This is a genomic window from Rothia sp. HMSC065G12, from assembly GCF_001811455.1.
In the GTDB taxonomy this organism is placed as follows: Bacteria; Actinomycetota; Actinomycetes; order Actinomycetales; family Micrococcaceae; genus Rothia; species Rothia dentocariosa.
Map to the genome: position 1 here is coordinate 61,332 of NZ_KV804811.1, position 44,876 is coordinate 106,207.

Annotated in this window: 41 protein-coding genes, 4 tRNA genes and 1 pseudogene; 9 read left to right on the plus strand and 37 right to left on the minus strand. The window is 52.1% G+C overall.

All coding sequences use genetic code 11. The annotated features are described in order from the left end of the window. The first annotated feature begins 382 nt into the window (after window positions 1-382). Window positions 383-1,822, plus strand: a complete 1,440-nt coding sequence (purB, locus tag HMPREF2804_RS02785; RefSeq protein WP_004005639.1) for an adenylosuccinate lyase — start codon at window positions 383-385, stop codon at window positions 1,820-1,822. A gap of 278 nt (window positions 1,823-2,100) precedes the next feature. Here purB and HMPREF2804_RS02790 read toward each other — a convergent pair whose 3' ends face one another. After that, complete coding sequence (locus tag HMPREF2804_RS02790) at window positions 2,101-3,843, minus strand: DUF5635 domain-containing protein (RefSeq protein WP_070627189.1); 1,743 nt, start codon at window positions 3,841-3,843, stop codon at window positions 2,101-2,103. Between the two features lie 260 nt (window positions 3,844-4,103). Beyond that, the gene (locus HMPREF2804_RS02795) at window positions 4,104-4,991 is read right to left on the minus strand and encodes a di- and tripeptidase (RefSeq protein ID WP_070627191.1); all 888 of its coding nucleotides are present in this window, start codon (window positions 4,989-4,991) and stop codon (window positions 4,104-4,106) included. Window positions 4,992-5,432: 441 nt separating this feature from the next. Between HMPREF2804_RS02795 and HMPREF2804_RS02800 the strand changes: the two genes are divergently transcribed. After that, the gene (locus HMPREF2804_RS02800) at window positions 5,433-6,503 is read left to right on the plus strand and encodes an EamA family transporter (RefSeq protein WP_070627193.1); all 1,071 of its coding nucleotides are present in this window, start codon (window positions 5,433-5,435) and stop codon (window positions 6,501-6,503) included. Between the two features lie 110 nt (window positions 6,504-6,613). After that, window positions 6,614-7,651, plus strand: a complete 1,038-nt coding sequence (locus tag HMPREF2804_RS02805) for an EamA family transporter (protein ID WP_070627195.1) — start codon at window positions 6,614-6,616, stop codon at window positions 7,649-7,651. A gap of 60 nt (window positions 7,652-7,711) precedes the next feature. Here HMPREF2804_RS02805 and HMPREF2804_RS02810 read toward each other — a convergent pair whose 3' ends face one another. Beyond that, window positions 7,712-8,557 carry a spermidine synthase gene (locus HMPREF2804_RS02810; protein WP_070627197.1) on the minus strand — a complete coding sequence of 282 codons (846 nt, stop codon included), beginning with the start codon at window positions 8,555-8,557 and terminating at the stop codon, window positions 7,712-7,714. 9 nt (window positions 8,558-8,566) lie between these two features. Then, window positions 8,567-9,385, minus strand: coding sequence for a DsbA family protein (locus tag HMPREF2804_RS02815; protein ID WP_070627199.1), 819 nt, complete (start codon window positions 9,383-9,385; stop codon window positions 8,567-8,569). 159 nt (window positions 9,386-9,544) lie between these two features. Here HMPREF2804_RS02815 and HMPREF2804_RS02820 point away from each other — a divergent pair. Continuing rightward, a tRNA-Thr gene (locus tag HMPREF2804_RS02820) sits at window positions 9,545-9,616 on the plus strand. Between the two features lie 134 nt (window positions 9,617-9,750). Beyond that, window positions 9,751-9,945 (plus strand): hypothetical protein, encoded by a 195-nt coding sequence (locus HMPREF2804_RS10690; protein ID WP_013397915.1) that lies wholly within the window; start codon window positions 9,751-9,753, stop codon window positions 9,943-9,945. 94 nt (window positions 9,946-10,039) lie between these two features. On the opposite strand, the gene HMPREF2804_RS02830 is transcribed toward HMPREF2804_RS10690, so the two are convergent. The 3 genes from HMPREF2804_RS02830 to HMPREF2804_RS02840 form a co-directional block, all read right to left on the minus strand. Further along, window positions 10,040-10,915 (minus strand): HpcH/HpaI aldolase/citrate lyase family protein, encoded by an 876-nt coding sequence (locus HMPREF2804_RS02830; RefSeq protein ID WP_004005648.1) that lies wholly within the window; start codon window positions 10,913-10,915, stop codon window positions 10,040-10,042. A gap of 268 nt (window positions 10,916-11,183) precedes the next feature. Then, entirely contained in the window at window positions 11,184-11,702 is a 519-nt protein-coding gene (locus tag HMPREF2804_RS02835) for a hypothetical protein (protein WP_004005649.1), read from the minus strand. 164 nt (window positions 11,703-11,866) lie between these two features. Beyond that, a complete protein-coding gene (locus HMPREF2804_RS02840; protein WP_070449337.1) occupies window positions 11,867-12,877 on the minus strand; it encodes an NAD(P)H-quinone oxidoreductase in 1,011 nt (336 codons plus the stop codon). Between the two features lie 149 nt (window positions 12,878-13,026). Between HMPREF2804_RS02840 and HMPREF2804_RS02845 the strand changes: the two genes are divergently transcribed. After that, a tRNA-Ser gene (locus HMPREF2804_RS02845) sits at window positions 13,027-13,114 on the plus strand. 70 nt (window positions 13,115-13,184) lie between these two features. On the opposite strand, the gene HMPREF2804_RS02850 is transcribed toward HMPREF2804_RS02845, so the two are convergent. Both HMPREF2804_RS02850 and HMPREF2804_RS02855 read right to left on the minus strand, forming a co-directional pair. Continuing rightward, window positions 13,185-13,517 (minus strand): hypothetical protein, encoded by a 333-nt coding sequence (locus HMPREF2804_RS02850; RefSeq protein ID WP_070627204.1) that lies wholly within the window; start codon window positions 13,515-13,517, stop codon window positions 13,185-13,187. A 232-nt stretch (window positions 13,518-13,749) separates the two neighbouring features. After that, on the minus strand, window positions 13,750-14,319 hold the full coding sequence (locus HMPREF2804_RS02855; RefSeq protein ID WP_070627206.1) for a cell division protein FtsK: 570 nt from the start codon (window positions 14,317-14,319) through the stop codon (window positions 13,750-13,752). A 227-nt stretch (window positions 14,320-14,546) separates the two neighbouring features. Here HMPREF2804_RS02855 and HMPREF2804_RS02860 point away from each other — a divergent pair. Continuing rightward, window positions 14,547-14,638: transfer RNA gene (locus tag HMPREF2804_RS02860), tRNA-Ser, on the plus strand. A 189-nt stretch (window positions 14,639-14,827) separates the two neighbouring features. On the opposite strand, the gene HMPREF2804_RS02865 is transcribed toward HMPREF2804_RS02860, so the two are convergent. The 12 genes from HMPREF2804_RS02865 to HMPREF2804_RS11440 form a co-directional block, all read right to left on the minus strand. Beyond that, a complete protein-coding gene (locus HMPREF2804_RS02865; RefSeq protein ID WP_004005656.1) occupies window positions 14,828-15,349 on the minus strand; it encodes a SixA phosphatase family protein in 522 nt (173 codons plus the stop codon). 124 nt (window positions 15,350-15,473) lie between these two features. Then, a complete protein-coding gene (locus HMPREF2804_RS02870; RefSeq protein WP_004005657.1) occupies window positions 15,474-16,241 on the minus strand; it encodes a winged helix-turn-helix domain-containing protein in 768 nt (255 codons plus the stop codon). A gap of 542 nt (window positions 16,242-16,783) precedes the next feature. After that, complete coding sequence (upp, locus tag HMPREF2804_RS02875) at window positions 16,784-17,422, minus strand: uracil phosphoribosyltransferase (protein WP_070449326.1); 639 nt, start codon at window positions 17,420-17,422, stop codon at window positions 16,784-16,786. Between the two features lie 1,286 nt (window positions 17,423-18,708). Then, window positions 18,709-20,430 carry an ABC transporter ATP-binding protein gene (locus tag HMPREF2804_RS02880; protein WP_070535293.1) on the minus strand — a complete coding sequence of 574 codons (1,722 nt, stop codon included), beginning with the start codon at window positions 20,428-20,430 and terminating at the stop codon, window positions 18,709-18,711. A 64-nt stretch (window positions 20,431-20,494) separates the two neighbouring features. Then, window positions 20,495-20,977 (minus strand): CPBP family intramembrane glutamic endopeptidase, encoded by a 483-nt coding sequence (locus HMPREF2804_RS10695; RefSeq protein WP_168162152.1) that lies wholly within the window; start codon window positions 20,975-20,977, stop codon window positions 20,495-20,497. A 26-nt stretch (window positions 20,978-21,003) separates the two neighbouring features. Next, the gene (locus HMPREF2804_RS02885; RefSeq protein WP_070535291.1) at window positions 21,004-21,837 is read right to left on the minus strand and encodes a SagB/ThcOx family dehydrogenase; all 834 of its coding nucleotides are present in this window, start codon (window positions 21,835-21,837) and stop codon (window positions 21,004-21,006) included. Window positions 21,838-21,847: 10 nt separating this feature from the next. Beyond that, entirely contained in the window at window positions 21,848-23,248 is a 1,401-nt protein-coding gene (locus HMPREF2804_RS02890) for a YcaO-like family protein (protein ID WP_070535289.1), read from the minus strand. Next, the gene (locus tag HMPREF2804_RS02895) at window positions 23,245-24,228 is read right to left on the minus strand and encodes a hypothetical protein (protein WP_070535287.1); all 984 of its coding nucleotides are present in this window, start codon (window positions 24,226-24,228) and stop codon (window positions 23,245-23,247) included. The genes HMPREF2804_RS02890 and HMPREF2804_RS02895 overlap by 4 nt, the downstream gene beginning before the upstream one ends. A gap of 10 nt (window positions 24,229-24,238) precedes the next feature. After that, entirely contained in the window at window positions 24,239-24,916 is a 678-nt protein-coding gene (locus HMPREF2804_RS02900; protein WP_070535285.1) for a hypothetical protein, read from the minus strand. Beyond that, window positions 24,906-25,619: a class I SAM-dependent methyltransferase gene (locus HMPREF2804_RS02905; RefSeq protein ID WP_070535283.1), complete on the minus strand. Its 714-nt coding sequence runs from the start codon at window positions 25,617-25,619 to the stop codon at window positions 24,906-24,908. Before HMPREF2804_RS02905 ends, HMPREF2804_RS02900 begins: the two co-directional genes overlap by 11 nt. Beyond that, the gene (locus HMPREF2804_RS02910; protein WP_070535281.1) at window positions 25,612-26,106 is read right to left on the minus strand and encodes a hypothetical protein; all 495 of its coding nucleotides are present in this window, start codon (window positions 26,104-26,106) and stop codon (window positions 25,612-25,614) included. The genes HMPREF2804_RS02905 and HMPREF2804_RS02910 overlap by 8 nt, the downstream gene beginning before the upstream one ends. Window positions 26,107-26,203: 97 nt before the next feature. Further along, on the minus strand, window positions 26,204-26,344 hold the full coding sequence (locus HMPREF2804_RS11440; protein WP_141745260.1) for a plantazolicin family TOMM peptide: 141 nt from the start codon (window positions 26,342-26,344) through the stop codon (window positions 26,204-26,206). 220 nt (window positions 26,345-26,564) lie between these two features. Here HMPREF2804_RS11440 and HMPREF2804_RS02915 point away from each other — a divergent pair, with 220 nt between their 5' ends. Continuing rightward, complete coding sequence (locus tag HMPREF2804_RS02915; protein ID WP_083308335.1) at window positions 26,565-27,059, plus strand: hypothetical protein; 495 nt, start codon at window positions 26,565-26,567, stop codon at window positions 27,057-27,059. A 78-nt stretch (window positions 27,060-27,137) separates the two neighbouring features. On the opposite strand, the gene HMPREF2804_RS02920 is transcribed toward HMPREF2804_RS02915, so the two are convergent. The 6 genes from HMPREF2804_RS02920 to HMPREF2804_RS02945 form a co-directional block, all read right to left on the minus strand. Continuing rightward, window positions 27,138-27,224: transfer RNA gene (locus tag HMPREF2804_RS02920), tRNA-Ser, on the minus strand. Window positions 27,225-27,450: 226 nt separating this feature from the next. Further along, on the minus strand, window positions 27,451-28,062 hold the full coding sequence (locus tag HMPREF2804_RS02925) for a TetR/AcrR family transcriptional regulator (RefSeq protein WP_246824104.1): 612 nt from the start codon (window positions 28,060-28,062) through the stop codon (window positions 27,451-27,453). A gap of 48 nt (window positions 28,063-28,110) precedes the next feature. Continuing rightward, entirely contained in the window at window positions 28,111-30,675 is a 2,565-nt protein-coding gene (locus HMPREF2804_RS02930) for a YhgE/Pip domain-containing protein (RefSeq protein WP_070627212.1), read from the minus strand. 2 nt (window positions 30,676-30,677) lie between these two features. Beyond that, window positions 30,678-31,607, minus strand: a complete 930-nt coding sequence (locus HMPREF2804_RS02935; protein WP_070627214.1) for an ABC transporter ATP-binding protein — start codon at window positions 31,605-31,607, stop codon at window positions 30,678-30,680. A 366-nt stretch (window positions 31,608-31,973) separates the two neighbouring features. Continuing rightward, on the minus strand, window positions 31,974-32,504 hold the full coding sequence (gene tadA / locus HMPREF2804_RS02940) for a tRNA adenosine(34) deaminase TadA (protein WP_070627216.1): 531 nt from the start codon (window positions 32,502-32,504) through the stop codon (window positions 31,974-31,976). Window positions 32,505-32,558: 54 nt separating this feature from the next. After that, window positions 32,559-34,691 (minus strand): RecQ family ATP-dependent DNA helicase, encoded by a 2,133-nt coding sequence (locus HMPREF2804_RS02945; RefSeq protein WP_070627218.1) that lies wholly within the window; start codon window positions 34,689-34,691, stop codon window positions 32,559-32,561. A 358-nt stretch (window positions 34,692-35,049) separates the two neighbouring features. Here HMPREF2804_RS02945 and HMPREF2804_RS02950 point away from each other — a divergent pair, with 358 nt between their 5' ends. Next, window positions 35,050-35,709 carry a DedA family protein gene (locus HMPREF2804_RS02950; RefSeq protein ID WP_048751718.1) on the plus strand — a complete coding sequence of 220 codons (660 nt, stop codon included), beginning with the start codon at window positions 35,050-35,052 and terminating at the stop codon, window positions 35,707-35,709. Between the two features lie 105 nt (window positions 35,710-35,814). Here the strand turns inward: HMPREF2804_RS02950 and HMPREF2804_RS02955 are convergent, their stop codons facing one another. From HMPREF2804_RS02955 to HMPREF2804_RS03000, 10 genes and pseudogenes are all read right to left on the minus strand, one after another. Further along, entirely contained in the window at window positions 35,815-36,522 is a 708-nt protein-coding gene (locus HMPREF2804_RS02955) for a cation:proton antiporter family protein (protein WP_070448751.1), read from the minus strand. Between the two features lie 171 nt (window positions 36,523-36,693). Continuing rightward, entirely contained in the window at window positions 36,694-37,458 is a 765-nt protein-coding gene (locus HMPREF2804_RS02960; protein WP_070448750.1) for a hypothetical protein, read from the minus strand. A 159-nt stretch (window positions 37,459-37,617) separates the two neighbouring features. Further along, entirely contained in the window at window positions 37,618-38,505 is an 888-nt protein-coding gene (locus HMPREF2804_RS02965) for a hypothetical protein (RefSeq protein WP_246822581.1), read from the minus strand. A gap of 305 nt (window positions 38,506-38,810) precedes the next feature. Next, on the minus strand, window positions 38,811-39,344 hold the full coding sequence (locus HMPREF2804_RS02970) for a mechanosensitive ion channel protein MscS (protein ID WP_070448747.1): 534 nt from the start codon (window positions 39,342-39,344) through the stop codon (window positions 38,811-38,813). A gap of 347 nt (window positions 39,345-39,691) precedes the next feature. Next, window positions 39,692-40,537, minus strand: a complete 846-nt coding sequence (locus tag HMPREF2804_RS02975) for a hypothetical protein (protein ID WP_246822580.1) — start codon at window positions 40,535-40,537, stop codon at window positions 39,692-39,694. A gap of 118 nt (window positions 40,538-40,655) precedes the next feature. Next, on the minus strand, window positions 40,656-41,381 hold the full coding sequence (locus HMPREF2804_RS02980) for a hypothetical protein (RefSeq protein ID WP_070448746.1): 726 nt from the start codon (window positions 41,379-41,381) through the stop codon (window positions 40,656-40,658). Window positions 41,382-41,546: 165 nt separating this feature from the next. Continuing rightward, on the minus strand, window positions 41,547-42,359 hold the full coding sequence (locus HMPREF2804_RS02985) for a hypothetical protein (RefSeq protein WP_070448745.1): 813 nt from the start codon (window positions 42,357-42,359) through the stop codon (window positions 41,547-41,549). 237 nt (window positions 42,360-42,596) lie between these two features. Beyond that, window positions 42,597-43,208: a hypothetical protein gene (locus tag HMPREF2804_RS02990; protein WP_070448744.1), complete on the minus strand. Its 612-nt coding sequence runs from the start codon at window positions 43,206-43,208 to the stop codon at window positions 42,597-42,599. A gap of 138 nt (window positions 43,209-43,346) precedes the next feature. Next, window positions 43,347-44,315: a skin secretory protein xP2 (protein APEG) gene (locus HMPREF2804_RS02995; RefSeq protein ID WP_246822579.1), complete on the minus strand. Its 969-nt coding sequence runs from the start codon at window positions 44,313-44,315 to the stop codon at window positions 43,347-43,349. Between the two features lie 104 nt (window positions 44,316-44,419). Further along, window positions 44,420-44,876 (minus strand): annotated as a pseudogene (locus HMPREF2804_RS03000) (hypothetical protein); the annotation flags it as partial.

Here is a 44,876-nt window from a genome sequence, read left to right on the forward strand (position 1 = left end):
GTGCGGCCGCACGGGTACGCCTGAGTACCCGTGCGCGTGACCGATGCTGTACCTGTTTACCTTCACCCTAGAAGGCTCGGCACAGGTTAATACCCGCTCTCTCGTTGCCCTGTGGATAACCTGCCGTAGTGGGACACTTTCGCTGATTATCCACAGGTTATTTCTCCCGATTTCGTTGGATGCGCGCACTCGCATGACCGAATATGACACAGACCCACACAAGCATGGCAGACCGCACACATCCCATAAATAACGCCTTAGCGAATCACAGAAAGACGTCCAGAACCCGCAATACGCTGTGCTCAAGACAGACACGGCACGTCATCCGCCGCAGAAGACACCCAATCTGACCTTTTACGCCAAAACATGCGAAGATAGAGGTATGTCTCACCCTGAAAACACGCTCCTGCCCTCGGGAAGAATCGACCTGGGCACCAGTAATCTTGCGCTCGGTCCCCTCGATGGGCGTTATGCCCCCGTGACCGCGCCTTTAACGAACTACCTCTCCGAAGCCGCGCTGAACCGCGACCGCATTCACGTAGAAGTCGAATGGTTCATATACCTGTGCGAGCATGCCGTTCTTCCCGGGCTCACGCCGCTCACCGATGAGCAGAAGTCCGGTTTGCGCGCTATCGTGACCGAGTTCAACGCTGATTCCGTCACCGAGCTCGCCGAGATTGAGGCGGTCACTGTTCACGATGTCAAGGCCGTCGAGTACTATATCGGTCGCCGCCTCGAAGCGCTGGGGCTGGGACATCTGGTTCCGCTCGTGCATTTTGGGTGCACCTCCGAAGACATCAATAACCTCTCCTATGCCCTGGGTATTAAGGACGCGGTCGAGAATGTATGGCTTCCCGCCGCCCGCGATCTGGTGCAGGTTTTGCTGGATCTCGCAGAGACCGGCAGGGATGTTCCGATGCTCTCTCGCACGCACGGCCAACCCGCAACACCCACCACGCTGGGCAAGGAAATGGCTGTGCTGGCGTACCGTTTGAAACGCCAGATTTCCCATGTTGCCGCCACCGAATTTTTGGGCAAGATTAACGGCGCGACGGGCACCTATGCGGCGCATTACGCCTCGGTTCCGGGGGCTGACTGGCAGGCTATTTCGCGGGGTTTCGTGGAGCATCTGGGGCTTAGCTGGAACCCGCTGACCACACAGATCGAATCGCATGACTGGCAGGCGGAGCTGTACTCTGATGTGGCGCATTTCAACCGTGTGCTGCATAATCTGTGCACCGATGTGTGGAGCTATATTTCGATTGGCTTCTTCCGCCAGATTCCGGTGGCTGGTGCTACGGGCTCGTCGACGATGCCGCATAAGGTGAACCCGATCCGCTTCGAGAATGCGGAAGCTAATCTTGAACTCTCCAATGCGATCTTCGATTCGCTGGCATCCACGCTGGTGACTTCGCGTTGGCAGCGTGATTTGACCGATTCTTCGGCGCAGCGCAATATTGGCGTGGCATTTGGGCATTCGGTGCTGGCGATTTCCAATGTGATTAAGGGTCTGCAGCGCCTCGATATTGCCGCCGACGTTATTGCCGCCGATCTGGAGTCCAATTGGGAGGTTCTGGCGGAGGCCATTCAAATGGTTATGCGCGCGGAGGCAATCGCGGGCACCCCCGGCATGGAGAACCCCTATGAGCGTCTGAAGGAGCTGACGCGCGGTCATCGGGTGGATGCGGTGCGCCTCAAAGAATTTGTGGGCACTTTGGGCCTGTCGGCCGAGGCGCAGGAGCGGCTGTCGAACTTGACCCCGCATACGTACAACGGCATCGCCGCGCAGCTGGTGGATCACGCGAAGGATGCGCAGGGCTAAACTCCTTCAATCCTTATCGCCCACTCTCTACGTCCTAAAAAAGGCTCTTTATTCACATAAAGCGGTTTTTCCAATGCTTTATGTGAATAAAGAGCCTTTTTATGGTTCTGACAGGGGCTATAGAACACCCATTATTCGCCAGTTTTCCACCTCAACACAAAAAGTTGTTAGATTAAGGATGCTCTAATCTAACAACTTTTCGCACTTTGACGGAAAACTGTTAGATTAGCACCCCGCTAATCTAACATCAACTACTCCACCTACAGAAATTCAGCAGATTACCGCCCCTGATGAACCATAACGTACCTTGTGGAACGACCCTGTCCTTCCTGCCTTAGAGTACCTTCATCGACTAGAGCGTCTAAAGCCCTTTTGGCGGTACCGCGGGCTATATGCGTCAGCTCCATCAAATCTCCCGTTGTGATTGCACCGGTGAGGTCGCACCACGCCCGAATCACATCGTGCATAGCCTGCGCGGATCGTGACAGATAGGGCAGCACATAGTGGTCGTTCTCGCCCCGAGCATTCTGAGCAAGATTAAGCGCACCTTCACCCAGAACCCACACCTGTTGCTCTTTAAGACGGGCTACCAGCGGAACACCCTCAATAACGGTCTGTTCGGCAGCCCGCAGCGTGAGCGCCGCTGATTCTTCAGAAGATTGCAGCCGTTCGGCCAAAGTTTTCAATGTGATAAAAGGGTGCTGTATCAAATAGCTGAGAATAATAGCGATTCCCACGTCTTTCTGACGTGCGGTAGGAACAATCGCTGATACGACCTCTAGTACAGGCAGTACTGGTGTTCCTCCCACGAGCGTGCATTCAATATGCGGACCCGCCACTTCCGCGAAGATAGGGGGCAGATGCCCAAGAACCATCATGGACTGGTACATCCGATCAACCCCCACTCCCTGTTTCTCCACAAGGGTCAGGGCACGGAATAGGTCGGCGAGCGCGGGGTATCGTGCAGAACGATTGCTGAGCACATTATCCGCAGTAACTCCACCGTAAAATCCGCCTGGGCTTCGCACTACGAGGGTATTATCGAGTGTAATCCAGCGGATATCGGTAGGTTCAGAGCTGTTCCAGTCGCGGTGAATAATGCCGTTGAGAATAGCCTCGCGCACAGCGTTTTCGGGAACCTGCCGGACTGTGCGGTGCGCAAACCCGGTGGGAAGCGTAATTTGTGTATTCACGTTTTGCAGAGCCTGCTCGATCTGCCGTATTTGTTCCAGCAGCGGCAGGTCAGCGTCGGGTCGCACAGTATTGAGGATCGACCCGGCGGGAACGTCGAAGATAGTGAGTTCAAGCAGGGTTCGGGATGCGGGGCACAGGGTGAGCGCGGCGGCTTGCGAGAGCTTTCCATCGGAACGCAGTGCGCCCAAACGCTGCAAGACCTCGCGGTCCGTGAGGGCTGTATCGGCTCCGAGCAGGGCGCGCACATAGTTCATGGTGGAGCGTGGAATATCTTCAGGCGTGTAGCGGGTGCTTTGAGCCATTTCGTCGTATTCCCGCATATTTTCACGGTGTTCCCACCAAAGGGAACGGTCAATAGGCTTGCAGTGATCCCCAACGCGCCACCGCAGCTTATTGCCGGTATCATACACAGGCTCTTTGGCCTGGGGTACGTAGAGAACCAGCACGCGCAGACCCTGGGCTCCGCCAAGGTGGTGTTCCACAATATCGGGGGCGACCTGTACCGCCTCATCAATACGCTGGCGCAACCATTCAGTATCAAGCTCGGTTCCCAGTACCGTTCCATGGCTGTCTTCAACACCTAGGATCAGAGCGCCTCCGCCGGGTGTATTGGCAAAGCAGGCGACTTCATCTGCAAGTTTTGATGCTGCTTCAGCGTTGCGTGTTTCGCCGGGCAGAAGAATACCGCCAGCGCCTCGGCGTCCTGCTTCCTCTTTGAAATCTATGGATGCGCTCTCCCGATTCGCGTGAAGCTGCCCGTCTCGATACGAAGCAAGGATTTCGGCGACTTGTTTTTCAAGGTCTCGCCTGCGTTCTGAAAGTATCATGCCGTCTCCACAACAGTAGGTTTCAGGGCGGTTGAAGTGTTCTTCTTGACAAACGTCACCATCAAGTCTACCGAAAAACACAAAAAGTTGTTAGATTAAGGATGCTCTAATCTAACAACTTTTCGCACTTTGATGGAAAACTGTTAGATTAGCACCTCGCTAATCTAACAATCTCCCGTGTATGTCTTGTGAAAACCGCGGCAAAACGGGCACTCTTACCCGCGAAATACCGGCGGGCAGGGGCAAGGGGCTAGTTTCTTCTAGTTCCCCATCGTCTTGCGATGCTGCGCGCCAGGGTTCTGCAGCCCGTGAGCGTGCGCATCGTGGTTCTTCGTATCGGCCTTGGTGCGCTTGAACTTACTGGTCAGTGCTCGCGTAACCTTGGGTCCGTGAGAGTTTTTCTGCTCGTCAGACGTGAACTTGGGGGCGCGCGGGGTAAGCATCAGCTCAGCCGGGAAAAACGCGGGAGCATCGCCAAACGCATTACGGGCGCTCTTCACCACGTCACGCCCCAGCGCCAAGTTTGCGCCGCCGCCAACCACCGCACCCACGCCAAACGGCAGGGCACGCCCCAGCAGGGCTCCGCTCTGGCGGGTCAAGAAACGCTTGATAAACATATTGCGAATCGTGCGTTCCACACTAAAAGTCTTGCCCGCCGACTTACCGCCCAGCAGCGTTCCCCACCGGTTGGAAACGCCGCTCGCCTTCCCGGTCTGCAGCAGCACGGTATTCATCAGCTGCGAGCCTTCTTCGCCGAGCATAATCGCCATCACCATCGAACGTGCAACCTCGGGGTTCTCCACATGCACGCCGTGCAGCTCAGCCACCGCCTGGGCGAACAGTGCGGTCCTTTCCAGGTACCCGCCGACCGCGAGCGCCGAAAGGCTCATCGAGGTCACGGTTCCGATTCCGGGCACGAAGGCGGATGCGCCCGTCACCCCGCCGATCGCGGTCACGTCACGCAGATAGTTGCGTTCAAGGCGCCGCAGAATCTTTTCGGGGGTTTCATCCGGATGCGCCGCCCGCAAACTTTTCACCATCGACAGCGCTAGGGGGCGCTGAACGCGCAGAACGGTATCAAGCGTTTTGGTGAGTGCCGGGCGGGGATTGCCGTTATCGTCAAAAAGTGACTTTTTCGGGTCTAGCATAATGTCAGTAAAGCACGTTTTGACTCAAAGTAGGTACCGCATCCTGCAGAAACGGTGCTTATTCCGCCTAGCGAGTATTCCGTCGCGTTCATGACACGCCCCTGGCCTGGAATTTTAGTGCGTCAAGAACTACTTTCCCCGGCTCTACCTGTGCACACTACACATGACATAAATCTTGCCCGCTAACCCATCGGTACGGTATCTACGCCCAAGCCCAGGCCCGGTATCTCAAAGCGGCATAGCTCTTTCCGCCGTTTATCTTCGGCAGGTTTCATAATGGAGTAAATTTCACGGTATGACGTTTTAGTTCGGCTTTTCGCCCCGAGGGCTTAGAATTGAGCTAGGTTACACAACACACTCGTTCACTCAGGCGCTCCGACGCGTCTTCTGCGGTGTTCAGCAATGGCACTAACACCGGCCTTCACACAGTAAGGAACCTATATGTCTGCTCCTGCTTCGGCGCGCTCGCCACTGGCGACTCAGGGCCTCGGTATGGCGTATGCTATCGGCGCCATCATTTCGGCACAGTTCGGTTCTGCGCTCGCTAAGACGATGATGGGCGATCTGGGCGCGTGGGGCGTGGTGGCTCTGCGCATGATCACCTCGTCGCTTCTGCTGTATCTCTTTTTCCGCCCGCAAGTTCGTCAATGGACGCGCCCGCAGTGGCTTGCCGTGATCGTCTTGGGGATTGCGCTTTTCGGCGCGAACGCCTTCTTCTATGTGGCAATTCAGCAGGTTCCGCTGGCGATCGCGGTGGCTATCGAGTTTATGGGTCCGCTCGTATTGGCAACGGTTCTTTCACGAAGAAAACTCGACCTGATCTGGATTCTTCTTTCCTTTACCGGTATGGCTATTTTAACGGCAGAGTCGCAGTCAAAGCCCGAAGATTTCGCACTGATAGGTATATTTTTCGCTATTCTCACCGCCGCTTCTCGTGCCGCCTATATCCTGGCAACAGAGCGTGTGGGTGCCACAATTCCGGGGATGGGCGGTATGGTGATGGGCAATCTTGTCTCCACACTCTTGGTTATCCCTTTCCCTTTCTTCATCACGGGCAATAATTTAGGGAAAGTTATCACCGATCCCGCCTTACTGGCGCTTGGTTTTGCGATGGGTCTTCTGGCCTCTGCGCTTCCCGCACTGGGCGAGATTTCGGCGCTTCGCATGCTCCCCTCGAATGTATACAGCGTGGTGCTTTCGCTGGAACCTGCCGCGGCGGCGCTGGTGGGCGTTATTATTCTGCAAGAACCCACCGATGCGGTGCGCTGGATTGCAATTGCGCTGCTGATTACGGCAAGTATCGGGATTACGATATCGCACGCTCGGGTGGAACGCCGGGCTCTTGAGGAAGGTACAGCGGAGACAATTACGCATTTCCTGCCTGGCGCGGTTGACAGCATCGGTGCCGACCTTGTGCAGAAGACCGGGGTGATTACCCTTCCCACCACCGAGCAGATCAAGCTCGACCGGCAAGCTAAGGAAACCCGGTCAGAAGGCTCCTCCCCAACGTAGAATATACTTCGCATTTAGGGTATGCCCTAGGTTACAACAATATGCAGGCAGCGGTACCATTATTCTCACGTGGTACCGCCGCCTGTTGTCGTTGTGATCTAGGAGGTTTCTTGACCAGCCTCAGCCATCATAGTCACCGCAAGCGCCCCAGCGTCGGCATCATCTTTGTGATCATCTCGTGCCTTTCTCTGCAATTCGGCGCGGCTTTCGCGGTGCACCTTTTTCCGCTTTTTGGTCCGTGGCTCGTCACAACACTGCGTCTGATTCTCGCCGCAATCACGGTAGGAGCGGCGGTCTGGATTGCCGGGCGCTGGCGGGCGCATCGGGCAGGTGCACAAACCGCATATATGGCAGTACCCGCAAAAACATCCGACGGATTCTTAGGCTGGTCTTCCCGCCAGTGGCGTGCCATGCTCATTTTTGGTGTCACGCTCGGGCTCATGAACGGCTTCTTCTACAATGCGCTGGCGCGCATCCCGCTCGGGCTGGCGGTGGCGGTCGAGTTTACCGGTCCGCTCGTGCTGGCCTCTATCCTCACGCGGCGTAAACGCGACCTAGTGTGGGTATTCTGCGCGGCGGCAGGCATGGCGGTACTCGGTTTCGAGGCGGTACACGGGCAGGAAACTGACCTGCTGGGTGTACTATACGCCCTGATTGCGGGCGCATTCTGGGCGCTCTACATTCGCTCAAGCGCCTCAGTCGGTGAGCTCGTGCCCGGTGCAAGCGGACTCGCCATAGCAATGTCCGTGGGAGCCATCTGCGTGGTCCCCGGAGCCCTGCTTTTCCCCGGCCCCGTAGCGCTCTGGAGCGTTACGCACGATACCCAACTGGTGCTCTTCATCATCGGAACCTCCCTGCTGGCATCGGTCGTACCGTACAGCAGCGAGTTGGCAGCCCTGCGGCACCTTCCCGAACAGGTCTTCAGCGTGCTTCTCAGCCTGGAACCGGCGATTGCGGCGCTCGCGGGGTGGGCGCTGTTAGGTCAGGAAACCGGTCTGATGCGCTGGGTTGCGATTATCCTGCTGATCACGGCAAGTATCGGAATTACCCAGACAACCGGGGGTTCGGCACCTGCGGACGAAACTTCGGATTCTTACCGGAGGAACGAACCTCCCGAGCATACCTCTCCCCTACCGCTGCCGGAATAGACTGCGGGATACTACGCTGCCTGCGTGCCGGGTCGGTTCTGCGGCGGACGGCGTGGGCAGCTATTGCTCGGCCAGGTACCCCAGAAAATCCCGCAGTTCTTCGGTACCCAGCACCTCCGCCGGATGCGGTCCCCGCGCGAACAGCGCATCGGCGGTGTCCTCGTCGAGTTCACGTGCGGTTGCGATCAGCACCAGGTTCCCCTCGTGTTCACCGCTCAGCATGGAAGAATCACACAGGCACCACACATGCTCGAACGTGTCTAATAGGGCGCGCGCCTGCCCCTGGAAGAAGGGCAGCCCGGCATCATCGCCCACGTTCACGGCGAGTACCCCGCGGGCGCTCAGAAGCTCACGCAGCTCGGCGTAGTAGTCGGCGTTGGCAAGGTGGGCGGGCGCATCCATACCCGTAAAAATATCAAGAATAATAGCGTCGATCCCGCGAAAAACGCCGTCGTCGGATGCGGCATGAGCGCCGAAAAGCGCGGGAATCTCGGGGAGCACGGCGCGCGCATCCGCAACCACGAACTCGCACCGGGTACCTGCGGGCAACGGCAGCACCTCGGTCACAAACCCCATCAGCTGTGGCTCATAATCGACGGCCACTTGCGAAGACCCCGGGCGCGTGGCCTGCACATAGCGGGCGAGCGTGAGCGCCCCGGCCCCCAGGTGAAGAGCCGTCACGGGTTCGCGCGGCGGTGCGAGTACATCCAGCACATTGGCGATGCGTCGCAGATACTCGTAAAACACGACGGTCGCATCAGCAGCATCAACATGGGATTGTTCGGCACCGCCGATCTCAAGCACATAGCCGTGTTCGCTGAATCCGTCCTCAAGAATGCGACCGCGCTGACCGCTCACACTCAGGTGAACGCCCAGCGCGGCACGCTCTCGCTGTCTTTCATCCATCACGAAAGATTAGCTCAGCCCTGCGGCTTTCTTGAATTCTTTGGCCATATCCTCGGCGGAGGTCGAAGAATCCACATTCTCAAGAGGCTTGTCGTTCACCGCGAATTGGGGGGTGCCCTTCACGCCGATCTTTTGGCCGTACTCAAAATCGCCCTTGATCAAGTCGATGGTTTTTTGATCATTCATGTCGGTCTTAAATTTCTCCTCCTCCAGCCCAAGTTCCTGAGCATAGCTGAGAAGAACTCCCGCCAGATCGGTCTGGCTCACATCTTTCCAGGAATCCTGAGTTTCAAAAAGCTTATTCGCCATCTCCAGGTGCTTATCCTGAAGCTCTGCCGCCTGCACGGCCCGCGCGGCGGCAATAGCATTCTTGTGAATTTGGGACAGCGGCATATTGCGCACGGTCACATTCATGGTGCCCTCAAGGTCCTTGGCAACCTTCTCATAGGTGGGTTCGGCCTTGGCGCAGTAGGGGCACTGGTAGTCGGTGTACAGGGTCACGGTAGGCGCACCCTGCTTGGGGGTGTTGAGGTGGTATCCAACCTCGTCGCGCTCGCCAACTTTGGTAGCGGTCATTTTGGCGGAGTCACCGGAGGCCGAAGCCGAACCGGATGCGCTTGCCTCTCCCCCGGCGCTAGCGCTGCCGGAAGCATCGCCCGAGGGAGCGCCGCTTGCTGAGCCGCTTGCGCTGGCGTTAGAGCTTGAGCTACCGCTTGCGGATGCGCTTGCCCCGGAATTTGAGGTGGCGTTCGCGCATGCGGAGAATACGACTGCGAGAGCGGGTACCCCGAGTGAAAGCGCGGTACGGCGATTGAGCATAGATGTCATGAGGGTTCCTTTACCGTAAAGATAATAGATCTTCGTTTTATCCTCCCATATCTTGCGGGGGAACGCACCCCTTTCGAGTTATGGGTCATATTCGCCCTGCCCTGTAATCTCTGCTAATATTGGCGATGGTATACGCGCCATATAGCTCGTATATCGTGTGCCTCCTTAGCTCAGGGGTAGAGCATTTCCCTCGTAAAGAAAAGGTCGTGGGTTCGAATCCCACAGGGGGCTCAGCGTAACCCGTCGTCTTCTGCCAGCGGGCAGAGTGCGGCGGGTTTTGTGTTTCCCATCTACGGATTACCCTTGAAAACCCGTACAATAAGGAAAGAGTTTTACCGTTTTGTTTGCACTTCGAGAGGGGCATCATGCGTCATAAAAAACAGACCCAGCGTTTTGGGTTGGTATTCGTGCTTCTGCTGATACCGTGCTGTGCGCTGTGGTTCTTTTATCGATGGATCTTCGGTGAAGACACCATTATTGCCGTCCCCATCGTGTTGGGGGTTGTGACCTCCTATATTTGCGCCTATGCCTTTACCGGCGGCAGGACTCCGTACAACTAGCTGCTCACGACGAAGCCGTACCGTATAGAGAACACGTGAGCCGCGCATCCTGCCTCTGAGCAGGATGCGCGGCTCACATTTATACACCAAGACTTTAGACGTTGGCGCGCTGGGCGTCGCTTTCGGTCTTTCCCCACAGCCCGTAGACTTTGGCGAGTTCTTTGACCTTCTTGGCGCGCAGGTAACGCGGCAGATATGAACCGTCGTGCGGCCCGTCGATGGGAACATCAAGCATTTTATGTGCCTCGGCGATTTCGTGGTCACTCGGCGAGAATGCCTGGTTGATGGTGTCTGCCTGATCGGAGTCAAGAGTGAGTTTTCCGGTCATGCCGTGGGCCGTGGCGTAGGTGCAGGCCTCGGTGAGTGCCGCCTTGTACTTACCTACAGATGGCCCGTCGATAGGACCGGGAATACCGCCCAGAGTTGAAGCGATCACGAGTTGCGAGCGCACATAGGCGAGCGCCATGGGGGTGTCGCTGGAACCGGTATCGCGGCGGTAATCGCCTGCCCCGAAGGCGATGCGGAAGGTTCCGATAGCGCTGGCGATTTCGACGGCGTTGTGCACCCCGAGAGCCGATTCGATAAGCGCGATGATGGGCGTTCCGGCGGGCAGTTCGGAGGCGGTGCGGTCAATATCGGTCGCATGCTCTGCGGTGGCGAGCATAACGCCGCGCAGACCTTTGGTGTTTTTGAGAGCTTTAACGTCTTTCCACCAGTGCTCGGTGGTGATAGCGTTGATGCGCACCCACGCGACCACGCCGGAGTTGAGCATTTTGACGACTCGACTGCGGGCTTCGTCTTTTTCGTCTTCGGGGCACCCGTCTTCGAGGTCTAGAATAATGGAGTCTGCTTCACTGGCGAACGCTTCTTCAAAGTCTTTTTCGGCTGAATTAGGGCGTACAAGAAGCCAGGAGCGAGAGAGACTGGGGCGTAGCTGGCGCGCACGTTCATTGCGATGGAATTCGAGCATTGGTTGGTCTTTTCCCTGATGTGCTGGTGTCCGAGCTTTTAGTGTAGGCGTCTGGTCCATGATGGTTATACTAAGCTCAACCTTAGTTAAGGTTCTAGTTACCTCATATCGTGTGGGGTTTTACGCGGATTTATATGGTTTTATGTTGGATAATTCGCGACGTGAAACCCTCAAAAGACACTAAACCCCCGAAATTATCGGGGAAATTATACGGTGCCCGTAACTACACAACTATTCGCACATCGCCGCTAGTTTCACGTTTATGACGTTAAACCGAGGTTGTCTGCAGAGACAGGTTTTCATTGCGCGCCTGTGCAGCTTTTTCATCACGTGCACGGGCGATCAGGCGTTCCGCATTCTCGACATGCTCAACCACACTCTGCACGCGGCGTTCTACCGTAATCTTGCGGTGGCACTGCACACTGCACTCGCCAAAGCACCGCGCCATCGCCAGCGCCTCAGCGCAGAGGGCTACCGCATTACCAGCTTTTGAGAGCGCCCGATGCAGATCCGAGAACGTGCCTTCAGGGGAGGCAGGAATATCCATGCCATCACTGGGGGCAATACGCTGCGCTTCCATCGCGACGGCACGAACCCGCGGAATAAGATCGGCAAGAGTATTCGCATCCGGCACGATAAGTTCGATCATCTCGGTATCGGCAAGGCGTTCAAGAACCTGATGGAAACGATCAATACCGCGAATAAACCGGTCGTGCGCACGACGCCAGAGACCACGCCCAAGTTCCGCGTCATCACGCCGTGATTGCAGGAAATCTTTGAGTCCCATAGCCCCTCCTCATGCTCAGCCGGTCGTGCGTCTAGAAAGCTCTATATACTTAGGGTACCCTAAATCTCATTTTGGTGACAGGATGTCGTACAAAAAATGTTGATATGGGATTAAGCTCTCGAAAAATTCACGCATTTGACCCGGCCAAACCGGCACAACACGACTTACATCACGCGCAAAACAACCTTGCCGCGATGCTGACCCGCATCAAAATACTCATGAGCCTGCGACGCCTGCCACCACGGGAATTCACGATCAAGATTCGCCGAAAGAACGCCGCGCTCAAGCAACGGTAACACGTTCTCATGCACCCCTGCCATAATTTTTGCCTTCTCATCCGCAGACCGTGACCGCAAAGACGTACCGTGCACCGATAAGCGCTTCGTTAGCATAAGACCCAGATCGAGTTCCGCGCGGCGACCGCCCTGCACAGCAATCGTCGCCAGATGCCCACCATCGGCTAAAGACCGCAGATTATCTTCCAGGTATTTCGCGCCTACCACATCAAGAATATAATTCACGCCGTGACCGGCACTCTCACGCTGAATCACCTGACGAAAAGACTCCGTGCGGTAATTAATCGGATGCGCCCCCAACGCCCGCACCACCTGAGCCTTCTCGTCATCACCGACCGTCGCAAAAACCCGCACACCGGCGGCGCGCGCCAGCTGAATAGCATGCATACCCACGCCCCCAGTACCGCCATGCACCAGAAGCGAAGTCTGCTCATCTTCCGCCGGTTTATTCTGCGCGGGATCAAGACTCATTCCGCACAGAAGCACCAGATTCGAGTACACCGTCGCGGCGACCTCCGGGATGCACGCCGCCTCAACCATGCTCATACCCTTAGGAACGGGCAGGGTATGGCGCACATCTACCGCCGCATATTCGGCGTAACCGCCGCCAGCAAGAAGCGCCATGACGCGCTCGCCCACCAGAGCGGGATCAACGCCCTCACCCACAGCCTCTACCACGCCCGCAATCTCAAGACCGTATACGGAGCTTGCCCCCGCAGGAGGCGGATAATGCCCGCGCCGCTGCAGGGAATCCGCCCGGTTCAGCCCGGCGGCATGCACCCGCACCAAGACCTGCCCGGGTGCAGGGGCAGGAATCGGAACCTCAGAGAGCGTTAGAACCTCTGGATCTCCATGTTCTTTCTCGACAATGGCGCGCATAGTAGCCTCAACAACCTTCTTATCTGTATCTTCCTGCACCGAGATTAGCATGTGTTCTCGGGGCATACCGCAATGTTCAGATTTACAGAAAAGCATAGAACATGAGATAATCGGCGGGTACCTTTTCCGCTCAAGGGCGGAAAATACCGGGATGGTTGTCCGAGCGGCCGAAGGAGCTGGTCTTGAAAACCAGTAGGCGGTAACCCCGTCTCAAGGGTTCAAATCCCTTACCATCCGCACACTAAACCCCGCGATGCGCCTGATTTTTCAGGTGTATCGCGGGGTTTTTCGGCGTAGAATCTGCAGGTTACGAGACCAACCTTGAGAGGAACCCCAGCACAATATCAAAGGCACCGAGGATACCCCCGATAAGCGCCATAGCGGTATAGCCAGCATTCTTTCCCTTATTAGCAATAAGACCCCTAATACAGGAAACTACGGCAACAATGCCAAAACCGATGGTAAAAATCCCAATACCGAGAGCACCTAGAACAAGGGAAGTAATGGAATAGATTTTTGCGTTTTTCTCTGCCTTGACTGCTTCAGGATCAATTGTAGGTTGGTACGGCTGCTGGTAACCCTGCTGAGGGTATCCGCCCTGCGGGTTCTGCTGAGGCTGAAAGTTATAGTTTTCGGACATTACTATCCTTCTTGGGGTAGACGATCCTATCGTTGCACATAAGATCAGTTTTATTATCGGCTTTATTTACTGTACAGGGTTAAAGATAAGTACACGCTTTCCAACATGCCGTGTTAACAAATCCGTACCAACACGGCATATACGTTAAAGCGCCCAGATCATGCACAATAAAGCCCCGCTATCTTCCCGACCTCGGGATTCTGCGGGGCTGCATCTTGTAAGCTAACGGCTGCTACCGAGTGCTGGCTATAGCGGCTATCACGAACGCCACCATCGGAATAAAGAAGAACAGAGTCTCAATCGCCCCCAGCGACAGGGCAATCCAGCTGGTGGCAAGGCCGCCTCCGGCGAGAACTCCGGCACGTGAAGCCTGAGCACCTTTAACCGCGCCCCAGATCCCCAAACCCAGTGGAATCACACTCGTGACCCAGAAGAGGGCGAGCACCAAACCAACAATGCCCAGCGCTAAAGAGGTTTGTGCCGCCTGCTCACCGGCAATCTGCTGCGGGGTTTTGGGGACGACCGCCATCATGGGCACGGGCTGCACATATACCGGCTGCTGATAGTACTGTTGAGGAGCAGGCTGTTGGTAATACTGTTGAGGGGCCGACTGGTGATAGTGCTGCTGAGGAACAGTTTGTTGATAGTCCTGCTGTCTAGGAGCGGGCTGCTGTTGGCTCTGATAAAGCTTAGTGTATTCGGGCAGAGAGTCAGAGAGAGGGCGAGTTTTCTCGTAGGCGTCCTCACCCTGATGGGGGTTTTGCGACTGAGACGGTTGCTCTCCCGCGTGATGCTCAGACATAGCTATTCCTTTCGGTGACAAGAAGCGACAACTAGACCTGCCCACTGTCTACCTGCTGTAGGAAATATCTGGGGAACCGTTTTCAGCCTGCGTGAATGGGCGTGGCAATAACTCTAACTATAGCGCGTTGTTTTTCGCTCATGGGGGAAGTTTGGTCGGCAATTCCGAATTGACCAGCCTGCTTACTCCCGATATTCTTATAGGGATGCACTCGTTTCGTGCACCGTGGAGACGTGCCAGAGCGGCCGAATGGACTTCACTGCTAATGAAGGGTCGGGGTTGAACTCGACCGGGGGTTCAAATCCCCCCGTCTCCGCCAAAGAATGAACCCCCACACTGTAAAAGGTGCGGGGGTTCGCTGCGTCCTAGGGGCGTAGGGCATCAGATTTTCGCAGTCTGTCTTATGATGCAGCTTTGTCTCCGCCTGGCTAACCTTGCCCTCCCAATCGAAAAAGCGGCGGTTCAGTAAGAAAGGGCGAGGGCGCAACGTGCCGACTGCGGATAGGATTTAGAAGCTCATAAAGTCGATGAGGCGCGCATCCGCACCGTCAAGAAGCGCCCACTCCCCCGGCACTTCAAAGACCGCCACGGACGAAGGCGAGAAGCCATAGGAAGCGTCCATCAGGGAATTGTAGTCAGAGTCGGGGCTCGCAAGCTGTAAGGTCACATCTTGTACCGCAGGCAGATGCGACACCACCATAAGCGTGCGTACGCTCTCAGAAACCCCGTTAATGCGCGCCAGTACCCGGGATGCAGGAACCTCGTACAGACCCTCGTCCAGGTGCGGAGTAGGTGCCTGCTCACCGAGCGCATCCGAAATCCAGGTGGTGGTCTGCCGGGTGCGCAGCGCCGCCGAAGACATCAGCTGCTCGGGAATATAGCCCTTCTGTTTGAGCCAGGAGCCCGCATCCGCAGCCTGACGATGCCCGCGTTTAGTCAGTGGGCGATCGAAATCATCCATACCCCAGTCGGCTTCGGCATGACGCATGATAATCAGGCGCTTAACGTCTCGGAGTGAGTTCTCAACCATACCTTCATAGTACAACGTAGGCGCCCCGATATGCCGGGTTGCCGCATGATAGCGCGCCACAAAAACCGGCATGCGAAAACCCCGCGCTCTTCAGAAAGAACGCGGGGTTTCGAGCGTAAAAAGACTAGATGGAGTATTCGGGGGCTGCCCACACCACAACTTCGGGATGCTCAAAGAACCGGTACCCCTGACCGCGCACGGTACGCACGGTTCCCGAAAGACGCCCCAACTTCGAGCGCAGACGCCGAATATGCACATCAATGGTACGTTCGTGGGGATGCTCGTCCCCGGCGCTCCAGAGCGACTCCAAAAGCTCATCGCGCCCCACGGTACGGGTGGAGTTCTCAACCAGATGCGCCAGAAGCTCAAACTCTTTGAAGGTGAGCATCAATTGTTCCCCATCAAGGAAAACCTCACGACGTGCCAAATCGATCAGAACGCCATTGGAACTGGGAGTTGCGGGCTGCTCGGCTTCACGCGCCTGCTTGTGCAGCTCAGCCTGGTAGAACACGGCAGTCGGATCGCCAAGCGCATTGCGCACAACCTCAAGATCGCTGCCCTCCGCATGAACGGGAGCCAAAGCAACGGCGGCATAGGATTCGGCTTCAGGTGCCAGATGGTGTGCATAGGTTCGCAAATCCTGCACAATACGCACCAGCGATGTGCCGTTGGCTGCGGCAAGTTCTTCGTTGAGCCCCACATACAGCACAAACCCGCGCGCCTCGTTCTCCTGAGCTCCTGCCTTCTGGGTGCCCTGCTGATCCCCGGAGGAGAAGGTCATCGGGCGCAAAGTAGCTGCGGACCCTTGTGTGCGGTTCTGCTGCGGTACTTGGCGCTTTGCAGCACGACCACGCTGGGAGATGTGGACGTATCCAGGTACTGCACCTGACATTGTTCAACCTTCTCTCAAGATTTGTTGCGTACGGGTCCCTTGATTCTGCATGATGCGGAATGCTCAAACACCGCGCGGTAAGGGCGGCGTTTCCTTTGCTATCAATATTTCTATTATTTGACTCATAAATCAAGCAACTTGGGGTATCTGCGACGTTCTGCTCGCAGCTTCACACCCTCGTGAACTTTGATTCAGTGCCGGGAAACGACGCTGACAAGCACCGTTTCTCCCTCATATTATACATGGAGATTCGGAACCGATACCCCAAAAAGCCGCGCGCTCAGAGCCCCTGACCGCATACGAACCGGGCGCAATTTCCACGTTCTGGAGCGGAGGCTCCCAAGGATACCGTTAGCTCGTACACTACTAGTGTTTTTCGCCGCACTCGCAGATGCATGTGGAGAAAGGGGCACACCGCAGTATGAAGGTGACAAGGAACCGACGCCCCGCGTGCAATCTCAGAATCAAGTCCCAAAGCACATGTTTGCGGCACCCGACGTCTAAGACCGCCCGCGCAGAATCGTCAGACCCGTAAGGATGCGCTACTGCGCCAGCCCATAGAGACGGTCGCCTGCATCGCCCAAACCGGGCACAATATACGCCTTTTCGTTCAGGCGCTCATCTTTAGCGGCAAGGAACAGGTCGACATTCCGCAGACCCTCAACGCCCTTTTCGAGAGCCGCAATACCTTCGGGGGCAGCAATCAGACAGACGCAGGTGATGGATTCGGCGCCACGTTCGCGCAGGAATTTAATAGCCTCAATCAAGGTGCCGCCAGTAGCGAGCATAGGATCGAGCAGGTACACCTGACGACCGGTTAGGTCTTCGGGCAGACGCTCAGCGTACGTGACAATATCGAGAGTCTCTTCGTTACGGGCCATGCCCAAAAACCCGACTTCGGCGGTGGGAACCAGGCGGGTCATGCCTTCAAGCATGCCCAGCCCGGCGCGCAGAATCGGCACGACCAGAGGCTTCGGGTTAGCGATAACGGTTCCCATCGTGCGCGCCACCGGGGTTTCGATAGGGCGCTGCTCAACCCGAATCTCACGGGTGGCCTCATAGGCGAGCAGGGTAACGAGTTCATCGACGAGCTGGCGGAACGTGGGTGAGGGAGTGTTTTTATCGCGGAGCACACTAATCTTGTGCGCCACCAGCGGGTGATCAAGAATCTTAATACGCATACTCTCAGTTTACTCTGCCTGCCGCAGTGGGTGGTGCAGAAGCTAATAAACACTAATCAAGGCAGCAAAGTCTGTTGGGGTCTTATGGTGTAGGTTCCGGCGGGTTTTGCTATATACACTCTATCTGGGTTTATGGGAGCTTCCCCAGGAGCGGTCGAGCAAGTAGAGGAGAAAATATGGGCGGCACTGTTCGATCTTGAGAGCTTCTAAATCTTTTGTAACATTTTACGCCCGACATAAGATTACTCAGCACCCATTGAATAAACTGTAAAATACAAGCTCCTTTAAGGGCGTTCTGCTTTCTCAAACCTTGTCACAGACGTAGATCCAGAGTTAAAAATCCAAAAATTCAAAAGAATCACTTTAATAATACCCACCTACCTCCAAAGAACCTGAGTCAGAAGTCATTCATCTGAGGTGGTCTTGAAGCTATAAAAGCAACCCGCGCACTACCAAGAACACTTGACCGTAGGAACTGATGACCCTAGGAAACACGCTGAAAAGTACCAGCCGGCAACTTGATATGGACAATGACAAGCTCAACCATAGCTCGGCAATGATCCCTCTAGGTGGTTTTTGCTCGGTGCGATCAACCCCAACCCGGTATACCCTTTATCTGTTAGAGCGTTCCGACCATCCAGGCTTTACTAACAGTGCACAACTATCATAGTGTGCGCCTCAGAGACAGAGGCCGTGAGCACCAGGATCCCATCAAGAATTGACAAATAGCCTGGTGGTTGAACCCGCTTTGGCGGCATTTACCGCTAAACAGTCGCAGCATTGGGGTGGTGCGCAAATTGTAGGTAGGCGCAAGAGGTACCGTCCACGATGATTACGCTAAAAAGAGTTTAACTTGTGAGCTAGAGGACACGACCGGGCGTAGAATTATCAGTGCTGCCTTTCCGATGATGGTGATAATACAACCTTGAAGTTTTCGGCGAGGGTTCTTCGGCATGGCTTTTCCTCAGGTACAGCAGGGTGTGGCCACAAAGGCTTGCTTCAGAGTGAGCTTGTGGAGTTCAATGTTCGGTGCGTTCCAGGTCAGGCTACCGTTCAATTCAGGGTGATGAACAGTGTCTAGCTCAGTCCTGTGGTATAGCGAGGAGGCAACGATTTCTTCCGCTATGACCCAATGGATTAGTTGGCTTGATTGTAAGATTCCACAGTACCATTAGATAAGGATTCATGGTTTTACATACTGGAACATAGGGGGTGATCTATCCTAATGAATAATCACTATAGATATAAATCCTCCCTACCAATAAATACCTTTATTATAAAATAAGCTAATCCAGATTTATTTTATCCTCTCGCTCCCACATTGCACGGTAATAATTAGATATTTTTAATAATTCAGCATGCTTGCCAAAAGCTTCAATGGCTCCACTTTTCATCACCACGACGTTATCCGCATGCTGTGCTATGGATACCCTATGTGAAACAATAAGTTTAGTTTTTGTTCCCTGTAGCAGTTCTGAACTAAAGATTCGATCTTCTGACTCACCATCAAGCGCGGATGTTGGCTCATCTAGGAGTAGTATAGGTTTATTACTAGCGATAGCACGGGCTATAACAAGCCGCTGGCGCTGTCCACCAGAGAGCTGTGCCCCTGCCTCTCCAAGCACCGTATCCAACCCATTTTCTTTAAAACGTGTATCTAAACCTACATCATGGAGCGCTCTGATTAAATCTACGTCCTTAACTTTTGGATTTCCAATAAGAAGATTTTCACGCACAGTCCCAGGTATGACCATTGAATCTTGATCGACATATGCAAATAGGTCACGCAAAGCATACAAATCCATGCACGAAATATCCTGTCCTCCAATACTGATGACACCCTTTTGTGGAGTAATGATTCGTAGCAACATGGCTAATACAGTAGATTTTCCAGCTCCTGATGGACCAACAATAACAGTAGTCGACCCATGCTCCAAGTTAAGAGTGAAATCTTTTAAAAGTTTCTCTGACGCACCATAACTAAACTCAATATCTTTAAAAATAATTGATTGATTCTCCAATGTTTTCTTTACTCCATTCGTTTTCTCTAAAGGAATATCGAAAATTGGTTGAACACGCTTAAACGCACCTTCACCTTTTTGAATAAAACTGATACAGCCAAATGCTTCACCAAAAGCACTTGTTGCCACTGAAAGGTAAAGAATGAAAGATATCAAACCTTCCATAGTAATCGTATTGCCGATAACCCTCAAACCACCATATGCCAATACCACAAGCAAAGATAGTTGTAACGTGAGATTGGAAATAGAACCCAATACTGCATCGAAGGCAGCAAGCACACGACCACGACCTTCAATACCTCGAATGGAAATACTAAGATAATTACCAAATTGCTTTAGTGAGTTGGATACTTTAAGAATGCGAAATCCTTCAATAAATTGGACTATACGTTCAGAAAATAAACCCACTTCATCGTGATAATTCTTAGAGTAACCATTAAGTTTACGTGAAGATAATAAAAAAGCTGTAAATATTATTATTAGTAAAATAAAAACTACAGTAAATAATTTTATATCAATACAGGCCATACAAATTGCAGATCCAATAACCAAAATAATTGATTGAGGTAATCGAAAATATCCATCGGAAAAAGCACTTTTTACCTGGGTTATATCTGCCCCTAGACGAGATGCAATCTCACCTTTGGACCATTGTTCGACTTTAATGATATGCCCAGACAAAAGGTGTTTTATCAACTGGCGACGAAAATTAGCAGCTATATTCTCTCCAGCAATACCGAAGGTATATTGTTCCACTGCTCTAGCTATTGCACCGACTATCAACAACACTAGTAATGCAAACCCATAAGTGCTTATAGCAGGGCGATCCCCTCCTCCAAGCAGCTGATTAAGTAAATAGGGCTGAATAATTGGGGCAATAGTTGCAATTATAGAAGAAATAATAGCCAAAAAAATCACACTATTACTTATTGAAGCATAACTAAAAATACCTACCAAACGATTTCCAATATTTTTGTGAGGTTTCATTCCTTATTCCTTTGAGTATTTGATTACCATAAAACAAAACTGCAATTCGATAATACAATTTATTTCATCGAGTAAAATTGTAAAAAACATGGAATACAATAGAAGACATTAACCCATATTTTTCACGAATTTTAGTTGCCAAAAAAGCAAATAGCAACATATGTAATACTGCTTTCTCTCGACCGAGTGGATAATGCAATACACCAAACCCAGCAATTGACGTCACTCTATCAAAAGATCCATCTATATTTCCTCGCCAAATAATCTCTTCTGCTATTGCCACTGAGATAAGATTCAAATCTTTTAGCCGCTTAGTGTCTATATTCGGCGGTAGCCCTGCTACCCAACGACTAACCTGAGCAAAAGTAATCCCAGTAGCGGCACCCATAATAAAACTACTAACATTAGATTTACTTATATGCTTTTGTTTTATATCTGGAATATCTAATAATGCAAGTGCAAGTGTAGGACCATCGTAATAGAAAAATTCAGGCGCGTTAATACGCCATAAATTTTTAGGAGCTTTTAGCGTCCAAATACAATGCATTCCTCGTAATATACACTGGATCATAGTTACGCACGTTCTCCCAGTGCAATAATGTACATCGGAACATCGTCAATACCATTTATATCAGGGAGAAAACTAACAATTTCGTTATCAATGAACCCACCGAATATACGCGTTCCCAGCCCCAAATCAGTAGCAACGGTTAGCAAGTTTTGGGCTAAATGCCCAGATTCAATGCAACAAAACCGATAAGCTCGCTGAGCATATTTAAATCTACACCGCCATATACTTGCGCTAATAATGATAAATGCTGATGCTTCTTTAATTGCATCAGGCAATAGTAAAGCATCACGAAAACTGTCCAAGTCAATACCTTGAGCCATATCAGTTAGGCCATGCCGAAATGGGTCAAAGAAATAGAGGTTCTCTGAAGTAAGACCTGTAACATCACGTGTTACTATGAAAATATCCAGTGGATAAAGGGCACCACCTGATGGCGTGTTTCGACGAGTTTGCCCGCCATGCACATCGTAGGCACCATAGGAATTTTCCAATACTGATGCAAGCACTGAGAGCTTCAGTGATTTTTCTTTAAACTGCTGTGTGGATCGTCGTTGCGAAAGAGCACGCTTGAGTGCCTTAGATATCTCTGTGACCTCTTTGAATGAAGTGAATACTCTAGAGTCGTACCGGCGAGCAGAACGCATGGTTGTTCTCTGCAGGTCTTCCGATTCCATCAGAGTTGGAATCATTGGAGTCTCCCATGCTAGCCCTTCACGAGTTAACTTAGAAGCTTGAAGATAATTTTCGGCAGGATCATTAATTCCTGGAACCGGTCCCCCATGTATGAGCTCACGAATATTGGACCCATGCTTTTGTAAAAAGTTTTTATCATTCATAATGTGTACCTTACGGAAATGGATGCGGCCATTGATTAAAATCGGTTATAGTAAGTTCGGTATTCTTGAATCCCATCTCGACAGGTCGATTCCGAAGCCTCGACCCTCCAAGGAAGCGTCGTCCATAGCCACAATCGAGCTGCTGAAAACCGTGGATAATAGTTTTGAATACATGTCCTCCGACTTGGCTAATATCAGGAGTCGTCAGGTCAAAAGTGAGGACTCTACCATTTTGCTGTCGAGCTTTCTCAATCAGTTCCTTAAGTTGAATAATTTTCGAGTTAGATTTTTTTAAGTCATGTGCATTATTCAAGGGCTGTAGCTCTCCTTCGTAGAAGAACCTAGCTTTGTCTGCGGCTTCTCGCGGAATATAAAACATGATGTGGTCTTCGAAATCTTTGATGGTTTCATAGAGATCATCCGTTAGATTAATATTGCTGATTCCATCTCGCTGATTGGCTTTTACCCAATTGCGAGTTTGTAAGCTTTCTACTGAAGCCGATTTGCACGCGTCGAGTAATGATGCAGCAGATGATGCTCCAAATGCTATTGGAGCCACATCGGTCGTCCGGTTTACTGATACTGCAACAACCGTTGGAATCTCATTCACCTTTGAGACATCAATCAGCTCGACATCAATTCCAGAAGGTTCGATAAAATCTTTCCAAAAATATCGTAGCTCTTTATCGCTGTATGGATCGATGCGTGGAAAAGTTAGTCCACCATACCATGCTATACAAAATGCATCTCGTTCAGCTTGCTCATAAAGCCCAGAGATAATAGCGTCGAGAGGAGTGGAATGTGATGCCAAACCACTACTTGTGCTATATCCAATTGGTTTTCCTTCAACTTCGGCAAAATTAGTCAGCAATAATAACGCAGCTGGATAATAGATTTCAGTACTATTAGTTAGGTCAAATCCACGGACCCAGTGGATCACACTATCTTCATTGAATTCTCGAAATTCAAATCGAGAATCCTCAAACTGTGTTGGGTCAAAAAGACTAATATCATTCGGATCTATTGCTTGAAATCCATCATTAATAAGCTCACGGTATGAAGCTTGTCGTTGCAAATCAAAGTGAGGATAAGCGCCACAATAACGTTCAATAGTCTCACCGACGGCTGCAAGATAAGTTTGGGTCTCATCAATCCAGCCACCACCATTATATTTGTTGGTCGTGGTACCAAGGGTAAATTTAGATTCTGCAGCAGTTGACCCGATAGAGAAAGTATAAGCATCATCCCAATCGTGAGTACGGTCTACAGCACGTACTACGACACCATATCGCGAAGATGTAACCTTTCGTGAAAACTCTAAACCTAGTTTCGTGAGGTTAACAGGCTTATCCCATTCTTTTAAATAATCCAAGAATTCTGTATATGTCAGTTTTGAACGTTGTGTATTCATTTTTGCCCCATTTCTCCATGAAACCAAATCTGTGGATATCCAGTGTGTGCAGTTGGAGAACATTCTTCACATCGCGGTACTCGCAATATGTAATGATTCTCGGCAACGAATCCATCCATAGAATTAGAAAAATGGGTAGTATAACCATGTGGTGCCTGACCGATGTATCCATTAAGTCCTACATGCATAATAGAAGAACGTGCTATTTGAGCAGATAGGATAGTCGTTGCAAGCGAATCGTCAGCATACAATGAACGAGTTACTGGCCTAGCAATAGTATCCAAATCTGGGGCAACATAGTTATCGCTCCAGCTCACACTAGTTTTACGTAGACGATAGCAACGGTAACATGCGCTCGAATGGGGATAAATCCATGGACCAATCTGCGAAGATGTACCCATCGGTGGGGAAATAGGTAGCCATACTCGCCACTTCTCTTTTAGGGCAGTTTCATTTACATGATCAAATAGCTGATCACCATCTGCTGAACCAACGACAAGAATTAAAGATTTTTCACTGAGTGCACCAATACTCTCTAACTCATTACAAACATGCACATTCATTCCTGTACCAGTTATTTCATGCTCTATATCATTTTTAAGTTGATATGCAAAATCTTTCTCATTTGGTGCAAAAATAATAATTGTTGCAGAATCAAGGGCAGATTTTATTTCAGAAATTTCACACGTACCCTCAGAATAGTTATATAGGTTAAGAACAATATTTGGCCAAGGCTCAGCTTTATCTACTTGCACTAAAATACCTGCATCTTCTAGAAGAACCAGTGCTCTTTCCAAAGATGCCCGTTGTTCAAAGTCTTCTACTATCTCCGAATCAATAATACCACCATCTGCACACATCTGAAGAATAAAATCCAGGAGTGTATGATCTTTAATTTTCTTGAGGGACCGCTCGCCGTTGATCCAAATATTGTCTTTATTATATTGAATCGTGTGGGCAGTATTAAGGCAATATTTCATGTCCTTGTCCTTACTTCCTTTTCATTAGACCTTTTAGGTTTCCAACCCATTCGTCTATTTCTTGTACTGTATTTTGGCAAAAAAATTTGTTACTGACAGGCCCGCTGAAAAGACTTTGAAAGCTAGCGAGTCGTTCGACTGAATCTTTTTCAGCAAATTTTATTAGCGTCTCGACATACTCTGTTGGTGGAAGTTCAATGTACTCAAAAACCGATCCTGCTATATCTTTAAGTTCTTTAGGATCAAGTTCAAAATCAAGATATACATCACTTACCTCACCGATGTTTATTTGAGATAACCCATTGCAGAGAGATCTTGTTGTTGTTGCTCGAAATTTTTCATGAGGCTCCATAACTAAAAAGTAGCCAAATCTTTGTGCATTAGCAATATATGCAGTCCAATCTTCTGGTAAGGTTCCCATGTATATTGTTTTATGCTGTGGCGGTAGACAGGATTCTACATGATTAATCCACTGTGCATATGCTTGATTGCATTGTTCATAGGAGATAAACGGACGTAATACGACAAGTTCATCAATACCTTCCCAGGTAGTCGACTCAATCTTTTGTCCGACCTCCTCCCAATTCATAGTAAATAGATCAATGATCTGTCTAGTGGTTTGAAATTCGGGAAAACCTGCGATAAGCCTATTGACAAAGGGTCGTGTTCCAAGGTAATTAGCCGACATTTAGTTCCTTTCGAGTTATTCTAATAAAAAAAAGAGTAGTGAACGGCTTTTGGTTTTGAATAGAATTATAATCAATTTCCTGCGGTTCCAACCCTATATCGACAAACCATTTAATTTCTGATTCACAAGTTGCAGACAAATCTTCACACAAAATGTTAATATCAGACTCAGCCAAAGACGAGTTGTATTGATCAATCTTATACCGACTCAAGGGGGCTGCATTAAGTGGATAAGGAATTTCACACAACTTTAAAAGGTCTACAGCAATGATCTGTCCGCCTGGTGGAAGTGCATGCGCTACCTTAATAAGATCTCCAACTGGATCGTTCCAAAGCCCAAGACTCAGCACAGATGTTACTACATCAACATGTGTGTTTTGCACATAATCGATAGCAGATTCCGAATCCCCAAGATGGGCTTTACACTGTTTTGAGTGTAACTCTTGTAAAGATTCTATGCATTTTTTATCTGGATCAAAGCCTATATATGTAACCGGGATATCACGATAGTACAGAGCTTTAAACAATTCTCCATACCCACAACCAATGTCTATAAGTCGAAACGGTTTCATTCGAGAAACTTCACATGCTACCATTTTTGAATAGCGTAAGTCATAGGGTTTATCATGACCGCGAGCAATGTGCCGCAGCGATTCATTAACATACCAATCGCTAGCTGAGGTTACCCTTTGGGCTTTATTCATAATTTTTCTCTCTTACATGTGCATACCATTTCTCGACGCCCCACCACATCAGCGGCGTGAAGATGACGGCGATGACCCAGTACACGAGCCAGAAGCTGCCCCTAATCCCAGTCACCAAAATCTCAGCAACAAGCAGAACCACCGCGATTAAGCACGCCACCACGCACTTCTTCAGCTGTTGTGCACTGTTTGCCGCAAGTACCGCTGGGGTGGCACCAGAAAATTTTCTATCGAAAGTTTGAATAATGCTACGGCCAAAAACAATGGAGAACGCAATATAGAAGGCCGCGAACCCGTGCATAAATTCCGCAGTACTGGTCTGTCGTAGCGTGATGAAAGAAAACGCTAGCAACATCATATCAATCAGGGGAGTTGCCGCTAAAAGTGTGATTCCAAGTTTAGGCATTTTCAGGGTGTAACGGAATATGCTTCCTAATACTAGACATACCCAAAACATCACCTCAGTGACGATAGTTGCTATCAGCATACTCTTTCCTTTAGATAGACGAAGATAAAGACCCACACATTCTATTATGCAGGTCTTTATCTTCTTGACAGACCTTTACATTTAACTTGCGAAATGGTTAATTGCTCCAGCAGCAGCAACAAGGAACAGTGCTACAAGTGCAACGTGCAGCGGTTGGTTCGAATGCCTTTCCCGCAGTTTGAACATTTTCGACTGTAGTATCGAAGTGCTTGGGCAATGCAGCTAATAGGTCAGACATAATATTCTCCTTAAAAGAATTATTTGATTACAGGAATAATTGATGATCCAAGAAAAACCAAGTACTAAAAGGCTTAACCTGAACCTTCAAATCTATCGATATTATATATCGATAATTACACCTTAGCATTACATTGAGTAGTGTGTAAAGAATTGTTTATTTGTAAATTAATTCTTGTTTTGAAGCTTAGTGGTTGGAGCACCTTCTTGTTATCCTGTTTATGCCTTCTGTGGTGTGGGGTTTGTGGGTGTGCAGGGTCTCGTACCGGGAAATCCTGCCCGAGAAACTCATGAGGGTCAATAACCGGGGACGTAAGCAGGTGCTGCACTACTGGCAGATTGACTCTAGCTATTTCACCCTATTAGGGGATGAGAACGGGCTCTTTGAGCTCACCGATACCGCAGGGGTGGTGTATCGGTTTAAACCGCATATAGAACCGTGCCGGTATCTGGGTTCTCAGGTGGCGTTTCGGTTGGATTATGGGTATTGGGCTGATCCGAACAATACTCAGGATGCTGAAATACTTGTGCAGTATATTCGGGAAAAGTTGTGGGTGCAGCGTCTGTTGGAGGTGCCCACTGTTTCGGGGTTAGCCCTAGACGGGGTGGGGCTAGAGTATAGGCCTGCTGGTGGTCCTGGTTTCGGGCCCGAGTTCCGTAGTAGGCAGAGCGTGTCGGGGGATTTCACCTGGGCCACAAACTTCGTCCTCACCTAAGCCTATGGTTCCATAAGCGTGACATGCAGAAAACCCGTCGGGTCTTAAGAATTTTAAGATCCGACGGGCTTAGTTATGCGGTGGTGGAGGGATTTGAACCCTCGTTGGCTGTTACACCAAACATCATTTCGAGTGATGCACCTTCGGCCGCTCGGACACACCACCAATAGGATATGATTCTACCGCATCCGCCCCAAGGGGGCAAAAACTCCACCCCCTTGCTCGGTGTTCCATCCAAGGTATGGGGACACCCTTCAAATCCTTAGCGACAAGCGCATCATACCGCTTATTCTGCCTGCCGAACTTAGTTCCTCACCCAGGGGATCGACCTTCAGTCAAGAGCGAACCCATAGCGGCTGTGCACCCCAATATCGCCTGAAAGCCGCATCCGTCAGTGCCGAATATAGCCGTCAAATACCAGCATGACCGCACGGGTTGAGTCCTCGATGCTACGCTGCACCCCGTGTATCTCCCGGTCCATCGCCAGCATAAAAGTAGCACCAAAAATAGAAAGCGCCAACGCACGTGTATCCTGGGCGGTATCGATCGTGTAGCGGCTGCGCAGGGCGCGTACCTGCGACTCTATGAAATCCAGGATTTCTTGGCGGTTGTCCACCATTGAGTCGGTCCAGGCATCCAGCCCCTTCCACACTTCGCTCACCCAGAGCCTGGTGAATCCTCGGTGTTCGTGCAGATAGGTGAGCGCCGTGGAGATGCTTTTGCGCAGCCCTTCGCGCGGGTCGCTCTGAGCGACGGAAGCTTCGCTCATGCTCTCCACGAGCAGGTGCGTGCCGTATTGCAGAAGCCGGTCGATCATGGTTTTCTTCGACCCGAAGTTGTAGTACACGGTGCCTTTGGAGACCCCGGCGCGTTGGGCGACCTCTTCAATGCTCACGTGGGCGCTTCCCCGATGCTCCATGATCTCCATCGTGGCGGTGAAGAGTTTGCGTTGGGTTTTGCCGGTGCGGCCCGGTCGGCGTGCGGGGTTCGGCGTATCGGGCATGGGGATGGTTCCCTTCGTGGCGGTTGCTGTTCTCTCCATACTAAGGCCCTATACAGTGATTTCGGGGATTAGTTTTTTCAGGGACCAGATGCGGTCGCGGCGGGTTCCCAGGTACCCCAGCACCAGACCGGCGGCACCCCACAGCAGCAGGTACATCATGATCGGCATCAGGCTGGATTCGTTGATGCCGTAGCTGAGCCTGCGCATACCGGTGACGGCGTAGCCCATGGGGAAGAAGTCGTGCATCCATCTCATGGCGTGCGGCAGGGTTTCGTAGGGCATGGTGCCGCCCGCCGTGATGAGCTGCAGGATCATGATAATTAGGGCTATGAGCTTGCCGGGCGAGCCGAAGAACACCACCACGCCGTGAATGAACAGGGTGAAGATCGTTGCGACAAAGCAGAGGAAGAAGAAGGCAAGCCACGGATGCGCCATCTGGAATCCGAGCCCGAATTTCACTGCCGCGAACATGAGTACTGCCTGGGCGATACCGATCAGTCCGAACGGCAGCCAGCTTCCTAGGATGATGCGCGCTGTCGGTGCCTTTGAGGCCAGTGCACGGTTGTTGAGCGGGCGCAGGGTTTGCACGAGCATCAGACCGCCGATCCACAGGGCTAGGCACATGAAGAACGGTCCCATACCCTCGCCGTAATTACGTCCGTTGGCTAGGGAACTGTGTTCGAGGTCCACGGGTGAGGACATGACGGAGGCTACGTCTTTTTGCTGTTCTTCGTTCAAGTTGGGGATTTGGCGGGTGCCGTTGTGCAGTCCGGTGGAGAGCTGCCCGGTTCCGTCTTTGAGCTGCCCCGTGCCGTCGGCGATTTGGCCGGTGCTGCTGTTGAGTTTTCCGGTGCCATCGGCAAGCTGGGACGACCCATCCTGCAGTGTGGTTGCGCCGTCGTGCAGTTTATTTTGGCCGTCTACGGCTTCTTTTTCGCCATCGGCAAGCTGCTGTGCGCCGTTGTGCAGGTTTCCGGTACCGTTTTTGAGTTCGCCGGTGCCCTCGGCCAGTTGGGATGCTCCGTTATTGAGGGTGGAGGCACCATCGGCAACTTTCCCGGTGCCGTCGGCGAGTTTAGCTGAACCGTCCGCTAGGGTGGTTGCCCCGGAATCGAGTTTGGTGATGCCGTCGCGCAGTGTTCCGGCACCCTGCGCTACCGCCGTGGCGCCGGAGTCGAGCTTATCCACCCCGTCAATCAAGGTACTGAGTTTTTGCGCTGCAGCGGATTCCCCGGTGGCCACACAGTTGTCATTTTTGAGGGTTTGCAGCTTCGCCAACACATCTGAACCGGCTTGTCCGTGCTGCGCCAGATGGTTTTTGAGTGCCTGATCGTTCGCGGATGCTACAGCCGATTTCGTCTGTTCGGAATTGATGTTGGCGACGATCGCGTCGGCGGTTTCCTGGCTGATGGAGCCGGATTCGACGAGAGGCGCTAGTTTCTGCCGGGTATCTTCGGCAACCTTAGACACCACCGTATTTGACAGATCTGTGCCAAAATCCCCGCTTGGGGCGGAGGTGTCGATTGAGTTCAGGTTTTGGCACATGGCGGTGAGCGTTCCGGGAAGTTGACGCACTCCGTCCTGATCCAGTGCATTCTTGAGCGAATGCGTTCCGTCGGCGACCTGCTGGGCACCTTGGGCGAGGTCGTTCGCGCCTTTCTTAAGGCTGCCGGTGCCGTTTGCGAGGGCTGCGGAGCCATCCGCCAACTGGGAAGCGCCGTTATGCGTGTCAGAGGCACCGTTGGCCAGGGTTGATGATCCGTCAGCGAGCTTGACCGCACCGTCATTGACTTTTCCGGCACCCTGGTTGAGGGTGCCTGCGCCGTCAGCCAACTGGGACGAACCGTCGGCGAGCTTATTTTGCCCTTCGATGAGCCTACTGGAACCATTCACCAGCTGCTCAGACCCGTCCGCGAGCTTGACGGCACCATCGTTGAGGGTTCCGGTTCCGTCAGCGAGTTGGGTCATCGCATCGGAAAGTTTGACGGTGTTCGCGTTGATTTTGTCGGCGCCGTCGGCTGCCTCATTCATTTTGCCGTGAATGGTCGTGAAGCTTGCCAGCAGAGTGTTCGCCGTCTTATCCCCCACCTTGGAGGCCACGGAATCCCGCACGGCTGTTCCCGCCTTCGTCACGATGTTGGTGAGCACATAGTTATTGGCGTCGTTCGTGATAATTTCCAGCCCGGCGGCCTGCGGGTTAATGGGACCGGTGTTGCCTTTCTCATCAGGTTTGAACGAGCCGGTACTCACGAGCCTGGCCGAGAAGTCTTTCGGAATCACGAGCGCAAAATCATAGGTCCCGTCGCTGACGCCTTGGACGGCCTTATCACGGGTCTCTACGCTCTTCCAGTCGAAGGTTCCCGCATCCAGCAGGCTCTTTTTGACATCCGCACCGGTGTTCAGATCGTTGCCGGAGGCATCTTTCGCGCCCTCGTCTTCCACCACGAGTGCGCCCACAATACCGTTCACATTCCCGTAGGCATCCCAGTTGCCGTACAGGTACAGTGAACCGTACAGCAGCGGAATACACGACATAGCAAGAAGCACCAGTACCGGAAGCACCCCGGAGGTTAGACGCTTAAGTTCGACAAGCGCAACACGAACTACACTCACAGTTACTGTTCCTTCTCTGCTGGGTTCTTCGGGTTTGATAATTCTTCGAGCTGTTCTTCGTGGTCTTCGAGGAGAGCCTCGGGTACTTCGGATGCGTTCACCGCCGAGTCTTCCTGCGGTGACCGAACGGTCTGTACCTTCGCGCCCGGATCCTCGCTCTCTAGCGTCTCGCGATCGTTCGGGTCGCTATGATCGTCGTCGTGGTGGTGGTCGCTGCCGAGCAGGTCATCCAGGGACGAGTCGGTTTCCTCCCGCGCGACGGTGAGGCGGATACTCTCGCGCGCATCCTGCGGGGTTTCTTCAAGGTCTTCGTGGGCGTCACCAACCACGGCAGTTTTGCCGTCCCAGCTTTCGGAAATATGCGGAACTACGGCGATCACGGCACGAGGATCGTCTTCGTTTTCGGCGAGTTCCTGCAGATACGGCAGCCACATGCGGGTGTGGTCCAGATGCCGTGACGGAGTATCAAATACCAGAAGATCGGAGCGGGTATGCGCCGCTAACGCGCTCATCAGACGGATGTTCTGCTCACCTGTAAGCTGTTCGGTCCAGAGCCTATCGAGCTCGCCTAAATCGTTCTGCTCCAGCCAGTGGCTTGCTCGGGGCCGACCGAAGAACGGCAGAGAGTACGAGAGCATTTCGGAGACGTAATCATGCACGCGCATATGCACTTCGGGGGCGGTAACTTCTGGGGAATCAATAATGTCAGAGATACTGCGCAGGTGGCGCAAACTGACGGGGCTTCGGTGGTCCCAGCTGAGGGTTCCGCCGCTGAGCTTCAGCCGCCCGGTAAGGCCTAAGCTTAGGGAGGTGCGTTCAATCTGGCTGTCGGCCTGTATCAGGATGACTTCGCCGCGTTCCACCGTGAAGCTGGTACGACCGAAGAGTGCCTTATGGCGGCCCCGAGCCCAAATATCGTCTGCGGTTAACATGTGTGCTGAACCTTTAAATGAATACGTGTCAGGATTCTTGGCGCGTCCCCGCGTTAAGTGGCACGCAGGACCCTGAATTACCTCATCTATCGTAGATCCGCAGAAACAGTGCACATGACCATTTTTTGACGATTTCCGATATTATTTTTGAAATTTATGGATTATTTTTCAAAGAAAAAGCGATTTTCGTTCAAATAAGGGGGGAGGAAGTCGTACCGGTCCCTTTCGCTTCCTCTCTCCCCTATCGTCCTCTTTGTCTTCTCCGAACAAAAGGCTCGTGATGTGAATAAAACGTTGGAAACCGTTTGATCACATCACGAGCCTTTTATGAAGGCACAAGGATTTTAGGCAAAAATACCCAGCGGCTTAGACCCCTTGCTGCGGGCGGCGGACTTCAAAAAATGTGCGCATCAGCCCAGCACATTCCTCGCGCAGCACCCCGGCGTAAACCTGCACATCAAGCCCTAAACGACGGTCACGGAGAACATCATATTGACTCCCCACCGCACCCGTTTTTTCTTCCCAAGCACCCATCACCACCGTGGGTATGCGCGCCATCAGAATCGCCCCGGCACACATGAGGCATGGTTCAACGGTCACTACGAGCGTGCACTCTTCCAATCGCCAGGTCTTAAGATGCTGTGCCGCCTGGCGGATCGCGTGGATCTCAGCGTGCCCGGTGGGGTCATGATCGTGTTCGCGGCTATTGTGCCCCGAACCGATAATCTCACCTTCGGCATTTACCACCACTGCGCCGACAGGTATCTCACCGGCGCATGCTGCGCGCTTTCCTTCGTCGAGAGCCAGGCGCATCCAGCGTTCATGCTCAGCCAATGTCGCAATGGTGCTGAGGGCTTCACCGTCACCGGCGTGAGCACCACTATTGTTGTATTCCATATCGTCTATATGTCCTTGTCAAAAGCTATATATTCCTCATGAGAAATACAATTCTCAGTGTGTCACAGCCAGCGCGAAGGGGTATACGGCGGATGCTCCACCCGCCCGCAGCCGCTGCGCCAACACGGTGATGCTCCAGCGAGAATCCACAATATCGCTCACTAAAAGCACAGGCCCCGGATGCTCACGCAGCCTCTCGATCACCTCAGGCGGAATCTGGTAGGAACGCATAACATCGGCGCATCGGAAAACACTGTTACCGCCGAAGAAACGCGGTTCGGCAGCCAGCTCAGCCTTGCCCAAATACACGAGTTTACCGACATGAGCCAGCCCCTCCCCCAACGAGCGCGCTAACGTGGGACGCACCGGAGACGGTACCGTGAGTACGGTTTCGGGGCGGCCGGTTTCGCCCCAGTCCCATGCCGCAAGAACCCGCACGCAGGCCTGCCCGAGAGCTTGGGGGACGGGCGTATCGAGAGGTTCTCCGGATTCGTCGGTCGCCAAAAGTTCACGCACACGGCTGCCCCACCCCACATCGCTGAGGCGTGCCAGCGCGTAACCCGGTTCGGCGCGCTCTGACACCGGAATCTTACCCTTCGGCGCGTTCTCTCCCGCGAGCTCCTGCAGCCCGGTAGGCCACATGCCGCGCGGGGATATTTCTACGCCGACCGCGTTGAGTGTTCCTTGGGCCTGCTGCACGGCGCGCTCAGAGACCTGTTCGGGGTACCAGGGGCCCGCGCACCTATCGCATTTTCCGCACGGAGCCGCCGTGGTATCGTCCAGCTCGCGTGCCAGAAAGACCATGCGGCACCCTTCGGTACTTTCGTAGGCGAGCATGGCCTCTTGCTCCCGAACACGCGCCTGCGTCACGGCACGGTATCGCGGTGCATCGTAGCTCCAGGGAGTACCGGTGGAGTACCAGCGTGAGCCGATTTTGCGCACCGCATCCTCAACATCAAGTACTTTGAGCAGAAGCTCTAAGGTGCTTCGGCGTAACTGTACACGTGCCTCCAGCGCGGGTATAGAAAGCCCATCAGGCTCATCCGCCAGCGCCTCACACACGGCGTAGGCGTTCTGTTCGTCGGGCATGGATGCGGTCGCAAAGTACTCCCAGATCGCGCGGTCTTCACGCCCGGGCAGCAGAAGCACATCCGCATGGTCGGTGCCACGGCCGGCACGACCCACCTGCTGGTAGTAGCTCACCGCCGAAGAAGGTGCCCCAAGATGCACCACAAACCCTAGATCGGGTTTGTCGAATCCCATACCGAGGGCACTTGTGGCAACAAGCGCCTTAACCCGGTTGGCTTTGAGGGCTTCTTCGGCTTCGCGGCGTTCATCGGGATCGGTTTTTCCGGTGTACGCAAGAACCTTGTGCCCGGCGGTTTGCAGCAGTCGTGCGGTATCTTCGGCGGCGGATACTGTCAGGGTATAGATAATCCCCGACCCCGGCAGCGTATCAAGGTGTTCAACCAGCCAGCCTAGACGCTGCGCTTCGTCGGGCAGCTGCAGCACGCCCAGCCTCAGCGAATCGCGGGTGAGCGAACCGCGCAGCACCACAACATCCTCGGGGCTGGCGCCTGCGGCAAGCTGCTCGGCAATATCGCGGCTTACACGTTCGTTCGCGGTTGCAGTCGTCGCGAGTACGGTAATGTTCGTATCGAGCTCACGAATAAGCGCCCCGATGCGCCGGTAATCGGGGCGAAAATCGTGCCCCCAATCGGATATACAATGCGCTTCATCAACCACCAGAAGACCAAGCCGCGGCTGAAGATAAGGCATCCACTCTTCACGAAATGCGGGGTTATTGAGTCGTTCGGGTCCAATGAGGAGAACGTCCAGATCGTTTGCATCAAGGCGGGCGCGTATTGCCTCCCATTCGGTCACGTTAGCGGAGTTCACCATAGCGGCACGAACCCCGGCGCGTTCGGCTGCCTGCACCTGGTCGCGCATGAGCGAAAGCAGCGGGGAAATAATGAGGGCAACCCCGGAACCTTGGGCGCGCATCAGCAGCGCCGAAATAAAATACACGGCAGATTTTCCCCAGCCTGTACGCTGTACCACGAGGGTGCGGCGGCGGTTGGTGACAAGCGCCTCGATAGCCTCAAACTGCCCGGGGTGAAAGCTCGCATTCGGGTTTGCGGTGAGCTTTCTGAGCAGGGTTTGGGCGTTTTCATGGAGTGTTGGCATGGGGTTCCTTTGTGAGGGGTTTCTCCCATCATGGCAGATTTCAAGGCTCCGCACATGCTGTACGGTTACCTCGTGCATACAGGTTTGGGAATACTATCACGGTCACGGAATATATGGGCACGGGCTTCACCATCCTTATATTCCTCATTGGGCATAAACGCCATGATTCCATCAGTTAGCCAAGCTCGTGAGGCAGGTTCACACTCTTAATCGTTTCTCACAAAGAATCCCGGTAGAATATTGCGAGACACTTCATAGCTTCCACATATTTTTGCCTTAGTGGTCTCTCAGGCAGACCGCATAGGATTGTGTGCAAGCACCGCGCGTGCCTTGTGTTCGACTACTTCAGGATTTTTCTATGGCTTTTTTTATCCCCGTACTTCTTGCTCATCTTCCGCTGGGGCTCCTCGGTTTCAAGCTTGAAGATGTGCTGATCAGCACCGGTCCGTGGGTTCTGGTGGTTTCGGCCATCATCGTTTTTATCGAATCGGGCGTGCTGTTTCCGGTGCTTCCGGGCGACTCTTTGATCTTCGCTCTGGGTATGCTCCACGACCGCATGGGGCTGTCGCTCTGGTTAGCGTTCCCGGTTCTTATCATTGCGGCGGTAGCTGGCGGCGAGGTCGGGTATCAGCTGGGTGCCCGCTATGGCCGTAATCTTTTCAAAGACGATGCAAAAATCCTGAGCACCAAGAACCTGCACGCTGCGGAAGAATTTTTTGCTAAACGAGGCGGTTTCGCGCTTGTTGTAGGTCGCTTCGTACCGATCGTTCGTACCTTTGTTTCGCTGGCGGCGGGTATTTCTTCGTATCCCCGCCGCAGGTTCAACCTCTGGAACATCCTGGGTGCCGTCCTGTGGATTGGTTCTATTGGTATGGCAGGCGTGCTGTTGGGTGGTGTCGAGTTCATCCACAACAATATTGAGATGCTTGCGGTCATTATTGTGTTGGTTTCGGTTCTGCCCGTGACTTTTGAATACCTGCGCGGCCGTTCCAAAGCCAAGAACGAGGCAGCCGAGTAGGGGCGCCTAAATCTCAAACTTCTGCGTATGCATAAGGGGGCGGCGAATACAGTCTGTATTCGCCGCCCCCTGCTATATGCTTATATTCTTATCGAAGCATATATCCTAATGGTTATAGGGTTGGCTACCCTGCTGCTGGTAGGGATTTACGCCACTCTGATTCTGCTGGTACATACGCCAGATGCGGCTCTGAGCGGTATACTGCGTAGCATCACGCAGCACCATGAACACGATAATGGCGCCCTGCAGAACCGTTGAGAAGATTGTCATACCAATTGACACAGGGTCGTTCATCGTGGAATACGGGGAATAACTTACCGACCCTGTACCAGCACCCGCGAGGATCATAATCAGGGTAATCACACCGAATGCAGTACCAATACTACTTAAGACCAAAGCTGTAATACGCGCCCAAGTGTGCCCTTTGGCGTAAAAATAACCGATAACGACCGTAAGAGCGACTATGATGACGGCTATCAGAATGCCAACAACAATACTCGTTGTTATCAACGAGTCTGAAAAGTTGACGCTACTGTAGTTCCCATACGGAGAGTACTGGTTCTTCTGCTGTTCGAGCAGGGCATTCATCCTGTCTCGAAGGGTTACCGAGTTGTAAATACTTGATACCAGGGCATAAAGCGCATACCCAAAGATCAGGTAAATACCTGTTTTTACTACCGTGCTGGGTTCGGGTTTTTTCTCTGGAACGGGCGCATAAGCCCCTGACTGGTATGGCTGGCTATAAGGTCCTTGAGGTTGTTGGGTGTATGAGGGCTGATACTGCGGATCTTGATAATAGGGATTTTGGCTCATGATGTGTCCTGGTGACTCTTATCGTGTGTACCGGTGCTATATCTATGGCGGTCGTATGCATGCCAGCAACACTTTTATATGGTGCAAAAACGCAAAACGCTCGCCATACTTCAATGGTAGTGTACGGCGAACGTTTCTGCGCTGTTGAGGGCGCATCCGAGTGTTTATAGGCTAGTTCAAACGGTACCCATCACCATTGTCGTACCGGTTATTAGGATTCTGCGGTGCGGGGTTTGGTTGTGATTGCGGGTTCTGTGCCTGCGGGTTTTGTGCAGCCTGACCGAATCCTTGTTGAGGCTGGGATTCTGTGGGCTGTTGAACGGGCTGCGGGCCCTGATCCTGCCGGTAGTTGCGCCAGAGGCGGCTATCGCTCGTGTACCGAGCGGCATCACCACGAAGCATGAAAACCACTACCGCAATCTGCAAAATAATGCCCAATATAAGAACTATGTATACTGCAGGGCTTATAGATACCTGCTGCACCCCATCCATCTGAGATGTAACGGACTGTACCAGCGACTGGGCGAGTAGGGTGAGCAAGAAGTAGAGCAGATCACGAATGGTACCAATAATCCCCAGGACAAGGGCGGTAATGCGTGCCCACCCGTGACCCTTAGAGTAGAAGAATCCGAGGAGAATAGTAAACGCAGCAAAAATTGCACTGATGACATAGCCGAGTCCCATCGAAGAGTTTACTTCGGTCGTCTTGCCGTTCTCCGTGTGGTATGTCTGGAACCCGAAATCATCCAAACCAACGATGGCTCGCATGATCATGTACAGTGCCACGGCGTAAATCAGGTAGGTGCCGATCTTGACGACGGTAGTGGGCTCGGGTTTCTGCGTTGGCACGGGTGCGTATTGAATCGCCGGGTGCATGGGCGCGTTGGGATGCGGCGGCTGGTATGGGGGTTGTTGACCATAAGGATCTTGACTCATGGCTCCTCCTCAACAATGTTTTTTGTGGTTGGGCTGCGGAATTCTCACTTCGATTGTTGAGAGTTCCTTAAAAAATGTTCGTCGTGCCCCCGTCTGAGGTGCACGACGAACATTGTTAGGCATGCACGAAGTGCATCAAACCTATGAAATTTTCAATCTCTAATTCAGATTGTACCCGCTATTGCCCTGATGGTCTTGGGGATTTTGCGGGTTTTGCGGCACATTATTCTGCTGAGCCTGCGGATTCTGAGGAGCTTGCGGGTCATATCCATACCCCTGCTGCTGAGCCTGCTGGGTATTATGCTGTGCAGCGGGCACCTGTCCTTCGGATGCGGGCACGGCGAGGGCGCTGGCATCGACGGGCTGATTTTCCTGCTGTTGTGCAGCTACCGCGCCGTAATATTCCCGAGCCTTCTTCATGTATTTAAGAGTGGTTGGCAGCCAGATCAGGATAATCAGAAGAACCTGGATCACGATAGAAGCTAGTTCGAGATAAACCCCAAACTTTATAGCGGAAAAGAATCCTTTGTACTTCTCTGGGAAAAGGGGATCGCTTATAATTTCGTCAAAGCTATTAACGTTATCCAGAGCCTCTGGCATTCCATTAGCATAGATCACTGTAAAGATACCGGCTACAGCAGTAAGACCGATAGCAGATCCTAGACCGCCTTTCTTCATATTTCTTGCTAGTGTAAAGAAAAGAAGGGCAATTACGATGCCAAAGATAATTCCTCGGGGGCTAGAATCAGTAATTCCAAGTTCACTTTCGCTGATGTTATATTCTTGGGCGAAATTTTTTGCCTGCGGATGTAGGTAAAGCCCCATAATAATATCGATAATCCGCAAAAGAGCCGCGATAATACCCACGATGAGAACGGCGACAACGGTTCCTCGGTACGCGGGCTTCTCAGGAAGATCTGCGGCGGGAGCGGGGGCGTTCCCATACATGGGCTGACCGGCGGGTGCGGGTTGTTGGGGGTAGCCTTGGTTTCCGGAAGGCTGAGGGTTTTGAGGCAGAGCCGGGTCAGGTCTATGCTGCTCGCTCATCGGTGGTACTCCTTTGTTCTCGGTTACCGTGTTAAACGGCTGTATTACGAGCATAGCGGAGCCTTAGTTTCAGGTCATACATTATTGACCGATGTCGTGAAATATTTTTTAATCACGCCGAGCTCAACCTGATATTTCGTCATATACGACGAATTTTTGAACACGCCCGATCTCGAATTTTATTCGGGAAAAACCCATCATCAACCGCAAACCATCGCTCCCGAATTCAGAAAAGCTGACGCGCCGCCATTGGCTCAGGAACATAGCCCGGATTTATCTTGTAAATAGGCTCCCAGAACCTATGGCTAACAGTGGGCGCATGCCTGACGGTAGGCGTTGCTCTCACGCATATACAGGGTAACGCTGGCGGGGAACATCAAAAATCCTAACAGCACCAGGTGCGTCAGTGCCGCCATGCTCAGCACCACAACTGACAAATATGACCCCGGAATATCGGGAACGGCAGGGCGCAGCCAGCTCAGAGTCAGCAGGGAGGTTCCCAAGGTCAGCAGCGCGAGTGAAACCAGCAGAGCACGCGCCAGCGCATACCCCCGAAGAATAAAAATTCCTAGAATAACGTGCAAGAAAACGTTAGCAATAGTCAGAGCGTTACCCAGAGCAAAATTTTCAAAATGCCATGATGCTGTCAGGTATATGGTGCGAAGAATAGCAATCATCATGCTGGCGCATGCGGATATCTTCACCGCACGGGGTACATAGGGGTGCTCTAAAGAGGCTCTCGGTATGGGCGAATAATTCACCATATTCTTTTCGCCCATATACCCAGAGGCCAGTGTTGTTTTGGAGTATTCAGAGCGTACAGCACTGTCATAGCTCATCGGCGGTATTCCTCCTAGAGGGCTGCGGCATTGTACGAAAGCACCTAAGGTCTTAGCTGAGTGTTACGAAGAACCTCCACAACCCTTAAAGCACACGTTACAGGTTCATCAAGTAATATGACAATATCTCTAGGTTTTTGGACTGTGTTTTAATATTGAAAAGCGTCGATTTAAGGCGCTTATAGTTTCATTATTTATCGGTCAGATACCCAGAAATAAAGGCTTTATGGACATACAAGAAATTATTTACGCGCAACGAGATCAGTTATAAAAAGGGTGCTGCAGCATATATGTTAAATATATGCCGCAGCACCTTCACGAAGTAAAACCCTTATATCCTCAGGGAGCTAAAGCTGCTGCCCTCCAGAGGAAGGCTGGTTCCCTGGTGCCTGCCCCGGATGCGGCGCGGGTGCCGGATATGCATAGGGCTGCGGCATTCCGTAGGGGCTATTGGCCTGGTTCCGCGCCCGCCGCACCGAAGTACGCTGGCGAACATACCTATTCGCGGGCGGCAGCCACATCAGAATCAGGGGCAGAAGACCCACCACCAAAATGGAGATATAGATGATGACAAGTCCGAAAGCTTGACCCCGAAGATCCACCAAATCCGTAAAATTGGCAAACTCGTTGTAGCCTACGATCGAGTCCATCAGGAAAAGCATGACTAAGAGCGTATTCAACACTGTAAAAACCGTCAGAACAATACGCGCCCAGTTGTATCCCAGGAAAATAAAAATTCCGAAAAAAATGTAGATGATGCTGAAGAAGATACCAAAAACAAAACGGCCTACTAGACCGACCTGCATATCTCGAAGTTCATAAAATTCCGGTTTAGCAATGAACTGTTGATAAGCGCTCTCCCCCAACGATTGACGGAGCGCTTCTATCAGGGTGTTCACCATAGAGGCCATAACGCCGTATTCGATGACGCGCAAGATGGGCATCAAGATCGCCAGGATGAGGACAGACAGCAGCAGAATCGACATTTTCGGTTTTACGGCTGATTCCGGCGGCGTGGAAGGTGACGGCGCCGCCTGATGCACCGGATTCTGCATATAAGGCTGCGAGATCTGTGAGTTTACGGGCTGGTTCTGCCCATACTGATTCTGCGGCTGGTTTGGGTATGCACCCGATGTCTGTGGAGCTTGCGGCAGCTGGGGGTCTGGGCCGGTTGGCCTGGGGTATTCATTCATCGACAATAGTCCTTACGGTTATAACGGGGGGGGTGAAGCACCGCTTTGGGCTTCCTTTCGAGAATAGCGGAAAGTACTCACGCTACCTAGCATTCGGGCTTATTTAATGACAACCAGGCTATGAGCTTGTACCTTTAGCCTGCTCTTTCGAGGCTGATTCCGTCTGAGCCGCCGACTGAGCGATGTAACGCTTACTACCCGCCTCAAGCGCCTTTTTAGCTTTCCAGTAGGCTTTAGTATTCCGCATATACACATTCACGGGCGGCATCCACACGAGAACAACCAGGCAGATGTTCGTCAGGAAAAGTAGCATATATATGGCCACCAGAGCCCCTAAATACCCCTGCGCATTCGCAAAAGCCGGCGCCTCTGGGTTAGACATCGTATAAGCCTGCCCCAAAGCGCTCATACCGCTCATTAGCATGCCCAAGGAAGCAAGAATAGTCAGCAGAATGCGACCCCAGTTTTTCCCACTATTCACGACGAGCCCAAAAAGAATATAAAGCAGAGCAGATGTCAGCACGGAAAGAAAATGGAATGTGAGCGTTGAGTTTAGCTGCGCCTGTGCAAACATTCCAGATTTCATCTGCTCAAGAGACATATCACCATACGCAGGTACGTGCGTGCGTGATTGATGCCATTTAAGAGCCTCGCTCAAATATGAAGACGTTAGGACATACTCCACAAAACGCAGGATTGGGCACACGGTAGCGGTAAAAATTGCGAAGACAAAAACAAAAGTAGGTCTTTTAGGCTCCTTAAAGGCGGCAGCGAGACCTCCTGGATTCGGTGCTGCCTGATACGAGGGCGTGCCTTCCGGCATGGGGGCGACAGAATATGTCATGATGCAGTCCTTACACGGGTTTTATAAAATTTATAGTGTTGCATGAATACTCTTTTGAGCATACTAAAAAGTTCTTTGAACACCAGCATTGTGGTTCTCTTATGAACCGAACCTTGGCGGCTTAGATTCTGCCGCCGCCCTAGCTGCCGATCACAATCTGCTCGTCTACGACTGCCGCCCGGTATTGGGGTTGTAACCTCCTGGCTGCTGACCCGCATAGTAACCTGGCTGAACAACGTGATATGCATATACCTGCTGATATTGAGTCTGTTCCATTAAACGCGCCAGCCGATATGCCTTGAGTTTGCGTACATAACGATTAGCCGGACGAAGCCACATCACAATTATCGTAAGTAGGTTAACCGCGCAGAGGGCAGCGTATAGAATCACGAGCACCCTCATATACCCCTGTACCTGTGGATTTTGTGAGATCCCTTCAATACCTGTCTGTGCGGTATTAAAAGCCCAGCATTTGAAGGCGCTCATAATAATCCCGATAACGGCAAGAATTGTCAGCATAATACGCGCCCAATTCCGCCCCACATATGCGAAACAGCCGAAGAGCAGATAAAGACACGAAGACACAAAAACAGATACCAGCAAAAGGGCTGCCTGGGCGCCCGAGAGTAAAAATGCGGGAACCGCAATGGCCTCGCGATCAATATTCTCTGCATACTGTTGGGAGCTTACCCAGCGTGCCGCCTCGTTCATTAACGATGCACTGACCAGATACTCTATGATCCGTAACGCGATACATGCCAAAGCACCCACAAGAACCAGTGTCAGTACGAATGTTCGTGCAGGTTTTTCAATCTTAACCGCGTTATTGCCATATGTGCCCTGAGGGGCAGTTTGAAGGGGAACTGTAGGATTCTGCCCCTGCCCCACCGCCATATGCTGCTGTAAATGCTGCACATAAGGGTTTGTAGGTTGCTGGGGTGAGGGGTCTCCTGAAGCCGGGTTTGGGTGGTTGGTCATCGGCGATTCTCCTTGAGGTTTTAGCTCAATAGAACTGTGAACTTATTTCTGAGAGTAGCCGACCTCAAGGGCGGTTTGCAGTATTTACACCCGTATTCCATATGTGGAATATTTCTCAGCAGGTTTTCTGCGATATACAAAAGGGACTGTACCAGCTCGGAAAATACCTGGCACAGCACCCTCAAAATACCCTCTCACCTGTATATATTCCAAATAGAGAATATACCGTGGGGTGGTTTAGAACATCAGGGAATCCTCACGCTGCTCGGCACGCCATAAACTTCGCGCATGCATGTATTCGCGGGCGGCACGGCTCCAGATCAGTCCAAGAGCAATAACGCTCATCACAAGATACGGCATACCCACATAAAGAGGCACATAAAGCGGCGACGAGTTGGAATCCAAGAGGAACTCTACTTCCTCCATAGGAGCCCCATTAAGACCGGCCATGATAACGCCCACCAGCAAGAGCACAATAAAGGTACAGAGCATTCCCAACAGCAAGGAGGCAGTCAGCACATACGCAGCCCACCTATGCCCGCGTAAATACGCAAATAACACCACCACATGAAGCGCCATCAGCACGAAGGTAGCCATCATGAAAAATACGAGGGGAAGCTGGTCTTTGAGCGTCAGAAAAGTTTCTGATTCCCAGAGCGACACGCCCTGCAGCGGCACCGTAACAACCCAGACGATATACGAGATCAGAATGTACGCCCACATCCCTATAAATATCGTCATGATGAGGGTTGCCAGAGACACTTGAAGGGGCCTTATAGGCTTGCCCGATATCTTCGACACTAATACCGTGGCCCGATCGTCATGCGGATGCTCTGGCTGGTTTTCCACCCGGGTTTTCCCCTCTCGTACTGGTTTCTAGTGTTAGATTAGCAAGGTTTGCCAGCAAGAGACAGAAACAACGCCGCCGCGCATGTCATATCATGTCGCGCAACCACACAGTGAGTCCCGTACAGATGTTTACGAAGACTAGCGAATACTCAATGTTGGACGAGCAAGTATCGCGCGCAGAGTATTGAACTTATACAGGGTTACACTCAGCAATGCGATTTCAAGAAGCCATAAAGCACCCAGCGCGCAGAGCACAATCATGGGGTCAAGACCCAGTGAAATACCATCCCAGTTCAAGACGAGAAGTAGGAATGTGATGGGTGAAAGTACCAGTCCAACACCGATAAAGCAGATCAGCGAAAATATTCCCCATACGGAATATACGGAAGCGTCCGAAGCGTCTTTGGGCGGACGCGCTAACGGCCATACCTGAACAACGGTGTAGATTGTGATAATCAGCCAGAATCCCCACCCCATATTGGTGGTGTAACGTGCAATAATAGCGCCTTCAAAAATCCCCAAGAGAGTGAGCACTGCTAACCGGATACCGATGATGATGTTCAGGGAACGTCGTCGTGCATTTATTGTTTCAATGCCTACCTGCATTTGAGAGAATGCGCGGCTCAGATTCTTCGGCGTATATGCCTGATGTGGAATACTATTCCGTCGCGGCGATACATCCTGCTCAACCTCTTGTGAGGTTTGTGATGGGGCAGGTTCTGATGTAGCGGATACATCCGAAGAACTAGACGTAGGCGGCGTTGATGCGGGTGCGGGAATAAAACGTGGGGCAGGCGCATCTTGAGGTGCCTGAGGCTCGGCAGTTTTCGGTTTCGTAGCTGCCCGAAGCGCCTGACGAACCGCGCCCTGTTTCTTGGGCTGCGGTGGCTGTGGGGCTGGTTCCGGCTCCCCAGAATTCTGTCGTGCATGCTCAAGGGCGTATGCGGGCGGCGCTGCCGGAACCGCGTGGCGAATCGGTGCCGTGTAGCGGGTGGGCACCGCATCCTGACCGGCCGGCGGGGCTTCGCCCCGAGGCGAAGCATCTTCGGCGTTCATGCGGGCAGAAGGAAACGCATCGGCATCATGCACGCGAGATTCGTGATCCACAGCAGTTTCCTCCTCCCCATATATCCTAATCCTAAGGATTTATACGGATTTTCCGACGTATAAATTCCCGAAGCCGCATGAGTTTTTTATCTACGCATACCCTATCACGGTTGGTAGGTATTCTTCGGGGAATATATACCTCGTTTCATGCGCGATGCATACACAACAAATACGATCGAGAAAGCTAAATCAACCGCAGGTGCAACTGTCGCCAGGAGGGCGACTAATGCCCCTCTACCCCCGTTATGTCCCCAGGTCGCCATACTTCCAACTGCTATGAGTAAAACTAGGGCTCCTCCCATAGTTCCCAAGGCTGAAAGTACAATCCCAATAATGTTGATAACGCGCACCATCAGATAATGGCGGTTATTTTTAACGGCTAACCAGCCAAAAATATTGCAGATCATAAAGGCCGCGATAAATATTACTAAAATATACCCAGGTGCAACGACTATACGTTCACGTGAAAGGCATTTATCCTGATCCAATGCCCCTTGGCACGAATCAAACGTGTCATTAATACCTGAATTGACTTCCTCTACCCCGTGAACGGGGTAAATT

Bases quoted from the DNA above. Each gene is read 5' to 3' on its own strand.
- purB (WP_004005639.1), top strand. From the start codon at position 383: ATGTCTCACCCTGAAAACACGCTCCTGCCCTCGGGAAGAATCGACCTG.
- HMPREF2804_RS02790 (WP_070627189.1), bottom strand. From the start codon at position 3,843: ATGATACTTTCAGAACGCAGGCGAGACCTTGAAAAACAAGTCGCCGAA.
- HMPREF2804_RS02795 (WP_070627191.1), bottom strand. From the start codon at position 4,991: ATGCTAGACCCGAAAAAGTCACTTTTTGACGATAACGGCAATCCCCGC.
- HMPREF2804_RS02800 (WP_070627193.1), top strand. From the start codon at position 5,433: ATGTCTGCTCCTGCTTCGGCGCGCTCGCCACTGGCGACTCAGGGCCTC.
- HMPREF2804_RS02810 (WP_070627197.1), bottom strand. From the start codon at position 8,557: ATGGATGAAAGACAGCGAGAGCGTGCCGCGCTGGGCGTTCACCTGAGT.
- HMPREF2804_RS02815 (WP_070627199.1), bottom strand. From the start codon at position 9,385: ATGACATCTATGCTCAATCGCCGTACCGCGCTTTCACTCGGGGTACCC.
- HMPREF2804_RS10690 (WP_013397915.1), top strand. From the start codon at position 9,751: ATGCGTCATAAAAAACAGACCCAGCGTTTTGGGTTGGTATTCGTGCTT.
- HMPREF2804_RS02830 (WP_004005648.1), bottom strand. From the start codon at position 10,915: ATGCTCGAATTCCATCGCAATGAACGTGCGCGCCAGCTACGCCCCAGT.
- HMPREF2804_RS02835 (WP_004005649.1), bottom strand. From the start codon at position 11,702: ATGGGACTCAAAGATTTCCTGCAATCACGGCGTGATGACGCGGAACTT.
- HMPREF2804_RS02840 (WP_070449337.1), bottom strand. From the start codon at position 12,877: ATGCGCGCCATTGTCGAGAAAGAACATGGAGATCCAGAGGTTCTAACG.
- HMPREF2804_RS02850 (WP_070627204.1), bottom strand. From the start codon at position 13,517: ATGTCCGAAAACTATAACTTTCAGCCTCAGCAGAACCCGCAGGGCGGA.
- HMPREF2804_RS02855 (WP_070627206.1), bottom strand. From the start codon at position 14,319: ATGTCTGAGCATCACGCGGGAGAGCAACCGTCTCAGTCGCAAAACCCC.
- HMPREF2804_RS02865 (WP_004005656.1), bottom strand. From the start codon at position 15,349: ATGGTTGAGAACTCACTCCGAGACGTTAAGCGCCTGATTATCATGCGT.
- HMPREF2804_RS02870 (WP_004005657.1), bottom strand. From the start codon at position 16,241: ATGTCAGGTGCAGTACCTGGATACGTCCACATCTCCCAGCGTGGTCGT.
- upp (WP_070449326.1), bottom strand. From the start codon at position 17,422: ATGCGTATTAAGATTCTTGATCACCCGCTGGTGGCGCACAAGATTAGT.
- HMPREF2804_RS02880 (WP_070535293.1), bottom strand. From the start codon at position 20,430: ATGAAACCTCACAAAAATATTGGAAATCGTTTGGTAGGTATTTTTAGT.
- HMPREF2804_RS10695 (WP_168162152.1), bottom strand. From the start codon at position 20,977: ATGCATTGTATTTGGACGCTAAAAGCTCCTAAAAATTTATGGCGTATT.
- HMPREF2804_RS02885 (WP_070535291.1), bottom strand. From the start codon at position 21,837: ATGAATGATAAAAACTTTTTACAAAAGCATGGGTCCAATATTCGTGAG.
- HMPREF2804_RS02890 (WP_070535289.1), bottom strand. From the start codon at position 23,248: ATGAATACACAACGTTCAAAACTGACATATACAGAATTCTTGGATTAT.
- HMPREF2804_RS02895 (WP_070535287.1), bottom strand. From the start codon at position 24,228: ATGAAATATTGCCTTAATACTGCCCACACGATTCAATATAATAAAGAC.
- HMPREF2804_RS02900 (WP_070535285.1), bottom strand. From the start codon at position 24,916: ATGTCGGCTAATTACCTTGGAACACGACCCTTTGTCAATAGGCTTATC.
- HMPREF2804_RS02905 (WP_070535283.1), bottom strand. From the start codon at position 25,619: ATGAATAAAGCCCAAAGGGTAACCTCAGCTAGCGATTGGTATGTTAAT.
- HMPREF2804_RS02910 (WP_070535281.1), bottom strand. From the start codon at position 26,106: ATGCTGATAGCAACTATCGTCACTGAGGTGATGTTTTGGGTATGTCTA.
- HMPREF2804_RS11440 (WP_141745260.1), bottom strand. From the start codon at position 26,344: ATGTCTGACCTATTAGCTGCATTGCCCAAGCACTTCGATACTACAGTC.
- HMPREF2804_RS02915 (WP_083308335.1), top strand. From the start codon at position 26,565: ATGCCTTCTGTGGTGTGGGGTTTGTGGGTGTGCAGGGTCTCGTACCGG.
- HMPREF2804_RS02925 (WP_246824104.1), bottom strand. From the start codon at position 28,062: ATGCCCGATACGCCGAACCCCGCACGCCGACCGGGCCGCACCGGCAAA.
- HMPREF2804_RS02935 (WP_070627214.1), bottom strand. From the start codon at position 31,607: ATGTTAACCGCAGACGATATTTGGGCTCGGGGCCGCCATAAGGCACTC.
- tadA (WP_070627216.1), bottom strand. From the start codon at position 32,504: ATGGAATACAACAATAGTGGTGCTCACGCCGGTGACGGTGAAGCCCTC.
- HMPREF2804_RS02945 (WP_070627218.1), bottom strand. From the start codon at position 34,691: ATGCCAACACTCCATGAAAACGCCCAAACCCTGCTCAGAAAGCTCACC.
- HMPREF2804_RS02950 (WP_048751718.1), top strand. From the start codon at position 35,050: ATGGCTTTTTTTATCCCCGTACTTCTTGCTCATCTTCCGCTGGGGCTC.
- HMPREF2804_RS02955 (WP_070448751.1), bottom strand. From the start codon at position 36,522: ATGAGCCAAAATCCCTATTATCAAGATCCGCAGTATCAGCCCTCATAC.
- HMPREF2804_RS02960 (WP_070448750.1), bottom strand. From the start codon at position 37,458: ATGAGTCAAGATCCTTATGGTCAACAACCCCCATACCAGCCGCCGCAT.
- HMPREF2804_RS02965 (WP_246822581.1), bottom strand. From the start codon at position 38,505: ATGAGCGAGCAGCATAGACCTGACCCGGCTCTGCCTCAAAACCCTCAG.
- HMPREF2804_RS02970 (WP_070448747.1), bottom strand. From the start codon at position 39,344: ATGAGCTATGACAGTGCTGTACGCTCTGAATACTCCAAAACAACACTG.
- HMPREF2804_RS02975 (WP_246822580.1), bottom strand. From the start codon at position 40,537: ATGAATGAATACCCCAGGCCAACCGGCCCAGACCCCCAGCTGCCGCAA.
- HMPREF2804_RS02980 (WP_070448746.1), bottom strand. From the start codon at position 41,381: ATGACATATTCTGTCGCCCCCATGCCGGAAGGCACGCCCTCGTATCAG.
- HMPREF2804_RS02985 (WP_070448745.1), bottom strand. From the start codon at position 42,359: ATGACCAACCACCCAAACCCGGCTTCAGGAGACCCCTCACCCCAGCAA.